The 48,582-nt window shown below is 68.6% G+C and carries 41 protein-coding genes and 1 tRNA gene; 18 read left to right on the forward strand and 24 right to left on the reverse strand.

Going from position 1 to position 48,582, the window contains the following annotated elements:
- Positions 1-233: 233 nt before the first annotated feature.
- Positions 234-677, reverse strand: a complete 444-nt coding sequence (hpaR, locus tag VDQ18_RS07955; RefSeq protein WP_323020441.1) for a homoprotocatechuate degradation operon regulator HpaR — start codon at positions 675-677, stop codon at positions 234-236.
- 147 nt (positions 678-824) lie between these two features.
- Between hpaR and VDQ18_RS07960 the strand changes: the two genes are divergently transcribed.
- The 12 genes from VDQ18_RS07960 (at position 825) to hisD (ending at position 15,842) form a co-directional block, all read left to right on the forward strand.
- Positions 825-1,220, forward strand: coding sequence for a 5-carboxymethyl-2-hydroxymuconate isomerase (locus tag VDQ18_RS07960; RefSeq protein ID WP_323020442.1), 396 nt, complete (start codon positions 825-827; stop codon positions 1,218-1,220).
- Positions 1,217-2,725 carry a 5-carboxymethyl-2-hydroxymuconate semialdehyde dehydrogenase gene (gene hpaE, locus VDQ18_RS07965; RefSeq protein ID WP_323020443.1) on the forward strand — a complete coding sequence of 503 codons (1,509 nt, stop codon included), beginning with the start codon at positions 1,217-1,219 and terminating at the stop codon, positions 2,723-2,725. The genes VDQ18_RS07960 and hpaE overlap by 4 nt, the downstream gene beginning before the upstream one ends.
- A gap of 11 nt (positions 2,726-2,736) precedes the next feature.
- A complete protein-coding gene (gene hpaD, locus VDQ18_RS07970) occupies positions 2,737-3,588 on the forward strand; it encodes a 3,4-dihydroxyphenylacetate 2,3-dioxygenase (protein ID WP_323020444.1) in 852 nt (283 codons plus the stop codon).
- 57 nt (positions 3,589-3,645) lie between these two features.
- Positions 3,646-4,626, forward strand: a complete 981-nt coding sequence (gene hpaD, locus VDQ18_RS07975; RefSeq protein WP_323020445.1) for a 3,4-dihydroxyphenylacetate 2,3-dioxygenase — start codon at positions 3,646-3,648, stop codon at positions 4,624-4,626.
- 127 nt (positions 4,627-4,753) lie between these two features.
- A complete protein-coding gene (locus VDQ18_RS07980; protein WP_323020446.1) occupies positions 4,754-5,614 on the forward strand; it encodes a fumarylacetoacetate hydrolase family protein in 861 nt (286 codons plus the stop codon).
- The gene (hpaH, locus tag VDQ18_RS07985; RefSeq protein ID WP_323020447.1) at positions 5,611-6,417 is read left to right on the forward strand and encodes a 2-oxo-hept-4-ene-1,7-dioate hydratase; all 807 of its coding nucleotides are present in this window, start codon (positions 5,611-5,613) and stop codon (positions 6,415-6,417) included. The genes VDQ18_RS07980 and hpaH overlap by 4 nt, the downstream gene beginning before the upstream one ends.
- Positions 6,418-6,489: 72 nt before the next feature.
- Complete coding sequence (locus VDQ18_RS07990; protein ID WP_323020448.1) at positions 6,490-7,044, forward strand: RNA polymerase sigma factor; 555 nt, start codon at positions 6,490-6,492, stop codon at positions 7,042-7,044.
- Positions 7,041-7,646 carry a hypothetical protein gene (locus VDQ18_RS07995; protein ID WP_323020449.1) on the forward strand — a complete coding sequence of 202 codons (606 nt, stop codon included), beginning with the start codon at positions 7,041-7,043 and terminating at the stop codon, positions 7,644-7,646. The genes VDQ18_RS07990 and VDQ18_RS07995 overlap by 4 nt, the downstream gene beginning before the upstream one ends.
- Positions 7,647-7,707: 61 nt before the next feature.
- A complete protein-coding gene (locus tag VDQ18_RS08000; RefSeq protein WP_323020450.1) occupies positions 7,708-8,886 on the forward strand; it encodes a S8 family serine peptidase in 1,179 nt (392 codons plus the stop codon).
- Positions 8,887-9,620: 734 nt separating this feature from the next.
- Positions 9,621-10,901, forward strand: coding sequence for an O-acetylhomoserine aminocarboxypropyltransferase/cysteine synthase family protein (locus VDQ18_RS08005; RefSeq protein ID WP_323020451.1), 1,281 nt, complete (start codon positions 9,621-9,623; stop codon positions 10,899-10,901).
- 148 nt (positions 10,902-11,049) lie between these two features.
- Positions 11,050-14,451: a hypothetical protein gene (locus VDQ18_RS08010; protein ID WP_323020452.1), complete on the forward strand. Its 3,402-nt coding sequence runs from the start codon at positions 11,050-11,052 to the stop codon at positions 14,449-14,451.
- Positions 14,452-14,540: 89 nt separating this feature from the next.
- Positions 14,541-15,842, forward strand: coding sequence for a histidinol dehydrogenase (hisD, locus tag VDQ18_RS08015; protein WP_323020453.1), 1,302 nt, complete (start codon positions 14,541-14,543; stop codon positions 15,840-15,842).
- Here the strand turns inward: hisD and VDQ18_RS08020 are convergent.
- From VDQ18_RS08020 to VDQ18_RS08050, 7 genes are read right to left on the reverse strand one after another with little or no spacing between them, the layout of a single operon-like run.
- Positions 15,839-17,074, reverse strand: a complete 1,236-nt coding sequence (locus VDQ18_RS08020) for a Tm-1-like ATP-binding domain-containing protein (protein WP_323020454.1) — start codon at positions 17,072-17,074, stop codon at positions 15,839-15,841. The genes hisD and VDQ18_RS08020 overlap by 4 nt on opposite strands.
- On the reverse strand, positions 17,067-18,011 hold the full coding sequence (locus VDQ18_RS08025) for a phosphotransferase enzyme family protein (protein WP_323020455.1): 945 nt from the start codon (positions 18,009-18,011) through the stop codon (positions 17,067-17,069). Before VDQ18_RS08025 ends, VDQ18_RS08020 begins: the two co-directional genes overlap by 8 nt.
- Positions 18,008-19,294 (reverse strand): aminotransferase class III-fold pyridoxal phosphate-dependent enzyme, encoded by a 1,287-nt coding sequence (locus VDQ18_RS08030; RefSeq protein ID WP_323020456.1) that lies wholly within the window; start codon positions 19,292-19,294, stop codon positions 18,008-18,010. The genes VDQ18_RS08025 and VDQ18_RS08030 overlap by 4 nt, the downstream gene beginning before the upstream one ends.
- Positions 19,291-20,775, reverse strand: coding sequence for an aldehyde dehydrogenase family protein (locus tag VDQ18_RS08035; protein ID WP_323020457.1), 1,485 nt, complete (start codon positions 20,773-20,775; stop codon positions 19,291-19,293). Before VDQ18_RS08035 ends, VDQ18_RS08030 begins: the two co-directional genes overlap by 4 nt.
- On the reverse strand, positions 20,756-22,252 hold the full coding sequence (locus tag VDQ18_RS08040) for a tripartite tricarboxylate transporter permease (protein WP_323020458.1): 1,497 nt from the start codon (positions 22,250-22,252) through the stop codon (positions 20,756-20,758). Before VDQ18_RS08040 ends, VDQ18_RS08035 begins: the two co-directional genes overlap by 20 nt.
- A gap of 12 nt (positions 22,253-22,264) precedes the next feature.
- Entirely contained in the window at positions 22,265-22,816 is a 552-nt protein-coding gene (locus tag VDQ18_RS08045; RefSeq protein WP_323020459.1) for a tripartite tricarboxylate transporter TctB family protein, read from the reverse strand.
- Positions 22,817-22,865: 49 nt separating this feature from the next.
- Positions 22,866-23,804 carry a tripartite tricarboxylate transporter substrate-binding protein gene (locus VDQ18_RS08050; protein ID WP_323020460.1) on the reverse strand — a complete coding sequence of 313 codons (939 nt, stop codon included), beginning with the start codon at positions 23,802-23,804 and terminating at the stop codon, positions 22,866-22,868.
- A 129-nt stretch (positions 23,805-23,933) separates the two neighbouring features.
- Between VDQ18_RS08050 and VDQ18_RS08055 the strand changes: the two genes are divergently transcribed.
- Genes VDQ18_RS08055 through VDQ18_RS08065 form a run of 3 tightly spaced genes read left to right on the forward strand, consistent with a single transcriptional unit; the run spans position 23,934 to position 27,037 of the window.
- Positions 23,934-24,704, forward strand: a complete 771-nt coding sequence (locus tag VDQ18_RS08055) for an IclR family transcriptional regulator (protein ID WP_323020461.1) — start codon at positions 23,934-23,936, stop codon at positions 24,702-24,704.
- 9 nt (positions 24,705-24,713) lie between these two features.
- Positions 24,714-26,069 (forward strand): aminotransferase class III-fold pyridoxal phosphate-dependent enzyme, encoded by a 1,356-nt coding sequence (locus tag VDQ18_RS08060; protein ID WP_323020462.1) that lies wholly within the window; start codon positions 24,714-24,716, stop codon positions 26,067-26,069.
- A gap of 50 nt (positions 26,070-26,119) precedes the next feature.
- Positions 26,120-27,037, forward strand: a complete 918-nt coding sequence (locus VDQ18_RS08065; RefSeq protein ID WP_323020463.1) for an HNH endonuclease — start codon at positions 26,120-26,122, stop codon at positions 27,035-27,037.
- A gap of 198 nt (positions 27,038-27,235) precedes the next feature.
- Here VDQ18_RS08065 and lpdA read toward each other — a convergent pair whose 3' ends face one another.
- The 10 genes from lpdA to sucC all read right to left on the reverse strand — a co-directional run bounded on the left by lpdA (position 27,236) and on the right by sucC (position 37,966).
- Positions 27,236-28,624: a dihydrolipoyl dehydrogenase gene (lpdA, locus tag VDQ18_RS08070; RefSeq protein WP_323020464.1), complete on the reverse strand. Its 1,389-nt coding sequence runs from the start codon at positions 28,622-28,624 to the stop codon at positions 27,236-27,238.
- A gap of 45 nt (positions 28,625-28,669) precedes the next feature.
- A complete protein-coding gene (locus tag VDQ18_RS08075; protein ID WP_323020481.1) occupies positions 28,670-29,059 on the reverse strand; it encodes an MAPEG family protein in 390 nt (129 codons plus the stop codon).
- Positions 29,060-29,061: 2 nt separating this feature from the next.
- Complete coding sequence (locus VDQ18_RS08080) at positions 29,062-29,454, reverse strand: MAPEG family protein (RefSeq protein ID WP_323020465.1); 393 nt, start codon at positions 29,452-29,454, stop codon at positions 29,062-29,064.
- Entirely contained in the window at positions 29,451-30,017 is a 567-nt protein-coding gene (locus VDQ18_RS08085) for a L,D-transpeptidase family protein (protein WP_323020466.1), read from the reverse strand. Before VDQ18_RS08085 ends, VDQ18_RS08080 begins: the two co-directional genes overlap by 4 nt.
- A gap of 73 nt (positions 30,018-30,090) precedes the next feature.
- Complete coding sequence (odhB, locus tag VDQ18_RS08090) at positions 30,091-31,329, reverse strand: 2-oxoglutarate dehydrogenase complex dihydrolipoyllysine-residue succinyltransferase (protein ID WP_323020467.1); 1,239 nt, start codon at positions 31,327-31,329, stop codon at positions 30,091-30,093.
- Between the two features lie 4 nt (positions 31,330-31,333).
- A complete protein-coding gene (locus VDQ18_RS08095; protein WP_323020468.1) occupies positions 31,334-34,312 on the reverse strand; it encodes a 2-oxoglutarate dehydrogenase E1 component in 2,979 nt (992 codons plus the stop codon).
- A 28-nt stretch (positions 34,313-34,340) separates the two neighbouring features.
- The gene (locus VDQ18_RS08100) at positions 34,341-35,156 is read right to left on the reverse strand and encodes an FkbM family methyltransferase (protein WP_323020469.1); all 816 of its coding nucleotides are present in this window, start codon (positions 35,154-35,156) and stop codon (positions 34,341-34,343) included.
- A gap of 100 nt (positions 35,157-35,256) precedes the next feature.
- Positions 35,257-35,877 carry a hypothetical protein gene (locus VDQ18_RS08105; protein ID WP_323020470.1) on the reverse strand — a complete coding sequence of 207 codons (621 nt, stop codon included), beginning with the start codon at positions 35,875-35,877 and terminating at the stop codon, positions 35,257-35,259.
- 4 nt (positions 35,878-35,881) lie between these two features.
- On the reverse strand, positions 35,882-36,766 hold the full coding sequence (gene sucD, locus VDQ18_RS08110) for a succinate--CoA ligase subunit alpha (RefSeq protein ID WP_323020471.1): 885 nt from the start codon (positions 36,764-36,766) through the stop codon (positions 35,882-35,884).
- A 6-nt stretch (positions 36,767-36,772) separates the two neighbouring features.
- On the reverse strand, positions 36,773-37,966 hold the full coding sequence (gene sucC, locus VDQ18_RS08115; RefSeq protein WP_323020472.1) for an ADP-forming succinate--CoA ligase subunit beta: 1,194 nt from the start codon (positions 37,964-37,966) through the stop codon (positions 36,773-36,775).
- A gap of 219 nt (positions 37,967-38,185) precedes the next feature.
- Here sucC and VDQ18_RS08120 point away from each other — a divergent pair, with 219 nt between their 5' ends.
- Complete coding sequence (locus tag VDQ18_RS08120) at positions 38,186-39,409, forward strand: MFS transporter (protein WP_323020473.1); 1,224 nt, start codon at positions 38,186-38,188, stop codon at positions 39,407-39,409.
- On the opposite strand, the gene purN is transcribed toward VDQ18_RS08120, so the two are convergent.
- Together purN and purM are read right to left on the reverse strand one after the other, a co-directional pair.
- A complete protein-coding gene (gene purN, locus VDQ18_RS08125) occupies positions 39,378-39,965 on the reverse strand; it encodes a phosphoribosylglycinamide formyltransferase (protein ID WP_323020474.1) in 588 nt (195 codons plus the stop codon). The genes VDQ18_RS08120 and purN overlap by 32 nt on opposite strands.
- Positions 39,962-41,005 carry a phosphoribosylformylglycinamidine cyclo-ligase gene (gene purM / locus VDQ18_RS08130; RefSeq protein ID WP_323020475.1) on the reverse strand — a complete coding sequence of 348 codons (1,044 nt, stop codon included), beginning with the start codon at positions 41,003-41,005 and terminating at the stop codon, positions 39,962-39,964. Before purM ends, purN begins: the two co-directional genes overlap by 4 nt.
- Before the next feature lie 102 nt (positions 41,006-41,107).
- Here purM and VDQ18_RS08135 point away from each other — a divergent pair, with 102 nt between their 5' ends.
- Positions 41,108-41,449: an MmcQ/YjbR family DNA-binding protein gene (locus VDQ18_RS08135; protein WP_323020476.1), complete on the forward strand. Its 342-nt coding sequence runs from the start codon at positions 41,108-41,110 to the stop codon at positions 41,447-41,449.
- A gap of 3 nt (positions 41,450-41,452) precedes the next feature.
- On the opposite strand, the gene VDQ18_RS08140 is transcribed toward VDQ18_RS08135, so the two are convergent.
- The gene (locus tag VDQ18_RS08140) at positions 41,453-42,826 is read right to left on the reverse strand and encodes a hypothetical protein (RefSeq protein WP_323020477.1); all 1,374 of its coding nucleotides are present in this window, start codon (positions 42,824-42,826) and stop codon (positions 41,453-41,455) included.
- 158 nt (positions 42,827-42,984) lie between these two features.
- Between VDQ18_RS08140 and VDQ18_RS08145 the strand changes: the two genes are divergently transcribed.
- A tRNA-Ile gene (locus VDQ18_RS08145) sits at positions 42,985-43,060 on the forward strand.
- Between the two features lie 60 nt (positions 43,061-43,120).
- Here the strand turns inward: VDQ18_RS08145 and VDQ18_RS08150 are convergent.
- Genes VDQ18_RS08150 through VDQ18_RS08160 form a run of 3 tightly spaced genes read right to left on the reverse strand, consistent with a single transcriptional unit; the run spans position 43,121 to position 48,382 of the window.
- Positions 43,121-46,438, reverse strand: coding sequence for an error-prone DNA polymerase (locus VDQ18_RS08150; RefSeq protein WP_323020478.1), 3,318 nt, complete (start codon positions 46,436-46,438; stop codon positions 43,121-43,123).
- Entirely contained in the window at positions 46,435-47,889 is a 1,455-nt protein-coding gene (locus VDQ18_RS08155) for a DNA polymerase Y family protein (RefSeq protein ID WP_323020479.1), read from the reverse strand. The genes VDQ18_RS08150 and VDQ18_RS08155 overlap by 4 nt, the downstream gene beginning before the upstream one ends.
- Complete coding sequence (locus tag VDQ18_RS08160) at positions 47,831-48,382, reverse strand: hypothetical protein (RefSeq protein WP_323020480.1); 552 nt, start codon at positions 48,380-48,382, stop codon at positions 47,831-47,833. The genes VDQ18_RS08155 and VDQ18_RS08160 overlap by 59 nt, the downstream gene beginning before the upstream one ends.
- Between the last annotated feature and the right edge of the window lie 200 nt (positions 48,383-48,582).

Below are 48,582 nucleotides of genomic sequence, written 5' to 3' on the forward strand. Positions count from 1 at the left end.
TGCCCCCCTCTGCCCTGCGGGCATTCACCCCCCGAGGATATTTAGAGCGCAAAGAAGTCGAAGAGCAGCCCGCCTGTCGAAGCGCGCCCCCCTTCCCATCACTTTGCCCTAAATACGCCGGGGGGTCCGGGGGGCTGGCCCCCCGGGGCTGCTACGGGTGCTTCCCTCTCCGCGGCGGGAGGCGCGCGGGGTGGGCGGGTGGGAGCGTGCCTCCCGCCGCCGGGCGCGACGGGTCAGCTCTTGAAATCGGTGCGGTGGAGATCCTCGAGGAGGTCGAGCAGCACCTCCATCCGGTCCTTGCCGAAGCGGGATTCGAGCCGGGCGAAGAGCGCGCGGTTGGCCTGGGCGTGGTCCTCGATCACCTGTTGCCCGGCCTCCGAGATCGTCACGATCGAGCGGCGGCGGTCCTCGGCGTCGGTGGCGCGAGTGACGAGGCCCTGATCCTCCATCGCCCGGAGAATCCGGGTCAGCGAGGGCAATTGCAGGCAGGCCCGTTCGGCCAGAAGGCTCTGATCCAGCGCCCCGGCCTCGTCGAGCACCCTCAGCACCCGCCACTTCTGCTCGTTGATCCCGGATTCCGCCAGCATCTCGCGCACCGGGCCCATGACGGTCTCCCGCGCGCGCAGCAGCGCGATGGGCAGCGAGCGGGCGGTGGTGCGCAGCGGTGTCTTGCTCATGGCGTTGCTCTGGCCGAACCTCCCGCACAAAGCAAGGGAATTGCGCGGCCGCCTGGCGCAGGCGAAAGGCCGGGCGGCGGATCTTTGCAATTGACAGGAGCGCGGCAATAACTTAACAAAGCAAGTATCGAATCCGGGGAGGGAGCCGTGCCGCATCTGTCGATCGAGTATTCGCGCAACCTCGAGGCGCGGCTCGACATGCCGGGTTTCCTGCGCGTCCTGCGCGATGCGGCGGTGGCGACCGGGGTCTTTCCGCCCGCCGGGATCCGGGTCCGGGCCTTTGCCGCCGACCATGTGCTGATCGCCGACGGCGACCCGAAGCACGCCTTCATCGACATTTCCGTCCGCCTGCGCGGCGGCCGCTCGCCAGAGGACAAGGCCCGCGCCACCGCGGCAATCTTCGTCGCGGCCGAAGCCTTCTGCGCCGAGGATCTGGCCACGAATTCGCTGATGCTCTCGCTGGAAATGCGCGACATCGACCCGGGGCTGAGCCCGAAAACCAGCTCCATCCGCCGTTTCCTGCCGAAGGACATGCAAGCATGAGTGACCTCGCCACCCGCCTGTCGCAGCTGGACACCCACCTCGCCCGCTATCGCGACCACGGCATCCTGAACCTGATCGCCGGGCAGGACGTGGCCGGATCGGGCGGCAGTTTCGAGACCCGCTCGCCGGTCGATGAAAGCCTGATCTGCACCGTCTCGCGCTCGACTGCCGCTGATGTCGATGCCGCCGCCCAGGCCGCCAAGGCCGCCTTCCCGGCTTGGGCGGCGATGGACGGCACCAAGCGCAAGGCGATCCTGCATCGCATCGCCGATCTGATCGAGGCCCGGGCCGAGGAAATCGCCCTCTGCGAATGCTGGGATACCGGGCAGGCCTGGCGTTTCATGTCCAAGGCGGCGCTGAGGGGGGCGGAGAACTTCCGCTTCTTCGCCGATCAGGCGCCCGGCGCCCGGGACGGCCAGACGCTGCGCGCGCCGGGACAGCTGAACATGACCAGCCGCCATCCCATCGGCCCGGTGGGCGTGATCACGCCCTGGAACACGCCCTTCATGCTGTCCACCTGGAAGATCGCCCCGGCGCTGGCCGCCGGCTGCACGGTGGTGCACAAACCGGCTGAGTTCAGCCCCCTCACCGCCCGCATCCTGGCCGAGATCTGCCGCGAGGCCGGGTTGCCGGACGGCGTGCTGAACCTGGTGAACGGCTTTGGCGAGGATGCCGGGAAGGCGCTGACCGAGCATCCCGACATCAAGGCCATCGCCTTCGTGGGCGAGTCGAAAACCGGCTCGATGATCATGAAACAGGGCGCCGACACGCTGAAACGGGTGCATTTCGAGCTGGGCGGCAAGAATCCGGTCATCGTCTTCGAAGACGCCGATCTGGACCGCGCCCTCGATGCCGTCATCTTCATGATCTATTCGCTGAACGGCGAGCGCTGCACCTCCTCCTCGCGCCTGCTGGTGCAGGAGTCGATTGCGGAAAAGTTCCACGCCATGCTGGAAGCGCGCGTGAAGCGCATCAAGGTCGGCCACCCGCTGGACCCGGCGACCGAGGTGGGGCCGCTCATTCACAAGGTCCATTTCGACAAGGTCCTGTCCTATGTCGGCATCGGCAAGGCCGAGGGCGCGACCTGTGCCGCGGGCGGTGAGCGGGTCGGCGACAAAGGCTGGTTCGTGGCCCCGACCCTCTTCACCGGCGCCACGCCCGGCATGCGGATCGCGCAGGAGGAGGTCTTCGGCCCCTTCCTGACCTCGATCCCCTTCGAGGACGAGGCCGAGGCGCTGGCCATCGCCAATGACGTGGCCTACGGGCTGACCGGCTATCTCTGGACCAACGACCTGACGCGCGCGCTGACCTTCGCCGACCGGCTGGAAGCGGGGATGATCTGGGTGAACTCCGAAAACGTCCGCCACCTGCCCGCGCCCTTCGGCGGCGTGAAGGCCTCGGGCATCGGGCGGGACGGCGGCGACTGGTCGTTCGATTTCTACATGGAGACGAAGAACGTGGCCTTCGCGCTGGGTCAGCACAAGATCCAGCGCCTCGGCGCCTGAGGGAGGGGATCATGGGAGAGCTGGTTCTCGCCGCCAAGATGACGCACGTCCCGACGCTGCAGATGTCGGAACAGGAGGGGCGCCTCAAGGGCACCCGCCAGCCGGCCATCGACGGCCATCTGGAAATCGCGCGGCGCGCCAAGGCGCTAGGTGTCGATACCGTGGTGATCTGCGACACGCATTGGCTGGTGAACGCGGGCTTCCATGTGAACGCAAATGAGCGGTTCGAGGGGTTGCTGACCTCCAGCGAGTTCCCGCAATTCATCCGCGACATGCCCTATGCCCATCGCGGCAACCCGGCGCTGGGCGACCTGATCGCCGAAACGGCGACGGAGATGGGGGTCTATACGCTGGCCCATCACCTCGATTCTCTGGATCTGGAATACGGCACGCTGGTGCCGATGAGCTTCATGTCGCGCGAGCATGACATGAAGGTCGTGAGCGTCGCCGCCTTCTGCACCGTGCATGGCCATGACGAGAGCCGGGTGCTGGGTCAGGCGATCCGCCGGGCGATCGAGGCCTCGGACAGCCGGGTGCTGCTGGTCGCCTCGGGGTCCTTGAGCCACAAGATCTGGTCGAACAAGGACTATGCGCCGAACAACGGCACCTTCACCATCAGCTCCGAGTTCAACCGGCAGGTCGATCTGATGGTGCTGGACATGTGGCAGCGGGGCGATCACGCCACCTTCCTGAAGATGCTGGGCGATTACGCGCAGCATTGTTCGGGCGAGGGCTCGATGCACGACACCGCCATGCTTTACGGCGCCCTGGGCTGGGACGCCTATACCGGCAAATGCGAGGTGGTGACGCCCTATTTCCCGTCCTCCGGGACCGGGCAGGTCAATGTGATCTTTCCCCTGTAGGATGGGCAATATTGCCCATCCTACGCCGCCATTCGCCCGCCTTTGTCAGGAGGCCCCATGCCGATCCCCGCGCCCAATCTCTACCCGCCCTTCAACATCCTGCGGCTGAGCCATGTCGAATACCGGGTGACCGACCTCGCCCGCTCGCGCGCCTTCTGGGTCGATACTCTGGGATTGCAGGTGACCGGCGAGGAACCCGGTCGGCTCTACCTGCGGGCCATGGAGGAGCGCGGGCATCATTGCGTGACGCTGGTCGAGGCCGCCGAGCCCTCGGTCGGCGTGCTCGGGTTCAAGGTCTTTGACGACGGCGAGTTGGACAAGGCCGCCGCCTGGTTCGCCCGTCGGGGCCTGCCGGTGGACTGGGTGGAAAGCCCCTTCATCGCCCGCGCCTTCCGCACCCGCGATCCGTTCGGAATTCCCTTGGAATTCTACGCGCGGATGGAGCGGCTGGAACCGATCCACCAGAAATACGCGCTTTACCGGGGGGTGAAGCCGCTCCGGATCGACCATTTCAACATGTTCGCCTCGGACGTGGACGCCTCGGTCGCCTTCTACAACCAGATCGGTTTCCGGGTGACGGAGTACACAGAGGATGCGGAAAGCGGCCGTTGCTGGGCCGCCTGGATGCACCGCAAGGGCGGGGTGCATGACGTGGCCTTCACCAATGGCCGGGGACCCCGGCTGCATCATACCGCCTTCTGGGTGCCGACGCCGCTCAACATCATCGACCTGCTCGATCTGATGGCGACCACCGGCTATGTGGCGAATATCGAGCGCGGGCCGGGGCGGCACGGGATCTCCAACGCCTTCTTCCTCTATATCCGCGACCCCGACGGGCACCGGATCGAGATCTATTGCTCGGATTACCAGACCGTCGACCCCGATCTGGAGCCGATCCGCTGGGACCTGAAGGATCCGCAGCGCCAGACCCTCTGGGGGGCGCCGGCGCCGCGGTCTTGGTTCGAGGAAGGGGCGGTGTTCGAGGGTGCGGAGCTGGTGGAGTCGCTGTTGACGGCGCAGCCGATCGTCGCCCCGTGAGAGGCGGGGGGCTGCCACCCCCCGGAGTCCGAAAAGGGCGGGGGGCTGCCGCCCCCCGCACCCCCTGCTTCAAGGAGGGTTTTCCACCCTCCTTGAAAATCCACCCGAGGATATTTGGAGCGCAAAGATGAAGACACGGTTCGCGACCATCGAGGCCGGGGGGCGGCAGGTGTACGGCGTGGTCGTGGAGGGCGGACTCATCGTGCTGTCCGATGACTTCCCGCATTGGCCGACGCTGAGGGCGGTGATCGCGGCGGACGGGCTGGACGATCTGGCGCGCGCAGCGGCGGGGCGGGCCGTGACCCATCCCGACGGGAGTTTCACTTTTTCAATCCCGGTGCCCGATCCCGAGAAGATTCTCTGCGTCGGCGTGAACTTTCCCGACCGGAATGCCGAATACAAGGACGGCACCGCGCAGCCCAGGTTCATGTCCCTCTTCCCGCGTTTCGCCCGCTCCTTCACCGGCCATGGCCAGCCGCTGATCCGCCCGCCCGAGAACCAGACCCTCGATTACGAGGGCGAGGTCGCCGTGGTGATTGGCAAACCGGGGCGGCGGATCCGGGCCGAGGACGCTTATGACCACATCGCCGGACTGACGCTGTGCAACGAGGGCACGATCCGCGACTGGGTGCGGCATGCGAAATTCAACGTGACGCAGGGCAAGAACTGGGACCGCTCGGGCGCCATCGGCCCCTGGATGGTGGCCTTCGAGGATCCGGCGCAGCTCGATCAGGCGCGGATCGTCACCCGGGTCAATGGCGAGGTGCGGCAGGACGATGTGCTCTCCCGCATGATGTTCCCGATCCGCGAGGAGATCGCCTATATCTCGACCTTCACCACGCTGGTGCCGGGCGATATCATCGTCACCGGCACGCCGACCGGGGCCGGCGCGCGCTTCGATCCGCCGCGCTATCTGGTGCCCGGCGATGTGGTGGAAGTGGAGGTCGAGGGCATCGGCATCCTCAGAAACGGGGTGGCCGACGAATGACACCGGAGCAGCATCAGGCCGCCGCCGAGGCGCTTTTTCAGGCCGAACGGACCGGCACCCAGATTAGGCTTCTGTCCCTCGCCCATCCCGGGATGACGCTGGACGATGCCTATGCGGTGCAGGCGGCGCTCGTTCAGCGCAAGAAGACCGCCGGGCGGCAGGTGATCGGCTGGAAGATTGGCCTGACCAGCCGCGCCATGCAGGATGCGCTGAAGATCGACACGCCGGATTCGGGCGTCCTGTTCGATGACATGCTGTTCGAGGACGGGGCGGTGATCCCGGCCGGGCGCTTCATCCAACCGCGGATCGAGGCCGAGATCGCCTTTCTGCTGAAAGCGCCGCTCCAGGGCGCGGGCGTGACCCGCGAACAGGTGTTGGCCGCGACCGTGGCGGTGGCGCCGGCGCTGGAAGTCCTCGACACCCGCATCCTGCGCGCCGATCCCGCCACGGGCCGCGTCCGGGTCGTCACCGACACGATCAGCGACAATGCGGCGAATGCCGGGATCGTGCTGGGCGCCCAGCGCCATGACCCGCGTGGGCTGGACCTGCGCTGGGTGGGCGCCATCCTCAAACGCGACGGGGTGGTCGAGGAAACCGGCCTCGGCGCCGGGGTGCTAGACGATCCGGTGACCGGCATCGTCTGGCTGGTCGAGCGACTCGCGCGGTACGGGCAGGGGCTGGGCGCGGGCGAGGTGGTGCTGTCGGGATCCTTCATCCGGCCGGTCGAAGCGCCACCGGGCAGCGTTTTCGACGCCGACTTCGGCAGTTTCGGCCGGGTTCGCACAACCTTCGCGCAGGGTTGAGCGGCCGAGCCGCTTCCCTCAGGGCAGGGGATGGTGTAGCGTCCGGCGCGTTGACTCAAGGCGCGTTGGAACATGACCGAGAACCATCATTTTCTGGTTCAGCAGGTGGGCAAGGGGGATAAACAGGCCCTTGCCGCGCTCTATCGCGCCTACGAAAGACCGGTCTACAAATTTATCGTTTCACGTTTGAACGATCCGCACGAGGCGGCCGACATACTCCACGAAGTCTTCATGGACATCTGGCGCGTTGCCGCCAGCTTCGAGGGGAGAAGCCAAGTGCGAACCTGGATTTTCGGAATTGCCTATCGCAAGGTCATCGACGCGCATCGCAAGCGCAGCCGGGTGACCGTCACGGATGAAGTGCCCGAAACCGGCGATGTCGCCGAGGCGGCGGATGCGGGCTATGCCGCCAAGCAGGAAGCCGAGCATCTGCGTTTCTGCATGGGCACGCTGTCGGACGACCATCGCAGCGCCGTCTCGCTGGCGTTCTACGAAGACATGACCTGCGCCGAGATCGCCGAGATCGCCGGCGTGCCCGAGGGCACGATCAAGTCGCGTCTGCACCATGCCAAAAAGCTGCTGCTGCATTGCCTTTCCGGCCGTATCCGCGGGAGGGCCGTGGCATGACCCGCTCCCGCGACGAGATGGAACTGGACCTGGCCTTTCTGGTCAACGGCACGCTGAGCGAGGCCGAAATGGCCGAGATGGAAGCGCTGCTGGCCGAGGATGAGCTGCTGGCCGCCGAGCGCGACGCACTGGCCACGATCCGCGCCGAGATGCAGGCCGAGGAGATCCGCACTCCCGGCGAGTTCGGCCTGGCCCGGCTGATGCGCGACGTGAACCGCGACGCCGCCGCCCCGGCCGCGGCCGAAACCAAGGTCGTGGCGCTGCGCTCGCGCACCTGGATGTGGCAGGCAGCCGCCGCGGTGGCGGTGCTGGCGCTGGCGGTGCAGGCCTATCTGCCGACCACCGGCGCACCGCAGGGCGAGGGCTATGTGCTGGCCGGGGCGAGCGCGCCGGGCGCGCTGGTCGTGAGCTTCGCCCCCGACACGCCCGAGCTGCAGATCCGCGACCTGCTGGTCGGCGCCGACCTGGAAATCGTTTCGGGCCCCTCGGCTCTGGGGCTTTATCGCCTCGACGTCCTCGACGGGGGCGACCTGGACACCGCTACCGCGGCGCTGCGTGCGGCGCGGACCATCGTAGAAAGTGTGGAGAATGCCGAAAACTGATTTCAGGAATGTTGCCAGGTCCATTTTGACCGCCGCCGCGCTCGTTGCAGCGCCGGCGGTTTTGGCACAAGAGAGCGGCTATCCGCCGGGCAACGGCTATTATCATGACGATCCCTCGGGCCCCAGCACCGAACCCTTCGTCACCCCCGGCCAGGGCCGCGCGGTGCGGGTGCAGACCGGCGAGGGCGGGCGCTACGAATGGATCGTCATCGGCCCGCCCGACGAAGAAGAAGCCGTGCGCCGGATCATCATCGAGAATCGCGGCACCATCACCCGGCGCGGCGATCTGGGTGCGCTGGGCGAAGTGCAGCAGATCGCCTTCTTCCCCAGCGAAGCCGCCCGCCAGCGCGCGACAGAGGCGATCGCGGCGCTGGCGCCCAATTCCTCGCTGTCGTGGAACCACATCTATTACATGGCGCAATCGGCCAGCGGCCCGCGGGTCTATGCGCCGCAGCTGATCGGCGACGCCGGCCCCGGGGGCTGCAGCGTCGCGGGCGGCATCACCATCGGCATGATCGACGGCCCGGTGAACACCGAGCACCCGGCGCTGCGTGGCGTCAACGTCACCTATGAGACCATGGTTCAGGGCAACCGCTCCCCCGCCTCGAACCACGGCACCGCGGTGGCGGTGCTGCTGGTGGGCGAGGATCCCTCGGGCCTGCTGTCGGGCTTTGCGCGGGGCGCGCGGCTGCACGCGATCTCGGTCTTCTCCGAGACCGAGGAAGAGCCCGAGTCGAATGTCGAGCGCATCGCCGCTGCCATCGACCGGCTGGTCGCCAATGGCGTGCGGCTGATCAACTTCTCGCTGGCCGGGCCGCCGAACGAAGCGCTGGGCCGCGCCATCGCCGCCGCGGCGGAACGGGGCGTGGTGATGGTCGGCGCCTCGGGCAACGAGCGCCGCCCGGTCGTGGCCTGGCCCGCCGCCGCGCCCGAAGTGATCGCCGTGACCGCTGTCGATGCGGCGCGCCACCGCTTCCGCATGGCCAACACCGGCGTCGAGATGGAATTCGCCGCCCCCGGCGTCGACATCTACGCCGCCCAGGCCCGCGGCGCGCGCTATGTCAGCGGCACCTCCTTTGCCGCGCCCATCGTCACCGCGCTGGCGGCGCGGCTGATGGCCCAGGGCCGTGGCTCGACCGACGCGATCCGCAGCGCGCTGCGGCAGGGGGTGGAGCCCCTGGGCCCGGGCAGCCGCAACACCGATTTCGGCTATGGGCTGGTGCGGTCGAACGGCTGCTGACCGGGCTTTGAGGAACAGACGGAAGGGCCGCGCCGGAGTGATCCGCGCGGTCCTTGGCTTTTCCGGCGCCCCGGCTGCCGCCCGCGCAAAAAACCGGCGGAAAATTTGAACCGGTCGCGGGGGCCGCACGACCCATGGTCACGATGCGATACTGTCCCTGAGGTCCAGAGCCCGCTGCCAGCCAGCCCGCCCGTTTTCCCTCGTGCCGCTCCGACCTTTGTATCCCTCGTTCCTGTCCCAACCCTGCCCCGGAGTTCGCTCCGGGGCTTTTTTTTGCCGCGCCTCCGCCCTGCCGGGCAGCGCCGGAAAAAACATCGCGCGGGCGGCAGAATTCTTTGAACCCCTTCCCCGCCCCCCGCGACTTACGGGCATTCAAGCGGCCAGTCCGCACCGCCTTTGCAAGAGCGACTTTCAGACCCGAGCCTCCCGGCTTTCATCACCTAATCCTATTCTATCCCTTTTCAGTCCCACCACGCCCCGGAGTTCGCTCCGGGGCGTTTTTCCTTCCCCACCGCCCCACCGACGAAAAAACCGCCGCCCGGCGCCGCGGCCGCCGATGGAACGCTTTCCCGCCGGGCGGCAGGTCCACCGCCGGAAACCCGGGCCCAACCCCCGGAACGCGGAACGCTTTCCGCCCCCGGCGCCGCGCCGGGGCCCGCCGCGCTGTTGCCTGCCGCACGGCGATCCTCTAGCGTCGCGCCAGATTCTCAGGACAGTTCCTCAGGGGGGATTCCATGACCGATTTCGGCTTCGACACGCTCCAGATCCACGCAGGCGCCCGCCCCGATCCGGCGACCGGCGCACGGCAGGTGCCGATCTACCAGACCACCGCCTATGTGTTCCGCGATGCCGACCACGCCGCCGCCCTCTTCAACCTGCAAGAGGTGGGCTACATCTATTCGCGCCTGACCAACCCGACCGTCGCCGCGCTGGGCGAGCGTCTGGCGGCGCTGGAGGGTGGCGTCGGCGCCATCTGCACTTCGTCGGGGCATGCGGCGCAGATCATGGCGCTGTACCCGCTGATGGGGCCGGGCAAGAACATCGTGTCGTCCACCCGCCTCTATGGCGGTACGATCACCCAGTTCACCCAGGTCTTCAAACGTTTCGGCTGGTCGACCAATTTCGTCGACACCGATGACCTGGCTGCGGTCGAGGCCGCGATCGACGAAAACACCCGCGCCATCTTCTGCGAGACGATCGCCAACCCCGGCGGCTATGTCACCGACATCCCGGCGCTGGCCAAGATCGCCGACAAGCACGGCATTCCGCTGGTCGTGGACAACACCACCGCGACGCCGTACCTCGCCAAACCCATCGAGATGGGCGCCACGCTGGTCGTCCATTCGACCACCAAATACCTGACCGGCAACGGCACCGTCACCGGCGGCGCGATCATCGATTCGGGCAAGTTCAACTGGTCGAACGGCAAGTTCCCGTCGCTGGCCGATCCCGAGCCCGCCTATCACGGCCTCAAGTTCCACGAGACCTTCGGCGCGCTGGCCTACACGTTCTTCGGCATCGCCATCGGCCTGCGCGACCTCGGCATGACGATGAACCCGCAAGCCGCGCATTACACGCTGATGGGGATCGAGACGCTGAGCCTGCGCATGCAGAAACATGTCGCCAACGCCCAGAAGGTCGCCGCCTGGCTGGAGACGCATCCGGCGGTCGAAGCCGTGACCTATCCGGGCCTCGACAGCTCGCCCTACAAGGCGCGGGCCGAGCGGCTGCTGCCGAAGGGCGCAGGCGCCCTCTTCACCGTGGCGCTGAAGGGCGGCTACGAGGCGTGCGTCAAGCTGGTCGACTCGCTCGAACTCTTCAGCCATGTGGCGAACCTGGGCGACGCGCGCAGCCTGGTCATCCACTCGGCCTCGACCACCCACCGCCAGCTCACGCCCGAGCAGCAGAAGGCGGCGGGCGCGGCGCCCAATCTGGTGCGGCTGTCCATTGGCATCGAGGACGCCGATGACATCATCGCCGACCTCGATCAGGCGCTGGCCAAAGCCTCGGCCTGACGCGCTCACACACAATTCCTTGACTTTCTGTGGCTCGGCGGCACCACCGCCGGGCTTTTTCTTTCATTCGGCGGAATCCTGCTATACGGAGGAGGGAGCACGAGTCGGTGACTCGGCTGATCCCCGTTGGCTGTGATAAACGCGCGGCATGAAACCGAATTTTGCCCTGAAACTGTCGAACGACGGCGCCGAGCTGTTGCACCGGGTCCCGGCTGGCTGGGCGCCTGTCGGGTCTGTCTCCTTTGACGGGGACGATATCGCCTCCGCCTGCGCCGGTCTGATCAAACAGGCCCAGGCGCTGGAGCCTGAGGGGGTCCGCACCAAGCTCGTGCTGCCCGAAAGCGAGTTGCGCTATGCGACCGTGGTGGCCCCCGGCCCCACGGACGAGGCGCGCCGCTATCAGATCGAGGCCGAGGTCGAGCGCCTCACGCCTTACGGCATCGAGGAGCTGGCCTATGATTGGTCGGTCGAGGACGATCACGCGCTGGTCGTGGTCTGCGCCCGCGAGACGCTGATCGAGGCCGAGACCTTTGCCGAGGGGTACGGTTTCAACCCGGTGAGCTTCGTGGCCCATCCCGAGGCCGGGCAATTCCTGGGCGAGCCCTTCTTCGGCGAGACGATGGTGGCGCCGACGCTGCTGCGCGCGGGCGACCATGTGCAGCCCGATGCCGAGGCGATGCGCATCGTCGCCCCGCGCCGGGCCGAGCCGCCGAAACCGGCCCCCGCGCCCAAGGTGGAAGCGCCGAAGGGCGAGGCTCCGAAGAGCGAGACGCCGAAGGCTGCCGAACCCAAGGCCCCGGACTCCAAGGTCGAGGCGCCCAAGGCCGAGGCCCCGACGCCCGCCGCCCCGCGTCCGGCCCCGGTTCCTGATCCCGAGGCGTCGGCCCCTGCCCGCCCGCTCAATCCCCGCGTCGCGCCGATGACGCCCGAATCCCGCGCCCCCGCGCCGGTGCTGCGCACGCCCGCGCTGCAGCCGATCCCGCAAGGCTTCCCGGCCGATCCGGGCGCGCCGGAAAGCACCTCGCGCGTGGGCAGTCTGGTCCGCCGCATGGGCAACCGCCTGCGCCGCGAACAGGCGGCCTCGGCCAAGGCCGAAGTCCCGGCCGCGCCGAAGCCCACGTCGCAACCGGGCCCCGTCGCCGGCAAGGCCGCCCCCGCCATTCCCCCGCTGCGCCCCGCGGCGGCAGGCCCCTCGCCTGCCCTGCCGGTGCCGCCCGCGGTCCCGGCCCCGGCAGCGACAACGCCCCCGGCGACGCCTGCTGTGACGAAGCCCTCCGACGCCGAGGCCAAGCCGGATGCCGAGGCGCTCTCCTTCGCCTCGCGCCGCAAGGCTGCGCCGCCGGTGGCCGTGGTGCCCTCGGCCGCACCCAAGGCCGACGCCTCCCCCGCCGCCAACCCCGGCGGCCGGATCGCCGTGTTGCCCGGCGCCCGCAGCGAGCCCACCTCGGGCGCCGCGCAGCGCATGCTGGACCGCGCCCGGGCCGGGGCCAAGACCGCCTTCGCCGGGGCCAGCGCCGCCGCGCAGAACGCGCGCAGCAAGGCCTCGACCCTGCGCCGCGATCCTGCCGCGCCGCAAGCCCCGGTGCCAACGGCCCCGGCAGCAACGCCTTCGGTGAGTGCGCCCCCGGCGCCCGTCACCCCGCCGCTCGACAAGCGCGCGGCGCGCAACGGGGCGGGCGCCGAGCCCCTCACTGCCGCCTCGCGCCCGCTGGTCAATGACCGCGACAAGGAACGCGAAGCCGAGGCGATGACCATTTTCGGCGCGCGCGGCATGCAGCGCAGCGAGCCGAGCCTCGCCCGCCGTGGCCTGATGGCCGCGGGCGGAGGGCTGTTGCTGGTGGTCGCGGTCGGCGTCTGGACGCTCTATTTCAGCGGCTCGGACGACGACATGCCGCTGGCCGCCACCGGCAGCGGCACGGTCGAAACCGGCGTCCTCCCCGGGATCGAGGCGCCGACCGAACTGGCCACCGCCACCGGCACGACCGAGGCCCCGGCGGCCCTGACCGCTCCGGAACCGGCCGCGACGGAGACCGCCGACGTTGAGCCCGTGCCAGAAGACGCGCCGCAGGAAACCGCCAGCGCCCCGGCGCCCGACCCTGACCAGATGCTCGAAACCCTGGTCCAGGAAGCGCTGAACGAGACGCTGCCGAGCCAGGCCCTGCCGACCGAGACCCCGACCGAGACCCCGACCGAAGCGCCCGCCGTCGCCGCCGAGACCGCCGAAGCCCCTGACGCGAGCCCCGAGGCCGCGACCTCGGGCGGTGAGACGCAACTCGCCGGGACCAGCGATTCGCCGCAGGTCGCCCCGGCCGAGGCTGCGGCCACCCGCCTCAGCCTGCCGAGCGGCTTCCAAGTGCCGGGTGGCGCCGAGGTCAGCTTCGCCGCGCCGCCGCCGCCGCCGCCCTTCGGGACCGAATTCACCTTCGACAGCCGCGGTCTGGTCGAGGCGACGCCGGAAGGGGCGCTGACCCCCTCGGGCGTGACCGTCTTCGCCCGCAGGCCCGATGCCGTGCCCGCGCCGCGCCCCGGCACGATCGCGCCGCCGCCCGCCGCCGAAGCGGCCCCGGCCGAAACCGCGACTGCCCCGGTGGAAGCGGCGCCCGCCGAAGCCCCGGCAGAGGTCGCCGTACCGACTCCGCCGGTCGCCGCCGCCATCGAAAGCGCCATCGCCGAAGCGGTGGGCGAGGCCCCGCCTGCCGAGGCGCCGGCCGTGGCCGACGACACGCCCCGCGCCGATCCGGCGCTGGCCGGTGCCCGTCCCCTGCCCCGCCCCGAGCGCGTGCGCCAGATCGGCGAGGAACTGGAAGCCGAGCGTCAGGCGGCCGAGGGTGACCAGACCCAGCTGGTCGACCCCGCCGCCACGGCCCCCACCGCCATCGCCGCCGACGCGACCGATCCCGCGGTGCTGGCTGGCGCCGCCTCGACCACCGGGCTGGTGGACGATGCCGCCGCCACCCGTGGCGGTGACGCAGGCGGCGCCGCGGTCGAACTCGCGGCGCTTGAAGCGCCCGGCCCGGGCGGCGTGGCGCTGGCCACGCTGCGGCCGCAGCGCCGTCCGACCGATCTGGTGCCGCCGCCCGAACCCACGCCGGAAATCGACCTCTCGGGCGCCACGCCCGAGGCGGTGGCCGAATCGCCGATGCCGGGCGCGCGCCCGAACGATCTGGCCGAACGCGCCCGCGCCATCCTCGCCGCCGCCGCTGCCGCCCGCGCTGCTGCCGCCCCGGTCGCCAACAACAACACCGATGCCGAGGATCAGGCTGGTGAGCCGGTGCAGGCCGTGGCCCGCGCCGAACCCTCGATCCCGACCTCGGCCTCGGTCTCGCGTCAGGCCACCGAGGAAAACGCGATCCGCCTGAACCGGATCAACCTGATCGGCGTCTTCGGCACGCCGAACTCGCGCCGCGCGCTGGTGCGCCTGTCCTCGGGCCGCGTGGTCCGGGTGCAGGTCGGCGACCGGCTGGACGGCGGGCAGGTCGCGGCCATCGGCGATGGCGAGGTCCGCTACGTCAAGAACGGCCGCAACGAAGTCCTGCGCATCGGCGGCTGAGCCTTACCACCGGCATTCCTGAAGCGGGCGAAGGCACTTTACGCCATCGCCCGCTTCGCCTATCCCCCGGCATGACGCAGGAGAATGCCATGCCGCAGGTTCTGAACACCCGAGACGCCGGTTTCGAGGCGGACTTCACCCATCTTCTGGGCATGAAGCGCGAGGATTCCCCGGACGTTGACGCCACCGTCGCCGGGATCATCGCCGATGTCCGCGAGCGCGGCGACGCGGCGGTGATCGCGTTGACCGAGCGGTTCGACCGGCTGGCGCTGACGCCAGAAACCCTGGCCTTCACCCCGGCCGAGATCGAGGCCTATTGCGCCCAGGTTCCGCCTGCGGAACGCGAGGCGCTGGAGCTCGCGGCCGACCGGATCCGCGCCTATCACGAACGCCAGAAGCCCGAGGATGCCCGCTGGGAAGACGCCACCGGCGCCTCGCTGGGCTGGCGCTGGTCAGCCGTCTCTGCCGCCGGGCTCTATGTGCCGGGGGGGCTTGCGTCCTATCCGTCCTCGGTCCTGATGAACGCGATCCCGGCCAAGGTGGCAGGGGTCGAACGGCTGGTCATCGCCTGTCCGACCCCGGGCGGCGCGGTCAACCCGCTGGTGGTGCTGGCGGCGAAGATCTCGGGCGTCGACACGATCTATCGCATCGGCGGGGCGCAGGCGATTGCCGCGCTGGCCTATGGCACGGCGACCATCGCGCCGGTGGACAAGATCACCGGGCCGGGCAATGCCTTCGTCGCGGCGGCCAAGCGCCGGGTCTTCGGCAAGGTCGGCATCGACATGATCGCGGGCCCCTCCGAGATTCTGGTGATCGGCGACGGCACCGGCGACCCCGACTGGATCGCGCTCGATCTGCTCAGCCAGGCGGAACACGATCAGGTGGCGCAATCCATCCTCGTCACCACCTCGCAGGCCGAGGCGGACGCGGTGATGGCCGCCGTGGACCGTCACCTTGAGGTGCTGGAACGGCGCGAGATCGCCGGGGCGTCGTGGCGCGATTACGGCGCGGTGGTGGTCTGCGAGACGCTCGCGCAAGCCGCCGAGCTGTCGAACCGCGTGGCGCCCGAACACCTCGAACTCTGCGTCGACGACCCCGAGGCGCTGCTGGGGGCGATCCGCCACGCCGGCGCGATCTTCCTCGGCCACTGGACGCCCGAGGCTATCGGCGATTATGTCGGCGGCCCGAACCATGTGCTGCCAACCGCCCGCTCGGCCCGGTTCTCGTCCGGCCTCAGCGTACTCGATTTCATGAAGCGCACGACGCTGGCCAAGATGACGCCCGAAGCGCTGCGCGCCATCGGCCCCGCGGCCGAGACCTTGGCGACCAGCGAGAGCCTGCAGGCGCACGGGCTCAGCGTCCGCGCCCGGCTGGACAAGCTGAACGGTTAGGCGCGGGGCAACAGCCCCGCCGCGATCCAGCCATCGACCACCTGCAAGGCGGCCTCGGAAAATTCCGGGTCGTTGATATGGGCGTCGAGTTCGACCAGCGTCACATTCGCCGGGCATTCGTCGCGCATCGCCTGAGTGAAGGCGTCCAGCGCCTCGGGGTCGCTGAGCGGCCCGCCCTCGCGGTCCCATTCGTTGCCGCCCTTGAGCGGCAGCAGGAAGACGACCGGACCCTTGGCCTCGGCCAGCCGCTCGCATAGCGCCTTCGCCATGCCGCGCCGCTCCTCGGCCGTCATGACGACCGAGGTGATCAGCCGGTTGTGCGCATGCGCCGGACGGTCGCGCAGGGCCGCGGGCCGTTCGTGCCAGCCCACCAGGTCAATGAGATCATAGCAACCGATGGAGACGATCTGCGGCACCCCCGCCTTGCCCGCCGCCGTCATGCGGTCCGGCCCCGCCGAGATCGCCGAGCCGTGCAGGTGGTTCGCCACCTCCTGCGGGGCAAAGTCCAGAACGGCGGCAAAAGCGCCCTCGGCGGCCAGCGCTTCGAACGCCCGGCCGCCCATGCCGGTTGCGTGGAACACCGCGACCTCATAGCCCCGCGCCTCCAGCGCCGGTTTCAGGGGGACCATGTAGCGCAGCACGGTCTTGCCGAACGAGCTCATGCCGATCAGCGGCCGGTCCCGGACCGGCTTCTCCACCGCCCGCGCCGCCCCCAGCACGGCCCCCGCCGCTTGCGACAGGGACGCCTTGCAGACCGAGTTCAGCCCGTAGAGCCCCCCCGCCCAGAGGATCATCTGCACATCCGCCGCCAGCCGCTCGGGCGGGATCATCGGCGAGAAGCTGACGGTCGAGACGATGTACTTGGGCACCCCCAAGGGTAGCGCCGCGCAGAGGTCCAGCGCCAGATCCGTGCCCATCGAGCCGCCCAGCACGATCACCCCGTCAAAGGCGCCCTCGCCCTGCAACCGCTTGGCCAGCGCCGCCGAGCCCCGTGCCATGATCTGCATCGCCAGGTTCTCGTCCTCGCCCGCAATCGCCTCGGCGATGGAGGCGCCCCCGGCCTCGGCCACCTGATGCTTCGAGTAATCGGTAGGCGTGGCGGGGTCGCCCAGCACACTGACATCCATGGTCAGCACCGCGCCGCCCTGCCCCCGGATCACCTGCGCCAGATAGCCCAGCTCGTCCTCTTTGGTGTCATAGGTGCCGACGATCAGGATGGTGCGGTCAGCCATGTTTCTCCTCCAGATAGGTTTCGGCCAGCGGCATCGCCGTGGCGACGGCGCGGCGCGAGCGTTCTTCGCCGCCGGGCTCGTCCCGCCTTGGGATGATCCAGCCCAGATATGTCAGCGCCCGGCAGAGCAGCAACAGGTCCAGCGCCGCCGGATCGACGGTGCGGCGGGCGGCATAGCCCTCCAACAGGGCGGCGCGCAGGGCGGGGTAATCGGGCGCGGAAAGCTGCCGCATCAGCACGGTGGCGAGGTCGAAATCGCGAAAGCCCCAGCCGCCGTCGTCGAAGTCGATCAGCACCAGCCTGTCGCCATTGACCATGACATTCTCGGTGATCGCATCGGCGTGGATCAGCCCGAAGTCCAGCGCGGGCTCCAGCCGCGCCAGATGCGGCTCGGCCCTCGCCTGCACCTGCCGAAGGGTGGCGCGCTGCGCCTCGGTCAGGTCGGGGTTCTCCCAGAACGGGCCCCAGAGCGGCGTCTCGCCCAGCAGGCCGGGACGGTCCCAACGTGGCCGGGTGAAGCCCCCGGGCGGGGTCCAATTGTCTGAAAGGTCGTGCAGCCGGGCGAGCAACGTCCCAAGGTGGCGCATATACCCTTCGCGGTCCGCGATCCCCTCCAGCGCGCCCTGCTTGCCGACCATCCGGCCGGGCATCCAGGTCAGCAGATCGACCGGCGTGTCGCCGACAACCTCGACCAGCCGCCCGGACAGCGAGGGGATCGGCCGCGGCACGGTCAGCCCGCCCTCGGCCAGCATCGCCATCCAGTCGAGTTCCGATTGCAGCTCGGCCTCGGTCCGGTAACCCGGCCGGTGCAGCCGCAGCGCATAGGGCCCGCCGGGACCTTCGGCCCGCCAGACCTCGTTCTCGCGCTTCGCGACCAGCGAAACCTGCGCCGGATCGAGCCCCCAGAGCGGGGCCGCCGCGTGTGCGACGCGGCTCATGCCAGCGGGGTCTCGGCCAGCACCCGGTCCAGCGTCTCGATCAGCTGGTCGGCGTTGGCCTTGCTGAACGGCAGCGGCGGGCGGATCTTCAGCACGTTGTAATGGATGCCGAGGAAATTCAGCAGGATACCCTGCTGCCGCATGGCATTGGCCACGCGCTTGGTAAAGGCGGTGGCGGGTTCCCTGGTGCCCCGGTCCAGCACCATCTCTGCCCCGAAGAACAGCCCCGAGCCGCGCACATCGCCGATGCATGCGTGCCTTGTGGCCAACTCCCGCAGCCCGTCGCGGGCGTAATCCCCGACCACGCGGGCATTTTCCTGCAGCCCTTCTTCCTGCACCACGCGCAGGGTGGCGAGCGCCGCCGCGGCGCTGACCGGGTTGCCGCCGAAGGTGTTGAAGTAGCGAAACCGCTGGCGGAAGGCCTGCATCGTGGCGGCGGGCGCGACCACGGCGGCGACCGGGTGGCCGTTCGCCATCGGCTTGCCCATGGTCACGATATCGGGCCTGAGGCCGATCTTCTGGTGCCCCCAGAAATGCGTCCCGACCCGTCCGAAGCCCGGTTGCACCTCATCGGCGATGATGACGCCACCGGCCTTGCGCACGACCGCCTGCACCGGGTCGAGCCAGCCGGCTGGCAGATCGGGGAACCCCTCATTGGCGAAGAAGGGGCAGAGGATCAGCGAGGAAAAGCCATGCCCGGCGGCCTCCAGCGCGTCGATCTGTTCCTGCACCTTGGCGGCGAAGGCCTGCGCATGGGCCGTGCCGGGGACACCGCCGAGCGGCCGGTAGCTGTCCGGCGCCGGCACAAAGCGGACCGAGTCCCAATAGCCGCCGGGCGGCGGGTTGGTCTGGCTCAGCTGATGCACGGCGGTGGTGTTGCCGTGATAGGTGTGGTCGGTGGCGATCACCCCGGTCTTGCCGGTCAGCGCCTGCGCCATGCGCAGTGCGACGTCATTGGCCTCGGACCCCGTGCAGCACATCAGCGCCGTGTCGAAGGGCGCATCGAAAGTCGCCACCAGTGCCTCGACATACTCCAGAATCCCCTCGTGCAGATAGCGCGTGTGGGTGTTCAGCGTCCCGGCCTGCTGGCAGATCGCCTCGACCACCTTGGGATGGCAATGCCCGACATGCGGCACGTTGTTGTAGCAATCGAGGTATTGCCGACCGTCCGCATCCCACAGATGCACCCCCTGCCCGCGCACCAGATGCACGGGCTCGTCATAGAAGGTGCTCATGTTGGGGCCCAGCAGACGGGCGCGGCGTTCGATCAGGGTCTCGGTCACAGCTGGATCCAGGCGGTTTTCAGGTTCACGTATTTGTCCAGCGCGTGCAGGGACTTGTCATGCCCGTTGCCCGATTGCCGGTGCCCGCCCAGCGGCACGGTATTGTCGGCCCCGCCATAGGTGTTGACGTGGACGACGCCCGCGTCGATGGCCCGGACCATGCGATGCGCGCGGCTGAGGTTGCCGGTCCAGACCGCCGAGGCGAGGCCGAAATCGGTGCCGTTGGCCATCCGCACCGCGTCCTCCTCGGTGTCGAAGGGGGTGACGGCCGCGACCGGGCCGAAGACCTCTTCCCGCGCCAGCGTCATGTCCGGGGTCACGTTGTCAAAGACGGTCGGAGCGTAATAGCTGCCGCCGGTCTCGGTCAGGATCCGCTCGCCCCCTGTGCGCAGCGCGCCGCCCTCCTCATGCGCCTTCTCTACGTAATGCTGGACCCGGGCGAGCTGTGCTTCCGACGCAATGGCCCCGGCTTGCGTGTCCAGCCTGAGTGGGTTGCCGATCTTCATGGCGCGGGCTTCCTCGGCCAGCATCGCCGCGAATTCCTCGTGCACCGAGCGTTCGACCAGCAGGCGCGAGCCCGCCACGCAGACCTGACCCGAGTTGCGGAAGATCCCCGCCGCGCTGACCCTGGCCGCCTGCCGCAGGTCCGGCGCATCGGCAAAGACCACGTTCGGGGATTTGCCGCCCAGTTCCAGATAGACCCGTTTCAGGTTCGATCGGGCGGAATATTCCAGGAGCCGCCGGCCGACGCCGCCCGAGCCGGTGAAGACCAGCACGTCCACATCGGGATGCAGGCCCAACGCTTCGCCCGACACCGCGCCCGCGCCGGTCACCACGTTCAGAACGCCCTCGGGCAAGCCGCATTCGGCGCAGATCTCGGCCAGCCTGAGCAGGGTCAGCGAGGCCACTTCCGAGGGTTTCAGCACCACCGAATTGCCCATCGCCAGGGCGGGCGCGATCTTCCACGCGCCGATCATCAGCGGGAAGTTCCACGGCACGATGGCGCCTACCACGCCCACCGGCTCGCGATGCACCAGCCCCAGTACGTTGCCCGCCGTGGGGGCAATCTCGCCGCCGATCTTGTCCAGCGCCTCGGCGTAATAGCGGAAGGTCGCGGCGGCGCTGCCGGGTTCGGCCTTCACCGCCATGGAAATCTCGGTCCCGTTATCCCTCACGCCCAGCACCGCCAGCGACAGCGCCTCGCGCTCGATGGCGTCCGCGATGCGGAACAGGACCTTCTTGCGCTCGGCCGGGGCCGCGCGGGACCACACGCCCGAGGCATAGGCCCGCCGCGCCGCCCGCACCGCCGCATCGACATCGGCGGCCGAAGCGTCGGCGATATCGGTCAGATGCTGCCCGTCGATGGGCGAGGTGACGGCCATGACCGCCCCGCCCGTAGCGGCGACGCGCTGTCCCCCGATGAACAGGCCCTGAGGCGCAACCTTTTGCGCGGCCAGCGCGTCAATGCTCGACTGTTCCATCCCGTTTTCCTTTCCAGTCACGCCACAGCCCCCAGAGGTGCAGCGCCAGTACGATACAGATGAGACAGAAGATGACCATCGCCACCGGCCTGTCGATCCATGAATAAAGCGAGCGGATGCGCGGCAGCGAGGTGCGGAACTTGTTCTCCATGATCCCGCCCAGCACCATGCCCAGGATGATGGGCACCAGCGGCAGGTTCAGCCGTTTCAGCACCACGCCCAGCAGGCCGAAGGCCGCAGCCAGCATGCAGTCGATGGCCGAGTTCCTGAGCGAATAGATGCCGACGAAGCTGAGCGTCAGGATCATCATGCCGAGGAAGCGGTTCGGGATCACCAGCACCTTCAGAAGCGGCCGCGTCGCCACCAGCAGGAAGGCCAGCGCCAGAATGTTCAGCAGCGCCAGGCAGATATAGAGCGCCATCACGAAATCCATGTGGTCGCGGAACAGCGTCGGACCGGGGATCACGTTGTGGACGTAGAAGACAGACAGCATCATCGCCGTCAGCGCCTCGCCCGGGATGCCCAGCGCCAGAAGCGGCACCATGGCGGCGGGCGGCACGGAATTGTTGGCGGTTTCCGAGGCGATCAGCCCCTCGGGGCTGCCCTTGCCGAACAGACCCGGGTTCTTCGAACTGGCGCGGGCGTAGGAATAGCTGAGGAATTGCGAGGTGAACTCGCCCACCCCGGGGATGATCCCCATGATCGTGCCCGACAGCGAGCCCGCAGCGGCGACCCGCTTGTGGCGAAAGACCTCCAGCACGCCGCCCAGCACATTGCCCTTGATCTCGGGCGCGGCCTCCATGTCGTCCTTGCCGACCAGGAGGACAAAGGCCTGCGAGACGGCGAACAGGCCCAGCACCACGACGATCAGGTTGACCCCTTGGTCGAGGAAATTCAGATCGAAGGTGAAGCGGCGGGTGTAATTGTTGGCCTCCATGCCGATGGTGTTGAGGAAGAGGCCGAACATCAAAAGCGCCCCCGCCGCCAGCGACTGCCCGCGATGCGCCACCACGACCAGTACGCAGCCGAGGAAGGCCGCGAGGAAGATCTCGCGCGAGCCGAACATCGGTGCGACGCGGGCCAGTACCGGCGAGAGCAGCACCAGCGCGATGACGGCGAAGATGCCGCCGAAGAACGAGGCGCCGAAACTGAGGCCCAGCGCCCGCGGCGCCTGCCCCTGCTTGGTCATCGGGAAGCCATCGTAAGTGGTCAGCGCGTTGACCGGCGTCCCGGGGGTGTTGATCAGGATGGACGGGATCGAGCCGCCGAAGAGCGCCGAACCATAGATGCCCAGAAGCAGCGTCAGGCCAACGATCGGCTCCATGCCGAAGGTCGCGGGCAGCAGGATGGCGATGGCGACGGCGGGTCCGACGCCCGGAATGGCGCCGATGATCACGCCGCCGACCGAGCCCGCGAGCAGGGCCGCGATCACGTCCCAGCGCGAGACGATGGCCAGCGCGGAGAGGAAAGTATCCAAGATGGAAGCCCCTCAGAGATAGAGGACAAGGAAGTTGCGCAGGCCCTGCGGCAGCAGGTCATAGACCTCGCCCCCCGGGATGCGCACGGCTAGGAAGGACTTGAAGGCCACAACGATCAAAAGGCCCATGAGGGGCGCCAGCCACAGCACCTTCCGGCGATAGCCCAGCCGGAAGGCCAGCAGCGTGGTGAAGACCAGCGTCGTCGGCAGATAGCCCAGCCGCGGCGTCACCAGCACATAGGCCATGAACCACAGCACATATTCCCCGACCCTGAGCCACAGGCCCAGTTCCGCGCGGACATCGCCCCCGCCATGGCGCAGGTTGCGGATCAGGCAGGCGATCAGCTCGCCCGTGCCGAAGACCAGCATGCCGAGGATGGCGATCAGCGGCCAGAGGCCGGGCTGGCGGCTCCAGGGCTGGCCGTCGATCCATTGCGTCTCGGTCGACCAGAGCGCGGCCAGCAGCAGGGCCACCACGAACGAGGCCACGGCAAAGACGATTTCGGCGCGATGGTGCGGCGGATGGGTCAGGTCGGACAGGTCGTGCGCGTTGTCGTCGCTCATGGGCCCCTCGCAGGAAAAGGCCCCGGCGGATTGCGCCGGGGCCATCGGGTCACTGGCCGGTGATCTCGGCGATCCGCCCCATCGTGGCGATATCGCCCTCGATCTGGGCGGTGGCGGCGGCGGTGTCCTGCCAATAGATCTGCGCCCCGGTCTCGGCGGCGAAGGTCTGGGCACGCTCGCTGGCGATGGTCGCCTGCGCCACCTCGGCGATGCGGTCGATCACCTCCTGCGGGGTGCCGTTCGGGACGAAAAGCCCGTTCCAGAGGGAAATCGCCAGATCCGGCGCGAGTTCGCCCACGGTGGGCGCGTCGGGCGCCAGCGGCAGACGCTCGCCGGTCACCGCGGCCAGGATCGTCACATCGTCGAGGCAGGGCATGATCAGCTGGATCGTGGTGTTGATCACATCGACGTCGCCCGAGGCCAGCGTGTTGCAATCGAGCGCGTCATAGGCCGCGTCCGCACCCCAGGCGAAGCCCATCTCATGCGCCAGCGCGAAGCTGACCTGCGTCGGCGTCAGCTGGGCGCCGAAATGGCCCAGCAGCACGTCGTTCGACTGCGCATAGGTGGCCAGTTCCTGCATGGTCTGGAACTCGGAACCGGCCGAGGTCGCCAGCACGAAGGGATAGGTCAGGAAGATCCCGACCGGGGTGAAGGGGTTGGGGTTCAGCTCGGGGATGCCGATCTCGGGCCCGACCACCGGCACGCCGATCACGAAGGAGCCGACCACCGAGCCATCGGCGGCCGAGGTCGCCACTTCCACCGCGCCCGGGAAGGGACCGCCGCCGCCGCCGGGACGGTTCAGCACCGCCGCGGGCTGGCCGTAAGCCGCCTGGAAATCCTCGGCGATCATGCGGGTCAGCACATCCTCCAGATCCCCGGGCGGCCAGGGCACCAGGAAGGTGACCGGCCCCTCGGGGTATTCGGCGAGGGCTGCACCGGCCTGGACCGCCAGAGCAGCCGCCAGGGCAAGGGAAACGCGCATTTTCATTCTTGGCCTCCTCGTTGGTTCATTATTTACACCGACGTTTCAAAAATTAGCTTGCGCGACGGTGTGGATTCGGTCAAGACTTTTCTTGCAACCGCAATGAATGAATTCCGTTCCCGCCCTGGGGCCCTCATGAGAACCGTCGAGAAAGCGTTGAAACTGCTGGACTTCTTCACCGACAAGGTGACGGAGATCGGCCTGTCCGACCTCGCGCGGCTCTCGGGAATCGACAAGGCGACGGTTCTCAGAATGCTGCAGGACATGGCAGAAAGCGGCTTTGTCGAGCAGAACCCCGAAAACAAGCGCTGGCGGCTGGGGGCGGGCATCCTGCGGCTGGCCCGCCTGCGCGAGGCGGCGCAGCCGGTGACGCGCGTGCTGACCCCGATCCTGGAGCGGCTGGCGGGCGAGACGGGCGAGACCGCGCATGCCTCGCTCCTGTCGGGGCGGGATCTGGCCAATATCGGCGTGGTCGAACCGACCCGCGCCAACCGCGTCTATATCGAGCCGGGGCTGGCGCTGCCCCTGCACGCCACCGCCTCGGGCCTCGCCTTCACCGCCTTCGCCCGGCCCGAACAGCGCGACCGGGTGCTGGGGCGCAAGCTGCCCGCCATCACCGGCACCACGCCGGTGACCCGCGACGGCCTGGCCGAGATGCTGACCCGCACCGAAAGGCGCGGCTTTGCCGTGGCCGACCAGACCTTCGAGGCCGAAGTCTATGGCCTCGCCGTGCCACTCTTCGGGCCGGACGGTTTCGCCTGCGGGGCGCTGGCCGTGGCCACACCCGCCTCGCGCGTCAGCGAGCCCCATGAACGCGGCATCCTCGCCGCCCTCGCCCCCGCCGCCGCCGAGGCGACGCTGGGTCTGGGCGGCCGGGTTCCCGCCCATCACCGCATCACCTATTAGGAGCCTCCGATGCCCAAGGACGAGAACTTCCTCAAGGCCAACAACGCGCGCCACCTGTGGCATCCGATGACCCACCCGGCGGATCACCACAAGAACCCGCCGACCATCGTCACCGCGGCCGAGGGCGTCAGGATCACCGATATCGACGGCCATCAGGTGGTGGACGGCGTCGGCGGCCTGTGGAACGTCAACCTCGGCTATTCCTGCCAGCCGGTGAAGGACGCGATTTCGGCGCAGCTCGATACCCTGCCCTATTACTCGATCTTCCGCGGCACCTCGAACGACAAGGTCATCGAACTGGCCGAGGAGCTGAAGGATTTCTTCGCCCCTGACGGGCTGAGCCGCGCCTTCTACACCTCGGGCGGCGGCGACAGCGTGGAAACCGCGCTGCGCCTTGCGCGGCAATACCACAAGATCAAGGGCGAGCCCGGGCGGGTGAAATTCCTGTCCCTGAAGAAGGGCTATCACGGGACGCATTTCGGCGGTGCCTCGGTCAATGGCAACGCCAATTTCCGCACCATGTACGAGCCGCTGCTGCCCGGCTGCTTCCACCTGACCGCGCCCTATCCCTACCGCAACCCGTTCAACGAGACGGACCCGGCGAAGCTCGCGCAGCTGATCCTGGCGGAGCTTGAGGACGAGATCGCCTTCCAGGGCGCCGGCACCATCGCCGCCTTCATCATGGAGCCGATCCTCGGCGCCGGCGGCGTGATCCCGCCGCATGAAAGCTTCATGCCCGGCGTGGCCGAGATCTGCCGGCGGAACGGCATCCTGCTGATCGCGGATGAGGTCATCACCGCCTTCGGCCGCACCGGCGCCTGGTCCGGATCGCGCCTCTGGGGGGTGAAGCCCGATTTCATGGCCACCGCCAAAGCCATCACCAACGGCTATTTCCCCTTCGGCGCGCTGATGATCGCCGATCACGTGGCCGAGGTCTTCGAGAAGGACGAGACCGGCAAGGCGGCCATCGGCCATGGCTATACCTATTCCGGCCACCCGGTCGGCGCCGCCGCGGCCCTCGCCTGCCTGGCCGAGACCCGGCGCCTGAACGTAGCCGAGAATGCCCATGCCCGGGGCAAGGAACTGCACGAGGGCCTGCTGGCGCTTCAGGCCAAATACGACGCGATCGGCGATGTCCGGGGCGGCCACGGGCTGATGCTGGCGCTGGAGCTGGTCTCGGACCGCGCCACCAAGGCCGCGCCCGACAAGGCGGTGGCGGCCAAGATCCAGACGGCCGCCTATCAGGCGGGGGCGATGATCCGGGTCTCGGGTCCCAACATCATCCTCTCACCGCCGCTGGTGCTGAGTTCGGCCGACGCGCAGGTGATCCTCTCCGCCCTCGACGCCGGTTTCCGCGCGCTTTGAGGAGGACATAAGGTCTTGCCAGCCATGGGCGAATGGATTTCCCTTCGCCCATGGTCAAGCTGGTTCTGATGCACAAGGCGGACTCGATCTATGACGACGAGCCCGATTCCGTCTATGACTTCCCCCGCCCCTATCTGAGGGCGGTGCAGGAGGCTGTCGGCGACTGGGTGATCTATTACGAACCCGTCAAGGCCGGGCCCCGGGGTTACTTCGCCGCCGCCCGCATCCAGCAGGTCATCCCGAAGCCCGACGCCGAGGGGCGCTATCTCGCGCTGATCGCCCCGGGAAGTTTCCTGCCCTTTGATCGCGAGGTTCCCCGGCTCATCGACGGCCGTCCCCTCGAAGCCGCCCTGACCGAGGCCGATGGGTCACCGCGCCGTGGTGGCGCCACCCAGCTTGCTGTCCGCCGCCTGCCTGACGCCGACTTTGCCCGCATTGTCGATCTCGGCCTGCCCGAGAATCTGGAGACGATCGAGGCCCAGCGCTGGGATCCCCGGCCGGTCGCCCTGGCCGAACCCGCCCTGGCCTTCCATCGCCCGGTGCTGGAGCGTCTGACGCGCCGCCCCTATCGCGAGGTCGCCTTCCGCCGCAAGGTTCGGGAGGCCTATGATTACCGTTGCGCCGTTTCGGGCCTGCGCCTGCGCAACGGCGGCGGCCGCCCCGAGGTACAGGCGGCCCATATCCGCCCGGTCGAACAGCAAGGCAGCGATTCGGTCCGCAACGGCCTCGCGCTGTCGGGAACCTTGCACTGGATGTTCGACCGGGGCCTCGTTTCCGTGGCCGAGGATCTGACGATCCTGGTCTCGCGCAACAAGGTCCCGTCCGAGGTCGCAGACCGCCTGATCCAGCCCGGCGGCAAGCTCCGCCTGCCCGCCGATCCGCAATGCTGGCCCCATCCCGCCAACCTGCGCTGGCACCGGGAGAACGTCTTCGGCCAAAGCCACCCGGACGATCCGACACCCTGGTAAAGGGAAAGGCGCAGCCCACGGGCCGCGCCTTCATCTTTGTTCCGGAAATATCCTCGGGGGTTCCTCAAGGGGGTAGAAAACCCCCTTGAGCGGGGGGTGCGGGGGTGAGCGGCGTCTCGGAAACGCGCCAGTGGCGCGCCTCTCGCCGCGAACGCCGCGCCCGTGGCGCGGCCGGACCTTGGCCCCCCGCTTCCCCCGTCAGGCGTGGATCGCGCCGTCGCCGCAGGCCAGCGCGGCCTCGCGCACCGCTTCCGAATAGGTCGGATGCGCGTGGCAGGTCAGCGCCACGTCCTGCGCCGAGGCGCCGAATTCCATCGCCACGCAGATCTCGTGGATCAGGTCGCCCGCGCCCGGGCCGATGATGTGGCAGCCCAGCACCCGGTCGGTTTCCTTGTCGGCCAGGAGCTTGACGAAGCCCTCGGCCTGGAACACCGCCTTGGCGCGGGCGTTGCCCATGAAGGGGAACTTGCCGACCTTGTAGGCGACGCCGGCCTCTTTCAGCTGCTCCTCGGTCTGGCCGACCGAGGCGACTTCGGGCGTGGTGTAGATCACGCCCGGGATCACGCCGTAATTCACATGCCCATGCTTGCCGGCGATCACCTCGGCCACGGCCATGCCCTCGTCCTCGGCCTTGTGGGCCAGCATCGGGCCGACCACGGCGTCGCCGATGGCGTAGATGCCCTTTACATTGGTCGCCCAATGCCCGTCGATCTTCACCTGACCGCGCTTTTCCAGCTCGACGCCCAGCTCGGCCAGACCCAGCCCGTCGGTGAAGGGTTTGCGCCCCGTGGCGACCAGCACGACCTCGGCCTCCAGCGTGTGCTCGCTGTCGTCCTTCTTCAGCTTGTAGGTCACGGTGGCGCCGCCCTTGCCCTTCTCGGCCTTCTGCACGGCAGCGCCGAGGATGAACTTGAGGCCCTGCTTGGTCAGGATCTTCTGGAACGACTTGGCGACCTCGGCGTCCATGCCGGGAGTGATGGCGTCGAGGTATTCGACCACCGTCACCTCGGCGCCGAGGCGCTTGTAGACCGAGCCCATCTCCAGCCCGATGACGCCCGCGCCGATCACCACCACCGATTTCGGGATCTTACCCAGCGCCAGCGCGCCGGTCGAGGTGACGATCACCTCCTCATCGACCTCGACGCCCGGCAGCGAGGCCGCTTCCGACCCCGTGGCGATGACGATGTTCTTGGCGTTGTGGACCTCGTCGCCGACCTTGACCTTGCCAGCCTCGGGGATCGAGCCCCAGCCCTTCAGCCAGGTCACCTTGTTCTTCTTGAACAGGAATTCGATGCCCTTGGTGTTGCCGTTCACCACGTCCTGCTTGTAGGCCTGCATCTTGTCCCAATCGACGGTCGGATGCGCGCCCATCAGGCCCATCTTCTCGAAATTCTCGTGCACCTCGTGCAGCTGGTGCGTGGCGTTCAGCAGCGCCTTCGAGGGGATGCAGCCGACGTTCAGGCAGGTGCCGCCCAGCGTTTCGCGCCCTTCGACGCAGGCAACCTTGAGGCCCAGCTGCGCCGCGTGGATCGCGCAGACATAGCCGCCGGGGCCCGCGCCGATAACGATGAGATCGAAGTCAGCCATAATGTCGTCCTTCCGTATGCCCCCGCGGGGCCTTGGTGCGGCGGCCTAAAGCAGCGCCGCGATCAGCATCAGCATCGTGGCGAGGAACCCCACGACCCAGATGGCCGAGCGCCAGGGCGCCCAGCCGAGGAGATAGGCGGGCACGTAGAGCACGCGCGCGCCGAGATAGGTCCAGGCCGCGGCCTGGGTCACGTCCGAGGATTGGCCACCCGCCACCACCACCAGCACGGCGGCGGTGAACATCACCAGCCCCTCGAAATGGTTGGTCATCGCCCGCTGAGCACGGCCCGCGAGGCCGGTCAGCTGGCGCGGCTCGTCGCGGGGCGAGGCGGCATAGCGCGGCCCGACCTGCATCTGCGCACTGACCGAGAAGATCGCGAATTGCAGGCCCTGCAACAGGACGGCCAGCGCCAGCACGGTGAGTTCCGGCGTCATCATCAGATCAGCCCCAGCACCAGCAGCGCCAGCGTCGCCACGAAGCCCGCGAACCAGATGACCGAGCGCCAGGGCACCCAGGCCAGGGCATAGGCGGGCACATAAAGGACCCGCGCCGCGACATAGGCCCAGGCCAGCGCCGCGGTCCAGGTCGAGGTCTTGCCCGCCAGCACCACCACCAGCACGGCGATGATGAAGGGGCCGACATTCTCGGTGAAATTCGCCGTGGCCCGGCGCAGGCGCAGGCTGATCGGCGACAGCCGGTCGTCGAGGTTCTCGCGCGTGCCGGCATTGCCGTCGCGGCCGATGTCACGGGTAAGGAAGCGCTGCGCCACGAAGATCGTGGCGAAATGCACCAGCGCGACGGCGGAAAGGGCGGCGAGTTCGGGGCTCATGCCCGCAACTCGATGGGGGTGCCGTCGGGCACCAGCGACCAGATCTGCCGGATCTCGCGGTTGGTGACGGCGATGCAGCCGGCGGTCCAGTCGCGCGAGCGCTGCAGCGCGCCGAGGAAGCCCCAGCCGTTGTTGATGCCGTGGATCATGATGTCCCCGCCCGCGCTGCGGCCATACGAGGCGGCGTAGGCCACGTCCTGCTCGTTCGGGTACGAGATATGCAGGCTCAGGTAGGAGACCGAATTCGGATTGCGCCAGTCGATGGTGTAGAGCCCTTCGGGCGTGCGGCCATCGCCCTCGAACCGCTTCGGCCCCTCATTGGCCCCGTCGCCCATCGAGATGCGGTATTCGCGGATCGCCGCTCCCTGCCGGAACAGGATCAGGCGGCGGGCCGCCTTCAGCACCAGGATGTAATCGGCCTGTTCATGGGCCGGGGCCATGGCGGGCGGCGCGCGGCGGTTCTGCGCCTCGGCCGCGGGGGCGAGCAATGCCGCGGCGGGCAGCGCCACGCAGAGGCGCAGCAGGGCACGGCGGGACAGGGAGGGAGGCGTCGTGGGTTTCATCGGAGCACCGGGCGTAGGATGGGCAATATTGCCCATCCTACAGGGTGAGAGTCACAGGTCCATCACCAGCCGATCACAGGTCCATCAGCAGGCGGCGGGGATCTTCCAGCGCTTCCTTGACGCGCACCAGGAAGGTCACGGCGCCCTTGCCGTCGACGATGCGGTGATCGTAGCTCAGCGCCAGATACATCATCGGCCGGATGACGATCTGACCGTTCACCACCACCGGACGGTCCTGGATCTTGTGCATGCCCAGGATGCCCGATTGCGGCGGGTTCAGGATCGGCGAGGACATCAGCGAGCCATAGACACCGCCGTTCGAGATGGTGAACGAGCCGCCCGCCATCTCGGCCATCGACAGCTTGCCGTCACGGGCGCGCAGGCCCAGCTCGCCGATCTTCTTCTCGATCGCGGCAAAGCTCATCTGGTCGGCGTCGCGCACCACGGGAACCACGAGGCCAGTCGGCGTGCCGACCGCCACGCCCATGTGGACGTAGTTCTTGTAGACGATGTCCTGGCCGTCGATCTCGGCGTTGACCTCGGGCACTTCCTTCAGCGCATGGCAGCAGGCCTTCACGAAGAAGGACATGAAGCCGAGCTTCACGCCGTGCTTTTTCTCGAACTGGGTCTTGTACTCGTCGCGCAGGCCCATGATGCCGGACATGTCCACCTCGTTATAGGTGGTCAGCATGGCGGCGGTGTTCTGCGCGTCCTTCAGGCGGCGGGCGATGGTCGCGCGCAGGCGGGTCATGCGCACGCGCTCTTCGCGGGCCGCATCCTCGGCCGGGACCGCACCGCGCGGAACCGTGACGGGCGCCGGAGCCGGGGCCGGAGCGGACGAGGTGCCCGAGGCCACGGCCTTCTGCACGTCTTCCTTCATGATCCGGCCGTCACGACCGGTGCCGGTGACCTGATCGGCGGTGAGGCCGGCCTCGGCCATCGCCTTCTTGGCCGAGGGCGCATCCTCGCCCGCTTTGGCGGCGGGGGCGGCAGCGGCGGCTTCGGCCTCTTTCGGGGCTTCCTTCGCGGCTTCTTTCGGCACCTCGGCAGCCTTGGCCGGGGCGGCACCGGCGCCGCCTTCGGTCAGGATCGCCAGCAGCGCGTTGACGCCGACCGTCTCGCCCTCCTGGGCGATGATCTCGGACAGGACGCCGGCCGAGGGTGCGGGCACTTCGACCGTCACCTTGTCGGTTTCCAGCTCGCACAGCATCTCGTCGGCCGCGACGGCGTCACCCGGTTTCTTGAACCAGGTGGCGATGGTCGCTTCCGAGACGCTTTCCCCCAGCGTGGGCACGCGGACTTCGATGCTCATGACTTCAGTTTCCTTCCGACGAGGTCAGCGCTTCGTTGACCAGCGCTTCTTGTTGCGACTTGTGCTTCGACGCGAGGCCCGTGGCGGGCGAGGCCGAGGCGGCGCGGCCGGCGTACCGGGCGCGGGTCTGTTTGGCGCCGATCTGCGTCAGCACCCATTCGAGGTTGGGCTCCATGAAGGACCAGGCGCCCTGGTTCTTCGGCTCTTCCTGGCACCAGACCATTTCGGCCTGCGGGAAGCGCGCCAGTTCCTGACGCAGCGATTGCGTCGGCACCGGATAGAGCTGTTCCACACGCAGCAGATACACGTCATCGAGCCCGCGGGCGTCCCGCTCGGCCAGCAGGTCGAAATAGACCTTGCCCGAGCACAGGACCACGCGCTTGATCTCGGCATCCGGTTTCAGCGTCAGGGTCGAGGCGGTGCCGCGTTCGGCATCGTCCCACAGCACGCGGTGGAAGGTCGAGCCTTCGGCGAAATCCTCGGCCTGCGACACGCAGAGCGGATGGCGCAGCAGCGATTTCGGCGTCATCAGGATCAGCGGCTTGCGGAAGTCGCGGTGCAGCTGGCGGCGCAGGATGTGGAAATAGTTCGCCGGGGTCGAGCAGTTGGCGACGATCCAGTTTTCCTCGGCCGACATCTGCAGGAAGCGTTCCATCCGGGCCGAGGAGTGTTCAGGCCCCTGCCCTTCGAAGCCATGCGGCAGCAGCACGACCAGACCCGACATGCGCAGCCATTTCGATTCCGACGAGTTGATGAACTGGTCGAACATGATCTGCGCGCCGTTGGCGAAATCGCCGAACTGCGCTTCCCAGAGCGTCAGCGCGTTCGGTTCGGACAGCGAATAGCCGTATTCGAAACCCAGCACCGCGTATTCCGAGAGCATCGAGTCGATGACCTCGTAGCGGGCCTGACCCGCGCGGATGTGGTTCAGCGGATAGTAGCGTTCCTCGGTCGTCTGGTCGACGAAGGCCGAATGCCGCTGCGAGAAGGTGCCGCGCGTGCAATCCTGACCGGCCAGACGGACCGGGAAGCCCTCGACCACCAGCGAACCGAAGGCCAGCGCCTCGGCCGTGGCCCAGTCGAAGCCCTTGCCGGTCTCGAACATCGCCTTCTTGGCTTCGAGCTGACGGGCGACGGTCTTGTGCAGGTCGAAATCGGCCGGGGCCGTGGTCAGGGCCTTGCCGATCTCGGCCAGCGTCTCGGACGAGATGGCGGTCTGGCCGCGCTGGTAATTCTCCACATCCTTCGGCTTCAGCGTCTTCCAGCGCCCGTCCAGCCAGTCGGCCTTGTTGGGGCGGTATTCCTTGGCGATCTCGAACTCGCCGTTCAGATGCGCCTGGAAAGCGGCCTTCATGTCGTCGATCTCGCCCTCGGGGATGAGACCGTCCTGCACCAGCCGCTCGGTATAAAGCTGCAGCGTTGTCTTGTGGCGCTTGATGTTCTTGTACATCGCCGGGTTGGTGAACATGGGCTCGTCGCCCTCGTTGTGACCGAAGCGGCGGTAGCAGAAGATGTCGATGACGACATCCTTGCCGAATTGCTGGCGGAACTCGGTGGCAACGCGGGCGGCGTGCACCACGGCCTCCGGGTCATCGCCGTTGACGTGGAAGATCGGCGCCTCGACCATCAGGGCGATGTCGGTCGGATAGGGCGACGTGCGCGAGAAATGCGGCGCCGTGGTGAAACCGATCTGGTTGTTGACGATGATATGGATGCAGCCGCCGGTGCGGTGCCCCTTGATGCCCGAGAGCTGGAGGCATTCCGCCACCACGCCCTGACCGGCAAAGGCCGCGTCCCCGTGCAGGAGGATCGGCAGGACCGAGCGGCGCTCGGGGTCGTTCTTCTGGTCCTGCTTGGCGCGGACCTTGCCCAGCACGACCGGGTTTACCGCCTCGAGGTGCGAGGGGTTGGCGGTCAGGCTGAGGTGCACGACATTGCCGTCGAACTCGCGGTCCGACGAGGCGCCGAGGTGGTATTTCACGTCGCCCGAACCGTCGACGTCCTCGGGCTTGTAGCTGCCGCCCTGGAATTCGTTGAAGATCGCGCGGTAGGGTTTCGACAGCACATTGGCCAGCACCGAAAGGCGCCCGCGGTGCGGCATGCCGATGACGATTTCCTGCACACCCAGCGCGCCGCCGCGCTTGATGATCTGCTCCATCGCCGGGATCAGCGCCTCGCCGCCATCAAGGCCGAAGCGCTTGGTGCCCATGAACTTGACGTGGCAGAACTTCTCGAAACCCTCGGCTTCCACCAGTTTGTTCAGGATCGCCCGGCGACCCATCTTGGTGAAGGTGATTTCCTTGCCATAGCCCTCGATCCGCTCTTTCAGCCAGGCGGCCTCGGCGGGGTTCGAGATATGCATGAACTGCAGCGCGAAGGTGCCGCAATAGGTGCGCTTCAAGATCTCCATGATCTGCCGCATCGAGGCGACCTGCAGCCCCAGCACGTTGTCGATGAAGATCGGGCGGTCCATGTCGGCCTCGGTGAAGCCGTAGGACGAGGGATCCAGTTCCGGATGCATCGACTCGTCGCGCATGTTCAGCGGGTCGAGGTCGGCGATCAGGTGGCCGCGGATGCGGTAGGCGCGGATGATCATCAGCGCGCGCAGGCTGTCGAGGACAGCGCGCTGCACCTGGGCGTCGGTGATCTCGACGCCTTTCTCGGCGGCGACCGACTTGATCTTGTCGCCCGCGGCCTTGCCTTCCTTGGCGGCGGCAGCGGCCGGCCACATGCCGGTCAGCGCCGCGGTCAGGTCATCGGCGGGCTGCGGCGGCCAGTCGGTCCGTGCCCAGCTCGGCCCCTGCGCCTGACGGGTGGCGGTGACGAAATCATCGCCGTTCGCCTCGAAGAACTGCGCCCAGGCCGCGTCAACGCTGCTGGGGTCCTGCGCGTAGCGGGCCTGCATCTGGTCGATGTAGGCCGCGTTCGCACCATCGAGGAAGCTGGTCGCCTGGAATTGGGAAGTGGGGCTTTGCTCGGTCATTATGTCCTCCTGGGGATCAGGATGGGGATCAGAGGTCTGCGCCGTTGCCGCCTTGCGGCAGGGCGAAGTAGTTGAAGGCTAGATAGGGGTAACGGCGGTACGAGGCGAACAGCTCGGGGCTGATCGCCGGGCGGTCGTAGTAGAGGTCGAAGGCCGCGTGGATGCGGTAGCCATGCCCCGCGGTCAGGTAGTCGAAGAGCTGGTCGGCAAGCCCCGCGTCGATCGAGGCATCGCCCAGCGCGCCCGCTTCGAACAGGATGACCGGCCGCTCGCGGCTGAGCAGCGCCTCGGCGCCGCGCAGCGCGGGGTATTCGAAGCCCTCGACGTCGATCTTGAGGAAATCGACCCGGGCCTCGCCCATCAGATCGTCGATCCGCCGGGCGGGCACGCGGATCTCGCGCGTGGCGCCGCGGTCCGAGCGGTCGGCCAGCGAGGAAAAGCCGGGTTGGATCAGGTTCTCGTAGAAGCTGACCTCGCCCGGGGCATCGCTGACCGCCACCGCATGCACGGTGGCGCCGACGAAGCGGCGGGCCAGCTGCGCGGCCTTGCCGGGGCTGGCCTCGACAATGGTCAGCTTCCCATGGGGCGCGAGTTGCTGCAGGCGGTAGCTGATCGAACCCAGATGCCCGCCGACATCGAGGCAATGCCAGTCCGGTTTCACCAGACGGGTCAGCACCGCGTCGATCATCGCGTCTTCCTGGCGCAGCAGGCCCAGCTCGGGATGGCCCGCGCCCTTCAGCCGGGCGGCGGTGTGGCGCAGCCAGTTGGCGGGCGCCGCAAGCGGCGAGGTGCCCACGCGATGCTTCAGCCGCAGGCCGAGCGGCAGCGGGAAACTGTCGGTCATGCCCGGCCTCCCCGGTCAGCTGCGGCGAGAACAGACAACGCCCGGGGCGTCTGCGCGCCGCGGGCCAGGGTCGAGAGGGTCGGGGCGAGCAGGGGCTGGGTCATCCGTCCGCTGGCTCCTCGATCCGCTCCAACCGATAGGCATCGGTCAGGGGCGTCCGCGGCGGCTCCGAGGTCAGCCGCGACCAGATGGAAACCATCCGGTAGCGGGTTTCGGTCTGCATGTTGATCGCCGTCTCGTCGAAACGCAGCGCCAGGGTTTCCAGATGCGGCAGATCCTCGGGCTCGCCATAGCGGTCGAACATGGCCCGCAGGTCATCGCTCGGCGGACCGGCGAAATAGCAGCTGACATGCTCGGTCCCCTCGGGCGTCTGGCCGATCGAGATGGCCAGAAGCGCGCCCTCCCGCTGCCAGAGCGAGATGGTCCCTTCCTCGATCATCGCCGCGAAATTGGCCGCCAGCCGCGGCGCCGCGGCAAAGCGCGAGGCCAGATCCGGCATCCCGTTGGTGAAGGGCAGGATATGGGCGATCGCCAGATCGCCCAGCGCCCCCTGCGGGTCGGCCTCGGCCGGGGTGAAGCCGTAGCGCAGCATCTGCTCACGCTTTTCCGGCCCGGTGGTCATCGGGTCGGAACAAAGCGCGGAGGCATCCTCCAGCGCCCCCGCCAGGGCAGGCCCGGCGAGAACGGCAGAGAGCAGCAGAGCGGCGAACGGCTTCAGCATCGGCTCAGCCCTTGATGGCCTTCATCACGGCTTCGCCCAGCGAGGCGGGGCTGTCGGCAACGATGATCCCGGCCGATTTCATGGCCTCGATCTTCGATTCCGCGTCGCCCTTGCCGCCCGAGACGATGGCGCCGGCATGGCCCATGCGGCGGCCGGGAGGAGCGGTGCGCCCGGCGATGAAACCGGCGGTCGGCTTCCAGCGGCCCTTTTTCTTCTGGGCTGCCAGGAATTCCGCCGCTTCTTCCTCGGCCGAGCCGCCGATCTCGCCGATCATGATGATCGACTGGGTCTCGGGGTCCGACAGGAACATGTCGAGCACGTCGATATGCTCGGTGCCCTTGATCGGGTCGCCGCCGATGCCGACCGCGGTCGACTGGCCGAGGCCCAGATCCGAGGTCTGCTTCACCGCTTCATAGGTCAGCGTGCCCGAGCGCGACACGACGCCGACCGAGCCACGCTTGTGGATATGGCCGGGCATGATGCCGATCTTGCAGGCGTCGGGGGTGATGACGCCCGGGCAGTTCGGCCCGATCAGGCGCGACTTGGAATCGACCAGCGCGCGCTTCACCTTCATCATGTCGAGGACCGGGATCCCCTCGGTGATGCAGATGATCAGCTCCATCTCGGCGTCGATCGCTTCCAGGATCGAATCGGCGGCGAAGGGCGGCGGCACGTAGATGACCGAGGCGTTGGCGTCGGTCACGTGCTTGGCTTCATGCACCGAGTTGAAGATCGGCAGATCCAGATGGGTGCCGCCGCCTTTGCCGGGCGTGACGCCGCCGACCATCTTGGTGCCATAGGCGATGGCCTGTTCCGAGTGGAAGGTCCCCTGCGAGCCGGTGAAGCCCTGGCAGATGACCTTGGTGTTTTCGTTGACGAGAATGGCCATTGCTTCTTAACCCTTCACAGCCTTGACGATCTTCTGCGCGGCGTCCGACAGGTTGTCGGCGGCGATCACGTTCAGGCCGCTTTCGTTGATGATCTTCTTGCCGAGTTCCACGTTCGTGCCTTCCAGACGCACGACCAGCGGAACCTTCAGGCCGACTTCCTTCACCGCGGCGATGGTGCCTTCGGCGATGATGTCGCAGCGCATGATGCCGCCGAAGATGTTCACCAGGATCCCTTTGACGTTCGGGTCCGAGGTGATGATCTTGAAGGCCTCGGTCACTTTCTCTTTCGTGGCGCCACCGCCGACGTCGAGGAAGTTGGCGGGCTCGGCGCCATAGAGCTTGATGATGTCCATGGTGGCCATGGCGAGGCCCGCGCCGTTCACCATGCAACCGATCTCACCGTCCAGCGCGATGTAGTTCAGGTCGAACTTCGAGGCGGCGAGTTCCTTGGGGTCCTCTTCCGTCTCGTCACGCAGCGCGGCGATGTCGGCGTGGCGGTAGATCGCGTTGCCGTCGAAGCCCACCTTGGCGTCCAGCGCCTTGAGGTTGCCGTCGGTCATGACGATCAGCGGGTTGATTTCCAGCATCTCCATGTCCTTCTCGATGAAGGCACGATAGAGGTTCTTTACCAGGGCCACGCATTGCTTGACCTGGGCGCCGGTCAGTCCCAGCGCGAAGGCCACGCGGCGGCCGTGGAAGTCCGAGAGCCCGGTGGCCGGGTCGACGCTGAACGAGAGGATCTTCTCGGGCGTGTGGGCCGCGACTTCCTCGATGTCCATGCCGCCCTCGGTCGAGCAGACGAACGAGACGCGCGACGACCCACGGTCCACCAGCAGCGCCAGATAGAGTTCGCGCTCGATGTCCGAGCCGTCCTCGATATAGATGCGGTTGACTTGCTTGCCCGCCGGGCCGGTCTGGTGGGTCACGAGGGTCCGGCCCAGCATCTGCTTGGTCATCGCCTCGGCTTCTTCCACCGATTTGGCGAGGCGGACACCGCCCTTTTCGCCCGCTTCGGCTTCCTTGAACTTGCCCTTGCCGCGGCCGCCGGCATGGATCTGCGCCTTCACGACCCAGAGCGGACCGTCCAGCTCGCCTGCCGCCGTCTTGGCGTCTTCGGCGCGAAGGACCACACGGCCGTCCGACACCGGCACGCCGTAGCTGCGAAGCAGGGCCTTCGCCTGGTATTCATGGATGTTCACGGAACTGCCCCCGTCTGCTGCGAATTTGGGCGTGTCATGCCACAAAGGCATCGTGGCACAAACCGCTATTTCATGCAAAACTGCGCGATCAGGGGTTTTTCTTCGGTTTGTGATCACGCCCTGAAATCGCGTGATCACAACTGACGAGGACGTGATCGCCCCGCCCTGAGACCCCGTGCTGAGACTCGGCCGCCCGGCGGCACCAGGCTGTGAAAACCGATGACGAACCCGCCCGCGCCCTCTCCCCTCCCGGCCATGCTGCGCCCGGTGCTGACGCTGGGGATCACCCAGATCGTCGGCTTCGGCACGATCTATTACGCCTTCGGGGTGCTGGTCGCGCCGCTCTCGGCCGAGCTGGGGCTCAGCGTGACGCTGGCTTACGGCCTTCTGTCGCTGGGCCTGCTGACCGGCGCCATCACCGCGCCCATCGCAGGGAAGGTGATCGACGCACGGGGCGCGCGCGGGGCGATGGCGGTGGGCTCGCTCGCCGTGGCGCTGGCCTTTGCGCTGCTGGCTTTCGTCGAGGGAGCCTGGAGCCTTGGCGCCGCCCTGATCCTGATGGAGCTGATGGCGCCGCTGGTCCTCTACGATGCGGCCTTTGCCGCGGTGGCGCAGGCGGTGGGCGAGGGCCGCGCCCGCCGGGCCATCACGCTGACCACGCTGCTGGGCGGCTTCGCGTCGACCGTGTTCTGGCCGCTGACCCTGCTGCTGTCGGAGAGCTTGGGCTGGCGGGGCGCCTTCCTCGCCTTCGCGGCGCTGCACCTCTGCCTCTGCCTGCCGCTGCATCTGTCGCTGCCGCGCCTGAACCGGGGCGGCCCGGGCGCCGCCCCCTCGAAGCCCGCCTTCCCTCCCCTGCCGAAGGCCCTGCAAAGCCGGGCCATGGTGCTGCTGGCGCTTGGCCTGTCCTCCAGCTGGGCGATGATGTCCGCCTTCAGCGCGCAATGGGTACCGGTGATGGCGGCGGTCGGGCTGTCGCAGGGGCTGGCGGTCAGCGCGGGGGCGCTGATGGGCCCGGCGCAGGTCGGCGCCCGGGTGCTGGAAATGGTCTTCATGAGCCACCGCCACCCGATGAGCACGGCGCTTTTCGCCATGGCCTGCCTGGCGGTGTCGATCGTGGTGCTGGTGCTGGCGCCAGTGGGCTTTGCCTCGGCCGCGGTCTTTGCCGTGCTCTTCGGCGCCGGTCAGGGGCTGGCGACGATGGTGCGGGGCACGGTGCCGCTGGCGCTGTTCGGGCTCACGGGCTATGCGGCGCGGCTGGGCAAACTGGCCAGCCTGCGCTCGCTGGTCGCCGCCATTTCGCCCTTCGCCATGGCCGGGTCGCTGGCCACGCTCGGCCCCGGGACCACGCTCTGGCTGGCCGCGGCGCTGGCGCTGGTGTCGATGCTGCTGCTGGCGGCGGTGCCCTGGCGGGTTACAGCAGAACCGGCGTCCGGTCCCCGCTGACATAGCGCCTGAGGACCGCGGGATAGAGCGCATGCTCCTGCACCAGCACCCGCGCGGCAAGGCTGTCGGCGTCGTCGCCCGGCAGGACCGGGACCCGCGCCTGACCCAGGATCGGACCATCGTCCAGCACCGAAGTCACTTCATGCACCGTGCAGCCGGCCTCGGCGTCGCCCGCGTCGAGCGCCCGCTGATGGGTGTGCAACCCGGGGTATTTCGGCAGAAGCGAGGGATGGATGTTCAGCATCCGCCCGGCGTAGCGCCCGGTGAAGCCCGCGGTCAGGATCCGCATGAAGCCCGCCAGACAGATCACATCCGGCGCCGCGGCGTCGAGTTGCCGGACCAGCGCCGCCTCGAAGGCCGCGCGGTCGCCCTTGAAAGGGCGGTGATCGACGGCGGCCACGGGAATGCCCAGCGCCGCCGCGCGTTCCAGCCCCTTGGCGGAAGGGTCGTTCGACAGGACCAGCACCGGCCGCGCCGGATGGTCCCCCTGCATCGAACGCGCCAGCGCGATCATGTTCGAGCCGCCGCCCGAAATCAGGATCGCGACGCGTTTCACAGGATGGCGCCGGTGTAGGTCACGCCCTCGCCCGGGGTCACATGGCCCAGCCGGAAGACCTGCTCGCCCGCGCCGATCAGCAGCGCTTCGAGGTCGTCGGCCTTGGCCGGATCGACCACGGCGATCATGCCGATCCCCGAATTGAAGGTCTTCAGCAGTTCCGGCTCGTCCAGCTCGGCCACCTCGGCCAGCCAGCGGAAGACCGGCGGCAGTTCCCACGACCCCAGGTCGATGGTGGCGCCCAGCCCCTCGGGCAGGACGCGCGGCAGGTTCTCGGTCAGGCCACCGCCGGTGATATGGGCCAGCGCATGCACACCGCCCGCCTGGATCGCGCCCAGCGCCTGCCGGACGTAAAGCCGGGTCGGCGCCAGCAGCACCTCGCCCACGGTCCCCGCCTCGAAGGGACAGGGATCGTCCCACGACAGGCCCGCCTTCTCGACCACCTTGCGGACCAGCGAATAGCCGTTGGAATGCACTCCGTTCGAGGCCAGCCCCAGCAGCACGTCCCCCTCGGCGACGCCCTGCGGCAGATCCTCGCCGCGCTCCATCGCGCCGACGGCAAAGCCCGCCAGGTCGAAATCGCCCTTGTGATACATGCCCGGCATCTCGGCGGTTTCGCCGCCGATCAGCGCGCAGCCCGATTTGGCGCAGCCCTCGGCGATGCCCTCGATGATGCGGGTCGCCTGATCCACGTCCAGTTTCCCGGTCGCGAAGTAATCGAGGAAGAAGAGCGGCTCGGCCCCCTGGCACACCAGATCGTTGACGCACATCGCCACCAGATCGATGCCGATCGTGTCCACGTTGCCCGTGTCGATGGCGATCCTGAGCTTGGTGCCCACGCCATCGGTCGCCGCCACCAGGATCGGATCGTTGTAGCCCGCACCCTTGAGGTCGAAGAGCGCGCCGAACCCGCCCAGCCCCGACATCGTGCCCGGCCGCGAGGTGCGTTTCGCCGCCGGTTTGATGCGGTCGACAAGCGCGTTGCCGGCGTCGATATCGACACCCGCCTGAGCGTAGGTGAGTCCCTTGTTCCCGGTCATCGCGTTCCCTCGCGCTGGTTTGGCGCCGCGTTACCCTATCCGCGTGCGGTCTTCAATGCGGCTGAGGTTTCCCCGGGCGCGAAACAATGCCATCATCGCCCGATGAGCCCCGACCGCGCCCCCGTGAACGATTTCTGTGCCGCCCTGCCGGGTGCCACGCGCTCCGACCCCTGGGGCGGCGGGCATGACGTGTGGAAGGTCGGCGGCAAGATGTTCGCCTCCATCGGCGCGGTGACGCCCGGGGTCAGCGTCAAGACCGACAGCCGCGAGACGGCGGCGATGCTGATCGAAGCGGGGGTCGGCACCCGGGCGCGCTATTTCCACGCCAGCTGGATCACCCTGCCCCTCGACGCCCCGCATGAGGAATTGCACCACCGGCTGCTCGCGTCCTACCGGCTGGTCCGGGGGGCGCTGCCGAAGAAGGTGCAGGCCACGCTGGGCTGAGGCTCAGCTGCGCGCGGGCGGGCGGCGCGGGTTCAGCACCGGCGCCGGGCAGAGCGCCGCCTCGGCCTCGGTCAGGGGACGGAGGCCGGTGGCGCGCCAGCCATCGGGCGGCCCGACCCGCAGCCCGGGCGCCGGGCGCGCGTCGCTCAATCCCACCGCCGTGGCCCGGCGGGCGCCGCGGGCCTCCCAGGCGTGATGCTCGGCCCGGGTCAGGCGGTCCTCCAGCGCGTCGATGTAATAGGCCACGTCACGTCCCAGCCGGGCCGAGCGCTGGCTGGCGTTCGTCACCCGTGCCACCCTTGCATAACCGCGCCGGACCTGCGCGGGCAGCGCGCCCTCGGGCAGCGCCGCCAGCACCCGGCGCAGGATGCGCCGGACCTCGACATTGCGCACCCTTGTATGGGCGGCGCGGTCGGCGAAGAAGGCGAAGTCGATCTCGGTCGGCTCCAGCCCCGCATCGCGCCAGGCATCGAGGAAGATGCGGATCTTGCCGCCGTCGAAACTGGCGGATTCATAGACCGCCTCGTAGATCGCCTGCACCGCGGGGTTCTGGCCCAGCCGGGCGAAACCCTGCGACCAGATTTCGCGCCGCGGCAGGTCCAGATAGACGCCGCAGAGATAACGCCTGAGTTCACCGTCGCGGCCCCAGCGGTCGGCCTCGCCGGGTTCGGCGCCTTCCTCGGCATTCCCGAAGCGCAGATCGAACATCCGCCGCACCGGCGCGGCCTCCTCGCCGAAGGCGCTGTCGATCAGCCGGGTATCCAGCGCCTCGACCCGGGCTAGGATCGACAGGATCTCGTGCCCGTGGCCTGCGGTGGCGCCATTCGGCCCCCAGGTCAGATACGAGGCCGGATCGTTGGTGAAACAGGGCTGATCGGCGGTCGAGGCATCATAGACCTCGCGGTTGTTCTGGCAGAAGTTCCAGGCGGCGCCCCGGGTGATGTCGGTCCCCTCGAACGCGAGCAGCAGCGCCCGCATCCGCATCCGCGCATCGGGCGGCGGCAGGGCGGGCAGCAGGACGGACCACAGCGCCTCGGTCACCGCGCCTTGGGTGGCTTCCGAGCCCTCGGGCAGGCGGGCGGCGATCGGCGAGCAGGCGGCGACGCGCTCCAGCGCGCTTTGGGTCTGGCGGCCGAACATGCCGTCCGTCTCAATCCCGGCCTCTTCGCCGCAGGCCAGCAGCGCCAGGTTCACGGCATGCTGGAGCCGGGCGATCTGCCCGGTCGCGCCATCGATCAGCACGCCCGAGGCCTCGCCCGCCGGATCGCCGGTATAGCGGTAGAGCACCCGGTCGACGCCCCCTTCGCCCGCCTGATCGGCGCGGGCCCCGCTGCCGAGGGTCAGGGCGACAAGGATCGCGGCGCGGGCGATGACCATCAGGGGGCGGTTCCAAAATTCACGAAATAAGCGCCATTTTAGGAAGTGGGCGGCAGGGGGGTCAAGCAGATCGGCGCCCCGACGGATCACGGTTGCGCCAAGCCGGGCTGGCGCGGCTTCTTGACCCGGGCGCTCACCCTGCTAATCAGGACGCGGCCGGGCCTGTAGCTCAATGGTCAGAGCAGGGCGCTCATAACGCCTTGGTTGGGGGTTCGAGTCCCTCCGGGCCTACCATCCCCTCTCCAGACGGCACGGGTCCGTCAGACGGCGGGTGCCTGACCCTCCCCTGCCCCCTCAATGGAAATCCCGGCTCGGGAACAGGCGTTTGGCCTGGTCGCGGGGATGCATGGCGCGGGGGGCCGGGCGGGGGCGCGGGGCGTTGTCGGTCTGCGGTGTGGTCTGGCCGATGGCATCGTCCATCGGATGGCCCAGATAGGACAGCCGGTGCGAGACATCCTCGATCTGCTGGGCGATCAGATGCACGACGATGCCCTCGCGCTGCAGCGTGCCCGTCACCCGCAAAAGCCGCCCGCCCATCACCGCCCGGCGGAAGGCATCGTAGACCTTGGGCCAGACGACGACATTCGCCACCCCGGTCTCGTCCTCGAGCGTGAGGAAGATCACCCCCGAGGCGGTGCCGGGCCGCTGGCGGGTGATGACCAGGCCGCAGACGGTGGTACGCTGCACCGGCGCGGTGAGCAGCGCGTCATGGCAGGTCAGGCCGGGCATCGCCGGGCGCAGCAATTCCATCGGATGGGCGCGCAGCGTGAGGCGGGTGGCGATGTAATCCTCGACCACCTCCTCGCCCAGATGCATCTGCGGCAGGCTGACAGCGGGCTCGTGGATCACCTCGCCGTCGATCGGATCCTTGAAGAGCGGCAGCTGCGCCGGGGCGCGGATGGCGCGGACCTGCCAGAGCGCGTCGCGCCGGGTCAGCCCCATGGCGGAGAAGGCATCCGCCTCGGCCAGACGTTCCAGCGCCGCGGGCGCCACCCCGGCCCGCAGCCAGAGGCTTTCGGGATCGCGGTAGCCGTTGCCGCGCGACGCCGTGATCCAGGCCGCGTCCTCCTGCCGGAAGCCCTTGATCTGCCGGAACCCCAGCCGCAGCGCCAGCCCGCCGTCGGGGCGGCGTTCCAGCGTGTTGTCCCACTCGCTGCGGTTGACGCAGATCGGCCGGACCTCGACCTGATGCTCGCGGGCGTCGCGCACGATCTGGGCGGGGGCGTAAAAGCCCATCGGCTGGGAATTCAGCAGCGCACAGGCGAAGACCGCCGGGTGATGGCATTTCAGCCAGGCCGAGACATAGACCAGCAGCGCGAAAGCCGCCGCGTGGCTTTCGGGAAAACCGTAATCGGCGAACCCCTCGATCTGGCCGAAGCAGCGGGCGGCGACATCGGCGTCATAGCCGCGGGCCATCATGCCGTTGACGAACTTCTCGCGATGCTCGCCGATGGTGCCCATGCGGCGGAAACTGGCCAGCGAGCGGCGCAGGTGGTCGGCCTCTTCGGCGCTGTAGCCCGCGCCCACCACGGCGATCTGCAGGGCCTGTTCCTGAAACAGCGGCACCCCCAGCGTGCGGCGCGTGACCTCTTCCAGCGCCGGGCCGAAGGGTTCGGCCGCCTCCAGCCCCTGACGGCGGCGGATATAGGGCTGGACCATGCCGCCCTGGATCGGGCCGGGGCGGACGATGGCGACCTCGATCACCAGATCGTAGAATTCGCGCGGCTTCATCCGCGGCAGGAAGTTCATCTGCGCCCGGCTTTCGACCTGGAACACGCCGACCGCATCGGCGACCTGCAGCATGCGATAGGTCCGGGGGTCTTCGGCGGGCACGCTGTCCAGCGCCAGCGTCAGCCGGTCATGGTCGCGCAGCAGGTCAAAGGCCTTGCGGATGCAGGTCAGCATGCCCAGCGCCAGCACATCGACCTTGAGGATGCCCAGCGTGTCGATGTCGTCCTTGTCCCATTCGATCAGCGTGCGGTCCTCCATCGCCGCGTTCTCGATCGGTGCCAGCTCGTCCAGCCGGCCCCGGGTGATGACGAAACCGCCGACATGCTGGGACAGATGCCGGGGAAAGCCGATGATCTCGCGGATCAGGCGGATCGTCTGGGCCAGACGCCGGTCCTCAGGGTCGAGCCCCAGCTCGCGGATGCGGTCCAGCTTGGGCCCCTCGCTGGAATAGCCCCAGATCTGCCCCGACAGATTGGCCGTCACATCCTGGCTGAGGCCCATGACCTTGCCCACCTCGCGGATCGCCGCGCGCGAGCGGAAATGGATCACCGTGGCGCAGAGCCCGGCCCGGTGGCGGCCGTATTTCTGATAGATCCACTGGATCACCTCTTCGCGGCGCTCGTGCTCGAAATCGACGTCGATATCGGGCGGCTCGCCGCGGTGGCGCGAGATGAAGCGCTCGAAGACCATGCCGATCATCTCGGGCTTCACATCGGTGATGCCCAGCAGGTAGCACAGGATCGAATTGGCGGCCGAGCCGCGTCCCTGGCACAGGATCCCCTGCCCGCGCGCATAATGCACGATGTCGTGGACGGTCAGGAAATAGGCCGGGTAGTTCAGTTCCTCGACCACGGCCAGTTCCTTGGCCAGCAGGGTGCGGGCCTTGTCGGTCGCGCCCTGCGGATAGCGCCGCGCCAGCCCCTCATGGGCCAGCCGGGTCAGGCGTTCCATCGGCGTCTCGCCGCCCTCGGCGATCTCGTCGGGGTATTGGTAGCGCAATTGCGACAGGTCGAAAGTACAGCGGGTGGCGATCTCCAGCGTGCGGCGCAGGGCGGCGGGATGGGCGTGGAACAGCCGCTGCATGTCCGCCGCGCCCTTCAGGCGCCGTTCGGCATTGGCCAGCGCCCTGGTGCCGATGGCGTCGATGGTGCAGCCTTCGCGCAGGCAGGTCAGCACATCGGCCAGCTGCCGCCGCGCCGCGCGATGCATCAGCACATCGCCGACCGCCACCATCGGCGTGGCGCAACGCAGCGCCAGCCGGGCGCAGGCGGCAAGCCAGGCCTGGTCCGAGCCGTCATAGCGCGGCGCGGCGCCCAGATGGACCTGCCCCGGAAAGCGGCGGCGGAAGGTCTGGAGGTCCACCGCCGCCGCCTCCAGATCCCGGGCCAGCGCGATCAGGATCAGCCCCTCGCCCCCTTCCAGCAGATCGGCGCGGTCCAGATGGCATTCCCCCTTCCCTGCCCGCCGCTTGCCCAGCGTCAACAGCCGGGTCAGCCGCTGATAGGCGGCCAGATCGGTCGGCAGGGCGATCCATTCGACCGGGCTGTCGCGCAACACCAGCCGGGCGCCGACGATCAGCTTGGGCAGGGACGCGCCCTCGGGGCGGGGCAAATCCTCGGGCTCGCCGATCTCCTGGCGCGAACAGGAATCCACCCGGTGCTGCGAGCGGATCGCGACAGTCTTCGCCGCCGCCTCCCGCAGGATCTGCAGCGCGCGGTAAGCCCGCACCACGCCCGCCAGCGAATTGCGGTCGGTGATGGCGATGGCCTCGAGCCCCAGCTCGGCGGCGCGCGTCACCATCTCCTCGGGATGCGAGGCCCCGGTGAGAAAGGTGAAATTCGAGGTCACGCATAATTCGGCATAGCCGGGCCGGGGGCTCATGCGAATTCCCCCTGCACGAACCAGCCCGGGTTCTGCGGCGTGTAGAACAGCCACAGCCGCCGCCCCTGCACCGTTTCGACCTGCCAGTAATCGCGCATGCCGCTCTGCCAGGCCTCGTCGATCAGCCACCATTCCGGCGAGATCCGCTCGGGCCCGGTGGCGCGGCCGGTGGTCAGGGTCATCCGGCGCCAGACGAACTGCCGGGGCGGACGCGGGCCGGTGACGGCCAGCGGTTCGGGCGGGAACAGCCAAACGGGGCGCGGGCGCGGGCTGGCCCAGCCGTTCCCGGGGCTGGAAAAGGCCGCCGGGGCGATGGTGAAGGCCTGTTCGGGGATATGGCTGTCGGCGGGCAGGTAGCGGATTACGTTCTCCAGCCCGATCCGCGTGCCGATGCGGGTGATCAGATCATCCAGCCGCCCGGGATCGCGGGTCCCGGTCTGGGCGATCTGCTCGACCGGCAGGGGCTCGACCGTCACCGCCTCGAGCCGCATCTGGTCGATGCCGAAACCGGCATCCACCTCGTCCACGCCGCGCTCGAAGAGCGGCAGGATGCGGGCCGGATCGCGCAGGGGCCGGGCCAGACGCAATTCCACGGCGCGGTAATCGCCATCCACCCGGCGCAGGCTCAGGCACAGCACCCGCGCCCCGGTCTGATGATCGGTGAGCTTGCCGCAGAGCCGCTCCAGCAGCCGCGCGGTGCCGGCCATGACATCGGCGGTCCGCCCGATCGGCTCGGGCAGGGTCATGCGCACGGCGTAATGCGGCGGCTCGGCCTCGGGCGAGATCTGCTCGGGCCGGGTGCCCAGCGCCTGATCCAGCCGCAACAGCAGCTCGGCGCCGAAGCGGCGGGCCAGCGGCGCGCGCGGACTGGCCGCCACCTGGCCGATGCTGCGCAGCCCCATGCGCTGCAGGCCGGTCACCGTCTCGGGGTCGAGGCGCAGGGCCGCGATGGGCAGGCTCTCCAGCGGCCCCTCGGCGCCATAGCGCGCCCGGGCCCAGGCGGCGCCCCGCGTGCCGCCGGTCCCGGCCTCGACCGCCAGCCCCGCCCGGGTCAGCCGCGCGGTGAGGCTGGCGATCATCGCCGCCTCGCCGCCGAACAGATGCGCCGAGCCGGTGATGTCCAGAACCAGCCCGTCCGGCCCCTCGAAGCCGACCCAGGGGCACCAGCGCGTCGCCCAGCGGCGCAGCAGGGCCAGAAAGCGCTGATCCTCGACCGGATCGGCCGGGCGGCTGGACAGGTCGGGGCAGAAGGCCCGGGCATCGGCAAAGGCCATGCCGCGCTGCAATCCCCGGGCCTGCGCGGCCTCGTTCAGGCAATGGACCCGGTTGGCATTGCCCTGCTGCAGGGTCAGGACGAAGGGTCCCTCCTGCGGGTGCGCGCGCAGAACCCGGTCACTCGCGAACCGGGGAAACCACAGCGACACGATGCGCCTCTGGGTCCCATCGAACATTCCAGGCCTCACATGTTCCTGATTTGTTCTTAATAAGACTCCAGCGCTGACGAGTCGAGTCCTGCGCGTCGAAGACCGGGTTGCAATGCCAGCGCGTCTCGGCCGCGTTCGAGCCCATGCCCTCGGGGATCAGGCACAGCCCGGTCGTCCCCCCGGCCCGCGCCGCCAGCTGCAGCCGGCGCCCGGTGGTCAGGCCGATCGGCGCCGTCAGTTCCAGCACCACGAAGGGGGCGGCGCCATCGCGCAGCGCCTCTTCGCCGACGGCGAGCGTGTCGTTCTGGTCCCCGGTCTGCGCCAGGATCAGCCGCGCCGGGTCGAGCCCCTGAAAGCCCAGGGGATTGAGCTGTTCGGACCGCCAGCCCTCGCGCACCCAGATCACATCGCCCCCGCTCAACGCCGCCGTCCAGAGCGCGAAACTCGCGGCCGAGGGGCCACAGGCCTCGTGCACGCGCGCGGGACGGAGGGGATAGGCGGTCAGACTGGACGAGGGCACGGGCGGCTCCGGCTGGGTCAGGGTCGAAACCTACATGAAGCGCGCGGCGGGCCGAAGTCGAGTCCCCCCTGCCCCGCCGATCCACGCCCATGCAAAAGCCCCGGCGCGTCAACGCCGGGGCCATCGCCGGAAGCTGGCTTGAGCCCTCAGCCCTGCAGATCGGCCCACATCTGCTGATCGCGCTCGGCGGTCCAGATGCG

The organism is Pararhodobacter sp. (assembly GCF_034676075.1).
Lineage (GTDB): Bacteria > Pseudomonadota > Alphaproteobacteria > Rhodobacterales > Rhodobacteraceae > Pararhodobacter.

Bases quoted from the DNA above. Each gene is read 5' to 3' on its own strand.
- VDQ18_RS08095 (WP_323020468.1), bottom strand. From the start codon at position 34,312: ATGACCGAGCAAAGCCCCACTTCCCAATTCCAGGCGACCAGCTTCCTC.
- VDQ18_RS08120 (WP_323020473.1), top strand. From the start codon at position 38,186: ATGACGAACCCGCCCGCGCCCTCTCCCCTCCCGGCCATGCTGCGCCCG.
- hpaE (WP_323020443.1), top strand. From the start codon at position 1,217: ATGAGTGACCTCGCCACCCGCCTGTCGCAGCTGGACACCCACCTCGCC.
- VDQ18_RS08155 (WP_323020479.1), bottom strand. From the start codon at position 47,889: ATGTTCGATGGGACCCAGAGGCGCATCGTGTCGCTGTGGTTTCCCCGG.
- sucD (WP_323020471.1), bottom strand. From the start codon at position 36,766: ATGGCCATTCTCGTCAACGAAAACACCAAGGTCATCTGCCAGGGCTTC.
- VDQ18_RS08010 (WP_323020452.1), top strand. From the start codon at position 11,050: ATGAAACCGAATTTTGCCCTGAAACTGTCGAACGACGGCGCCGAGCTG.
- hpaD (WP_323020444.1), top strand. From the start codon at position 2,737: ATGGGAGAGCTGGTTCTCGCCGCCAAGATGACGCACGTCCCGACGCTG.
- VDQ18_RS08035 (WP_323020457.1), bottom strand. From the start codon at position 20,775: ATGGAACAGTCGAGCATTGACGCGCTGGCCGCGCAAAAGGTTGCGCCT.
- hpaD (WP_323020445.1), top strand. From the start codon at position 3,646: ATGCCGATCCCCGCGCCCAATCTCTACCCGCCCTTCAACATCCTGCGG.
- VDQ18_RS08140 (WP_323020477.1), bottom strand. From the start codon at position 42,826: ATGGTCATCGCCCGCGCCGCGATCCTTGTCGCCCTGACCCTCGGCAGC.
- hpaR (WP_323020441.1), bottom strand. From the start codon at position 677: ATGAGCAAGACACCGCTGCGCACCACCGCCCGCTCGCTGCCCATCGCG.
- VDQ18_RS08045 (WP_323020459.1), bottom strand. From the start codon at position 22,816: ATGAGCGACGACAACGCGCACGACCTGTCCGACCTGACCCATCCGCCG.
- VDQ18_RS08055 (WP_323020461.1), top strand. From the start codon at position 23,934: ATGAGAACCGTCGAGAAAGCGTTGAAACTGCTGGACTTCTTCACCGAC.
- VDQ18_RS08020 (WP_323020454.1), bottom strand. From the start codon at position 17,074: ATGGCTGACCGCACCATCCTGATCGTCGGCACCTATGACACCAAAGAG.
- VDQ18_RS07980 (WP_323020446.1), top strand. From the start codon at position 4,754: ATGAAGACACGGTTCGCGACCATCGAGGCCGGGGGGCGGCAGGTGTAC.
- VDQ18_RS08005 (WP_323020451.1), top strand. From the start codon at position 9,621: ATGACCGATTTCGGCTTCGACACGCTCCAGATCCACGCAGGCGCCCGC.
- VDQ18_RS08060 (WP_323020462.1), top strand. From the start codon at position 24,714: ATGCCCAAGGACGAGAACTTCCTCAAGGCCAACAACGCGCGCCACCTG.
- VDQ18_RS08050 (WP_323020460.1), bottom strand. From the start codon at position 23,804: ATGAAAATGCGCGTTTCCCTTGCCCTGGCGGCTGCTCTGGCGGTCCAG.
- VDQ18_RS08085 (WP_323020466.1), bottom strand. From the start codon at position 30,017: ATGAAACCCACGACGCCTCCCTCCCTGTCCCGCCGTGCCCTGCTGCGC.
- odhB (WP_323020467.1), bottom strand. From the start codon at position 31,329: ATGAGCATCGAAGTCCGCGTGCCCACGCTGGGGGAAAGCGTCTCGGAA.
- VDQ18_RS08150 (WP_323020478.1), bottom strand. From the start codon at position 46,438: ATGAGCCCCCGGCCCGGCTATGCCGAATTATGCGTGACCTCGAATTTC.
- VDQ18_RS08065 (WP_323020463.1), top strand. From the start codon at position 26,120: ATGGTCAAGCTGGTTCTGATGCACAAGGCGGACTCGATCTATGACGAC.
- VDQ18_RS08025 (WP_323020455.1), bottom strand. From the start codon at position 18,011: ATGAGCCGCGTCGCACACGCGGCGGCCCCGCTCTGGGGGCTCGATCCG.
- VDQ18_RS07990 (WP_323020448.1), top strand. From the start codon at position 6,490: ATGACCGAGAACCATCATTTTCTGGTTCAGCAGGTGGGCAAGGGGGAT.
- VDQ18_RS08135 (WP_323020476.1), top strand. From the start codon at position 41,108: ATGAGCCCCGACCGCGCCCCCGTGAACGATTTCTGTGCCGCCCTGCCG.
- VDQ18_RS08075 (WP_323020481.1), bottom strand. From the start codon at position 29,059: ATGACGCCGGAACTCACCGTGCTGGCGCTGGCCGTCCTGTTGCAGGGC.
- purM (WP_323020475.1), bottom strand. From the start codon at position 41,005: ATGACCGGGAACAAGGGACTCACCTACGCTCAGGCGGGTGTCGATATC.
- VDQ18_RS08100 (WP_323020469.1), bottom strand. From the start codon at position 35,156: ATGACCGACAGTTTCCCGCTGCCGCTCGGCCTGCGGCTGAAGCATCGC.
- VDQ18_RS07995 (WP_323020449.1), top strand. From the start codon at position 7,041: ATGACCCGCTCCCGCGACGAGATGGAACTGGACCTGGCCTTTCTGGTC.
- VDQ18_RS08080 (WP_323020465.1), bottom strand. From the start codon at position 29,454: ATGAGCCCCGAACTCGCCGCCCTTTCCGCCGTCGCGCTGGTGCATTTC.
- lpdA (WP_323020464.1), bottom strand. From the start codon at position 28,624: ATGGCTGACTTCGATCTCATCGTTATCGGCGCGGGCCCCGGCGGCTAT.
- hisD (WP_323020453.1), top strand. From the start codon at position 14,541: ATGCCGCAGGTTCTGAACACCCGAGACGCCGGTTTCGAGGCGGACTTC.
- VDQ18_RS08105 (WP_323020470.1), bottom strand. From the start codon at position 35,877: ATGCTGAAGCCGTTCGCCGCTCTGCTGCTCTCTGCCGTTCTCGCCGGG.
- hpaH (WP_323020447.1), top strand. From the start codon at position 5,611: ATGACACCGGAGCAGCATCAGGCCGCCGCCGAGGCGCTTTTTCAGGCC.